Source organism: Streptomyces sp. NPDC005648, from assembly GCF_040605395.1.
Classification (GTDB): domain Bacteria; phylum Actinomycetota; class Actinomycetes; order Streptomycetales; family Streptomycetaceae; genus Streptomyces.
In genome coordinates, this window is the sequence record NZ_JBEXCS010000072.1 from 1 (window position 1) to 52,453 (window position 52,453).

47 protein-coding genes are annotated in these 52,453 nt (G+C 70.4%); 36 read left to right on the plus strand and 11 right to left on the minus strand.

Going from position 1 to position 52,453, the window contains the following annotated elements; genetic code table 11:
• Positions 1-116: 116 nt before the first annotated feature.
• The gene (locus ABZT17_RS32250; RefSeq protein WP_356354046.1) at positions 117-842 is read right to left on the minus strand and encodes a 3'-5' exonuclease; all 726 of its coding nucleotides are present in this window, start codon (positions 840-842) and stop codon (positions 117-119) included.
• Between the two features lie 169 nt (positions 843-1,011).
• Here ABZT17_RS32250 and ABZT17_RS32255 point away from each other — a divergent pair, with 169 nt between their 5' ends.
• The 3 genes from ABZT17_RS32255 to thrS all read left to right on the plus strand — a co-directional run bounded on the left by ABZT17_RS32255 (position 1,012) and on the right by thrS (position 4,917).
• Positions 1,012-1,578, plus strand: a complete 567-nt coding sequence (locus ABZT17_RS32255; RefSeq protein ID WP_356354048.1) for a DUF4365 domain-containing protein — start codon at positions 1,012-1,014, stop codon at positions 1,576-1,578.
• A complete protein-coding gene (locus ABZT17_RS32260; protein ID WP_356354050.1) occupies positions 1,575-2,810 on the plus strand; it encodes a hypothetical protein in 1,236 nt (411 codons plus the stop codon). Before ABZT17_RS32255 ends, ABZT17_RS32260 begins: the two co-directional genes overlap by 4 nt.
• Before the next feature lie 130 nt (positions 2,811-2,940).
• Positions 2,941-4,917, plus strand: coding sequence for a threonine--tRNA ligase (gene thrS, locus ABZT17_RS32265; protein ID WP_356354052.1), 1,977 nt, complete (start codon positions 2,941-2,943; stop codon positions 4,915-4,917).
• Between the two features lie 30 nt (positions 4,918-4,947).
• On the opposite strand, the gene ABZT17_RS32270 is transcribed toward thrS, so the two are convergent.
• Positions 4,948-5,604 (minus strand): potassium channel family protein, encoded by a 657-nt coding sequence (locus ABZT17_RS32270; RefSeq protein WP_356354054.1) that lies wholly within the window; start codon positions 5,602-5,604, stop codon positions 4,948-4,950.
• A gap of 67 nt (positions 5,605-5,671) precedes the next feature.
• Here ABZT17_RS32270 and ABZT17_RS32275 point away from each other — a divergent pair, with 67 nt between their 5' ends.
• On the plus strand, positions 5,672-6,232 hold the full coding sequence (locus ABZT17_RS32275) for an HIT domain-containing protein (protein ID WP_356354056.1): 561 nt from the start codon (positions 5,672-5,674) through the stop codon (positions 6,230-6,232).
• Between the two features lie 13 nt (positions 6,233-6,245).
• On the opposite strand, the gene ABZT17_RS32280 is transcribed toward ABZT17_RS32275, so the two are convergent.
• Together ABZT17_RS32280 and ABZT17_RS32285 are read right to left on the minus strand one after the other, a co-directional pair.
• Positions 6,246-7,946, minus strand: a complete 1,701-nt coding sequence (locus tag ABZT17_RS32280) for a hypothetical protein (protein ID WP_356354058.1) — start codon at positions 7,944-7,946, stop codon at positions 6,246-6,248.
• Positions 7,947-8,131: 185 nt separating this feature from the next.
• On the minus strand, positions 8,132-10,330 hold the full coding sequence (locus ABZT17_RS32285; protein ID WP_356354059.1) for an elongation factor G-like protein EF-G2: 2,199 nt from the start codon (positions 10,328-10,330) through the stop codon (positions 8,132-8,134).
• A 217-nt stretch (positions 10,331-10,547) separates the two neighbouring features.
• On the opposite strand from ABZT17_RS32285, the gene pgsA reads away from it, so the two are divergent.
• The 15 genes from pgsA to ABZT17_RS32360 all read left to right on the plus strand — a co-directional run bounded on the left by pgsA (position 10,548) and on the right by ABZT17_RS32360 (position 25,977).
• A complete protein-coding gene (gene pgsA / locus ABZT17_RS32290; protein WP_356354125.1) occupies positions 10,548-11,327 on the plus strand; it encodes a phosphatidylinositol phosphate synthase in 780 nt (259 codons plus the stop codon).
• A complete protein-coding gene (locus ABZT17_RS32295; protein WP_356354061.1) occupies positions 11,324-12,232 on the plus strand; it encodes a phosphatidylinositol mannoside acyltransferase in 909 nt (302 codons plus the stop codon). The genes pgsA and ABZT17_RS32295 overlap by 4 nt, the downstream gene beginning before the upstream one ends.
• Positions 12,229-13,398, plus strand: a complete 1,170-nt coding sequence (locus ABZT17_RS32300) for a glycosyltransferase family 4 protein (RefSeq protein WP_356354063.1) — start codon at positions 12,229-12,231, stop codon at positions 13,396-13,398. The genes ABZT17_RS32295 and ABZT17_RS32300 overlap by 4 nt, the downstream gene beginning before the upstream one ends.
• A 96-nt stretch (positions 13,399-13,494) precedes the next feature.
• On the plus strand, positions 13,495-14,037 hold the full coding sequence (locus ABZT17_RS32305; protein ID WP_356354065.1) for a hypothetical protein: 543 nt from the start codon (positions 13,495-13,497) through the stop codon (positions 14,035-14,037).
• Positions 14,038-14,153: 116 nt separating this feature from the next.
• Positions 14,154-15,065 carry a pyridoxal 5'-phosphate synthase lyase subunit PdxS gene (gene pdxS / locus ABZT17_RS32310; protein ID WP_356354067.1) on the plus strand — a complete coding sequence of 304 codons (912 nt, stop codon included), beginning with the start codon at positions 14,154-14,156 and terminating at the stop codon, positions 15,063-15,065.
• 8 nt (positions 15,066-15,073) lie between these two features.
• Positions 15,074-15,679 carry a pyridoxal 5'-phosphate synthase glutaminase subunit PdxT gene (pdxT, locus tag ABZT17_RS32315; protein WP_356354069.1) on the plus strand — a complete coding sequence of 202 codons (606 nt, stop codon included), beginning with the start codon at positions 15,074-15,076 and terminating at the stop codon, positions 15,677-15,679.
• A gap of 65 nt (positions 15,680-15,744) precedes the next feature.
• Positions 15,745-16,497 carry a YebC/PmpR family DNA-binding transcriptional regulator gene (locus ABZT17_RS32320; RefSeq protein ID WP_356354071.1) on the plus strand — a complete coding sequence of 251 codons (753 nt, stop codon included), beginning with the start codon at positions 15,745-15,747 and terminating at the stop codon, positions 16,495-16,497.
• A 156-nt stretch (positions 16,498-16,653) separates the two neighbouring features.
• Entirely contained in the window at positions 16,654-17,235 is a 582-nt protein-coding gene (gene ruvC / locus ABZT17_RS32325) for a crossover junction endodeoxyribonuclease RuvC (protein ID WP_356354072.1), read from the plus strand.
• Positions 17,232-17,837, plus strand: a complete 606-nt coding sequence (gene ruvA, locus ABZT17_RS32330; protein WP_356354074.1) for a Holliday junction branch migration protein RuvA — start codon at positions 17,232-17,234, stop codon at positions 17,835-17,837. Before ruvC ends, ruvA begins: the two co-directional genes overlap by 4 nt.
• 10 nt (positions 17,838-17,847) lie before the next feature.
• Complete coding sequence (ruvB, locus tag ABZT17_RS32335) at positions 17,848-18,924, plus strand: Holliday junction branch migration DNA helicase RuvB (protein ID WP_356354076.1); 1,077 nt, start codon at positions 17,848-17,850, stop codon at positions 18,922-18,924.
• Positions 18,925-19,098: 174 nt separating this feature from the next.
• A complete protein-coding gene (gene yajC / locus ABZT17_RS32340) occupies positions 19,099-19,602 on the plus strand; it encodes a preprotein translocase subunit YajC (RefSeq protein WP_356354078.1) in 504 nt (167 codons plus the stop codon).
• A gap of 134 nt (positions 19,603-19,736) precedes the next feature.
• Positions 19,737-21,506: a protein translocase subunit SecD gene (secD, locus tag ABZT17_RS32345; RefSeq protein ID WP_356354080.1), complete on the plus strand. Its 1,770-nt coding sequence runs from the start codon at positions 19,737-19,739 to the stop codon at positions 21,504-21,506.
• Between the two features lies 1 nt (position 21,507).
• Positions 21,508-22,626 carry a protein translocase subunit SecF gene (secF, locus tag ABZT17_RS32350; RefSeq protein ID WP_356354082.1) on the plus strand — a complete coding sequence of 373 codons (1,119 nt, stop codon included), beginning with the start codon at positions 21,508-21,510 and terminating at the stop codon, positions 22,624-22,626.
• Complete coding sequence (locus ABZT17_RS32355; RefSeq protein ID WP_356354084.1) at positions 22,623-23,162, plus strand: adenine phosphoribosyltransferase; 540 nt, start codon at positions 22,623-22,625, stop codon at positions 23,160-23,162. Before secF ends, ABZT17_RS32355 begins: the two co-directional genes overlap by 4 nt.
• Before the next feature lie 244 nt (positions 23,163-23,406).
• Positions 23,407-25,977 (plus strand): bifunctional (p)ppGpp synthetase/guanosine-3',5'-bis(diphosphate) 3'-pyrophosphohydrolase, encoded by a 2,571-nt coding sequence (locus ABZT17_RS32360; RefSeq protein WP_356354085.1) that lies wholly within the window; start codon positions 23,407-23,409, stop codon positions 25,975-25,977.
• A gap of 78 nt (positions 25,978-26,055) precedes the next feature.
• Here ABZT17_RS32360 and ABZT17_RS32365 read toward each other — a convergent pair whose 3' ends face one another.
• On the minus strand, positions 26,056-27,285 hold the full coding sequence (locus ABZT17_RS32365; protein ID WP_356354087.1) for a DUF349 domain-containing protein: 1,230 nt from the start codon (positions 27,283-27,285) through the stop codon (positions 26,056-26,058).
• Between the two features lie 157 nt (positions 27,286-27,442).
• On the minus strand, positions 27,443-28,261 hold the full coding sequence (locus ABZT17_RS32370; protein WP_356354088.1) for a peptidylprolyl isomerase: 819 nt from the start codon (positions 28,259-28,261) through the stop codon (positions 27,443-27,445).
• Between the two features lie 179 nt (positions 28,262-28,440).
• On the opposite strand from ABZT17_RS32370, the gene ABZT17_RS32375 reads away from it, so the two are divergent.
• Both ABZT17_RS32375 and hisS read left to right on the plus strand, forming a co-directional pair.
• Positions 28,441-29,151: an MBL fold metallo-hydrolase gene (locus ABZT17_RS32375; RefSeq protein ID WP_356354090.1), complete on the plus strand. Its 711-nt coding sequence runs from the start codon at positions 28,441-28,443 to the stop codon at positions 29,149-29,151.
• Positions 29,152-29,162: 11 nt separating this feature from the next.
• Complete coding sequence (hisS, locus tag ABZT17_RS32380; protein ID WP_356354092.1) at positions 29,163-30,425, plus strand: histidine--tRNA ligase; 1,263 nt, start codon at positions 29,163-29,165, stop codon at positions 30,423-30,425.
• A gap of 2 nt (positions 30,426-30,427) precedes the next feature.
• Here the strand turns inward: hisS and ABZT17_RS32385 are convergent, their stop codons facing one another.
• The 4 genes from ABZT17_RS32385 to ABZT17_RS32400 are packed head-to-tail and all read right to left on the minus strand — an operon-like array spanning position 30,428 to position 33,958.
• A complete protein-coding gene (locus tag ABZT17_RS32385; RefSeq protein WP_356354094.1) occupies positions 30,428-31,051 on the minus strand; it encodes a response regulator transcription factor in 624 nt (207 codons plus the stop codon).
• Positions 31,048-32,250 (minus strand): sensor histidine kinase, encoded by a 1,203-nt coding sequence (locus tag ABZT17_RS32390; RefSeq protein WP_356354127.1) that lies wholly within the window; start codon positions 32,248-32,250, stop codon positions 31,048-31,050. Before ABZT17_RS32390 ends, ABZT17_RS32385 begins: the two co-directional genes overlap by 4 nt.
• On the minus strand, positions 32,247-33,095 hold the full coding sequence (locus ABZT17_RS32395; RefSeq protein ID WP_356354096.1) for an ABC transporter permease: 849 nt from the start codon (positions 33,093-33,095) through the stop codon (positions 32,247-32,249). The genes ABZT17_RS32390 and ABZT17_RS32395 overlap by 4 nt, the downstream gene beginning before the upstream one ends.
• Positions 33,092-33,958, minus strand: coding sequence for an ABC transporter ATP-binding protein (locus tag ABZT17_RS32400; RefSeq protein ID WP_356354097.1), 867 nt, complete (start codon positions 33,956-33,958; stop codon positions 33,092-33,094). Before ABZT17_RS32400 ends, ABZT17_RS32395 begins: the two co-directional genes overlap by 4 nt.
• A 146-nt stretch (positions 33,959-34,104) precedes the next feature.
• Here ABZT17_RS32400 and ABZT17_RS32405 point away from each other — a divergent pair, with 146 nt between their 5' ends.
• From ABZT17_RS32405 to rpsD, 3 genes are all read left to right on the plus strand, one after another.
• A complete protein-coding gene (locus ABZT17_RS32405) occupies positions 34,105-34,761 on the plus strand; it encodes a vitamin K epoxide reductase family protein (RefSeq protein ID WP_356354098.1) in 657 nt (218 codons plus the stop codon).
• A 45-nt stretch (positions 34,762-34,806) separates the two neighbouring features.
• Positions 34,807-36,162, plus strand: coding sequence for a replication-associated recombination protein A (locus tag ABZT17_RS32410; RefSeq protein WP_356354100.1), 1,356 nt, complete (start codon positions 34,807-34,809; stop codon positions 36,160-36,162).
• 299 nt (positions 36,163-36,461) lie between these two features.
• Complete coding sequence (rpsD, locus tag ABZT17_RS32415; protein ID WP_356354102.1) at positions 36,462-37,076, plus strand: 30S ribosomal protein S4; 615 nt, start codon at positions 36,462-36,464, stop codon at positions 37,074-37,076.
• Between the two features lie 24 nt (positions 37,077-37,100).
• Here rpsD and ABZT17_RS32420 read toward each other — a convergent pair whose 3' ends face one another.
• Positions 37,101-39,254, minus strand: a complete 2,154-nt coding sequence (locus tag ABZT17_RS32420; RefSeq protein ID WP_356354104.1) for an AAA family ATPase — start codon at positions 39,252-39,254, stop codon at positions 37,101-37,103.
• 152 nt (positions 39,255-39,406) lie between these two features.
• On the opposite strand from ABZT17_RS32420, the gene ABZT17_RS32425 reads away from it, so the two are divergent.
• From ABZT17_RS32425 to nusB, 12 genes are all read left to right on the plus strand, one after another.
• Positions 39,407-39,850, plus strand: coding sequence for a DUF948 domain-containing protein (locus ABZT17_RS32425; protein WP_356354106.1), 444 nt, complete (start codon positions 39,407-39,409; stop codon positions 39,848-39,850).
• An 8-nt stretch (positions 39,851-39,858) separates the two neighbouring features.
• Entirely contained in the window at positions 39,859-40,212 is a 354-nt protein-coding gene (locus tag ABZT17_RS32430; RefSeq protein WP_356354108.1) for a hypothetical protein, read from the plus strand.
• Positions 40,212-42,884 carry an alanine--tRNA ligase gene (gene alaS / locus ABZT17_RS32435; protein WP_356354110.1) on the plus strand — a complete coding sequence of 891 codons (2,673 nt, stop codon included), beginning with the start codon at positions 40,212-40,214 and terminating at the stop codon, positions 42,882-42,884. The genes ABZT17_RS32430 and alaS overlap by 1 nt, the downstream gene beginning before the upstream one ends.
• A 35-nt stretch (positions 42,885-42,919) precedes the next feature.
• Positions 42,920-43,384, plus strand: a complete 465-nt coding sequence (gene ruvX, locus ABZT17_RS32440; protein WP_356354129.1) for a Holliday junction resolvase RuvX — start codon at positions 42,920-42,922, stop codon at positions 43,382-43,384.
• A 121-nt stretch (positions 43,385-43,505) separates the two neighbouring features.
• Positions 43,506-45,245 carry an endolytic transglycosylase MltG gene (gene mltG, locus ABZT17_RS32445; protein WP_356354112.1) on the plus strand — a complete coding sequence of 580 codons (1,740 nt, stop codon included), beginning with the start codon at positions 43,506-43,508 and terminating at the stop codon, positions 45,243-45,245.
• Positions 45,245-46,063, plus strand: coding sequence for a shikimate dehydrogenase (locus ABZT17_RS32450; RefSeq protein ID WP_356354114.1), 819 nt, complete (start codon positions 45,245-45,247; stop codon positions 46,061-46,063). The genes mltG and ABZT17_RS32450 overlap by 1 nt, the downstream gene beginning before the upstream one ends.
• Before the next feature lie 159 nt (positions 46,064-46,222).
• A complete protein-coding gene (gene aroC, locus ABZT17_RS32455) occupies positions 46,223-47,407 on the plus strand; it encodes a chorismate synthase (RefSeq protein ID WP_356354116.1) in 1,185 nt (394 codons plus the stop codon).
• A complete protein-coding gene (gene aroB / locus ABZT17_RS32460) occupies positions 47,404-49,053 on the plus strand; it encodes a 3-dehydroquinate synthase (RefSeq protein ID WP_356354118.1) in 1,650 nt (549 codons plus the stop codon). Before aroC ends, aroB begins: the two co-directional genes overlap by 4 nt.
• 165 nt (positions 49,054-49,218) lie before the next feature.
• Positions 49,219-50,067, plus strand: coding sequence for a Pro-rich N-terminal domain-containing protein (locus ABZT17_RS32465; protein WP_356354120.1), 849 nt, complete (start codon positions 49,219-49,221; stop codon positions 50,065-50,067).
• A gap of 111 nt (positions 50,068-50,178) precedes the next feature.
• On the plus strand, positions 50,179-51,267 hold the full coding sequence (locus ABZT17_RS32470; protein ID WP_356354122.1) for an aminopeptidase P family protein: 1,089 nt from the start codon (positions 50,179-50,181) through the stop codon (positions 51,265-51,267).
• A 52-nt stretch (positions 51,268-51,319) separates the two neighbouring features.
• Positions 51,320-51,886 (plus strand): elongation factor P, encoded by a 567-nt coding sequence (gene efp / locus ABZT17_RS32475; protein WP_020117452.1) that lies wholly within the window; start codon positions 51,320-51,322, stop codon positions 51,884-51,886.
• Positions 51,887-51,888: 2 nt separating this feature from the next.
• Positions 51,889-52,323, plus strand: coding sequence for a transcription antitermination factor NusB (nusB, locus tag ABZT17_RS32480; RefSeq protein WP_356354124.1), 435 nt, complete (start codon positions 51,889-51,891; stop codon positions 52,321-52,323).
• The last annotated feature ends 130 nt before the right edge of the window (positions 52,324-52,453 follow it).

A 52,453-nucleotide genomic window follows, 5' to 3' on the forward strand; every position in this document is an offset into this window, starting at 1 on the left:
CGATCTGGGAGAGCGCTTCGTTCACACCGAAGAGGTCACTGGTTCGAACCCAGTATCGCCCACCGGGAGAGCCGGTCCGCACCACGCGGACCGGCTCTTTTTTGCTCGCGCCTCCCTCATGCCGCCGCCGGCAGGTCCGGTCGCAGCGGCCAGTCCGGGTTGACGATCTCCGGCGTGCCGCTCTTGGTGAACCACGCCTGCAGACCGCGCGCCTGCGCCGCGTGCCAACTGGTCTGCAGCGCGTGCAGTTCGGCCGGGGTCAGACGCTCCAGCCGGCCGGCGAAACGGCGCCCCAGGGCCCGTACGACATCCAGCGCGGCCAGTGCGTCCGCGCCCGCGTCGTGGGCGCCCTCCAGGGTGACGCCGTAGTGCGCGCACAGGTCGGTCAGGGTGCGGCGGCCCTTGCGGTAGCGGTCCAGGTGTTTGTCCAGGACCCGGGGGTCGAGGACGCGCAGCGCCGAGCCCTCGAACCAGCGGTCCAGGGAGGAGGCGCGATGGCGGCGCAACTCCCGGTCCAGCAGCGTCAGATCGAACGGCGCGTTCATCACCACCAACGGGCGGTTCATCGTGGCCTGTTCGGCCAGCTCCTCGGCTATCTCGAACATCACCGGGGCCGGCCAGCGGCCGTTGCGCTGCAGGTGCTCGTCCGTCAGGCCGTGCACCGCCGTCGCCGCCTCAGGCACCGGCACACCCGGGTTGACCAGCCAACGGCTCATCCGGGGCCGGGTGCCCGGTGCGTCCTGGACGACGACGGCGGCCGACACGATCCGGTCGGTCTCGACGTCGACACCCGTGGTCTCCGTGTCGAAGGCGGCCAGGGGCCCCTCGTACCAGGTCGTCATGCCTACACAACTCCTCGTTCACCCACGGCAGCTGACGTCCCGTCTTCTGCCTGTTTGGTGATACCCGGGCTGTTTGCGCCGTACGCCGGAAGGACACAACAGGAGTACGGGTCTTTGCAGTTCAGCGGCCCGCAGCGGGGAAACACTTGGCTTGGAAGGCTGTTTGGTCATGGCGATAGCGCAGCCCGAGCGGGGCGGGCTGCTGCCCGAACGTACGGGCCCCCTTCGCGGCACACTCGCCACCACCGCCTGCATGGAGACACTGCAGGTGGGCTATCTGCACGCCGTCGCCGCGGCGGCCGGCTGCTCGCTGTCGCAACCGTTTCCGGACAACGGCATCGACTGGCACGTCAGTCACGGCTCGCCGGGGCACACGGTCGACGACGAGGTCACCATCAAGGTGCAGCTGAAGTGCACGTACCAGGTCGCACCGAACCCACCGGGCCGGTTCTTCTCCTTCACGCTCGACAACGACCATCTGCGCAAGCTCGCGCGCACCCCGGTCTCCGTGCACAAGATCCTGGTCGTGATGCTCGTCCCCAGATCCCAGGACGACTGGCTGCGCGCCAGCCACGACCGCCTCGACCTGCGCCACTGCTGCTACTGGGTCAACCTCGCCGGACAGCCGATCACCGGCCGGACCCGGACCACCGTGCGGATACCGACCTCACGCATCTTCGACGACCGGGCCCTCTGCGAGATCATGACGCGGGTCGGGACGGGAGGCAGACCATGACGCACCGCCCGCTGGAGGAGCCACTGCGGCCGGTGAGGCCGCACCCCGACGACATCGCGGCTGCGGCCTGGCACCGGCCCCCCGAGCCCGAGCAGGTCGACCCCGCCGTCCTCAGCGCCCTGCTGCGTCGGCACGGCTGGCAGCGCCGAGGAGGGGCGCCCGGACGCTACGGCCGCTGGACCCCGCCGGGCCCCGGCGGCGCCGGCACCAGCCTGCTGGTGCCCGAGAGCCGGGCCTTTCCCGACAGCGACGACCTGCTCGGCGAGGCGATCGTCGCGCTGACCCGCAGCGGTACGCCGTCAGCGCGCGAGGTGCTGGTCGGCCTCGCCGTGCCCAGCGACGAGATCCGCTGGTGGCGCCAGGCCCCGACCGGGCCCGGCGACTCCGCGCCCTGGACGGTCGAGGAGCAACTGCGCTCCGCCGCCCGGCAGATGCTGCTCGCCGGTGCGCTCGCCACCCGCGCGCGGGCCGGCTACTACGGCGCCCGGCACCGCCGTGCCGCCGCCGCGCTGCTGGAGAGCGTGCTCGTCGGACCCGCGGTCGGCGACGGCCGCCTCACCGCCTTCGTGCCCGTCGGCACCGCCCGCCCGCTCGCCGTCCGACTCCACCAGGCCCTGTACGCCGCCCGCGAGGCCATCGACTACCAGCGCGCCACCGGCGGCATGGACGCCTTCGACGGGGCCGTGGAGGCGGGCGTCAGCCGTGAGCTCACGGAGTCCCTGATCGCGCTCGTACGGGGTACGGAAGGCGCGCGGATCGGAGTGGAGTGGGCGCCCGCCGCCGGTGTCCCCGACGGCTGCGCGGCGGGTGTCGAACCCGTCGAGTTCTCACCGGGCGACCTGCCCGTGCTGCGCGAGGCCGGTGCCCGCTTCCTGCGCGACGAGCCGTCGGTGGCGGTGCGGATCACCGGCACGGTGGTGCGGATGCGCAGGTCGGGGCCGCGCGGCGAGGGCAGCGTACGGCTGCGGGTGATCGCCGGGGCCGAGATACCGCATGTCCGTGTCACCCTCGACGAGGAGGACTACCGGATCGCCGGGCACGCCCACCTCGTGGGACTGCCGGTGCGGCTGCACGGGCGGCTGGAGAGCCGGGGCGGCTTCCGCCGGCTCACCGGTGCGGGCGACGTCGTACCGGTGCATGTGGACGAGGCGGAGCGGGACCGGCTGATGAAGTCGCTGCACGAGCATCTCGACTTCTTCGAGGAGGCGTGCAGCGGGGACGACTGCGACTGACGCCGCGGCGTCGTGCTCGGCCGGGGACTGTCGGTAACCGTTTCGCGGTCGGTGGGTCGGGGTCGGTACGATCCCCTATTGCGCGCGCTCCTGGTATGGCGCCGCACCCACCTTCAGTCAGGAGAGACCGGTGTCAGACGTCCGTGTGATCATCCAGCGCGATTCCGAGCGGGAAGAACGCGTGGTGACGACGGGCACTACGGCCGCCGAGCTCTTCGCCGGCGAGCGCTCGATCATCGCCGCCCGGGTCGCCGGTGAGCTCAAGGACCTCGCGTACGAGCCGCGCGACGGCGAGACCGTCGAGGGCGTCGAGATCTCCTCCGAGGACGGCCTGAACATCCTGCGCCACTCCACTGCGCACGTCATGGCGCAGGCCGTGCAGGAGATCTTCCCCGAGGCCAAGCTGGGCATCGGTCCGCCGGTCAAGGACGGCTTCTACTACGACTTCGACGTCGAGAAGCCCTTCACGCCCGAGGATCTCAAGGCCATCGAGAAGAAGATGCAGGAGATCCAGAAGCGGGGGCAGAAGTTCGCCCGCCGTGTCGTCACCGACGAGGCCGCCCGCGAGGAGCTGGCGAACGAGCCGTACAAGCTCGAACTGATCGGCCTCAAGGGCTCCGCATCCTCCGACGATGGCGCGGACGTCGAGGTCGGCGCAGGCGAGCTGACGATCTACGACAACCTGGACGCCAGGACCGGCGAGCTGTGCTGGAAGGACCTCTGCCGAGGCCCCCACCTGCCCTCCACCCGCCTCATCCCGGCGTTCAAGCTGATGCGCAACGCGGCCGCCTACTGGCGCGGCAGCGAGAAGAACCCCATGCTCCAGCGCATCTACGGCACCGCCTGGCCGTCCAAGGACGAGCTGAAGGCGTACCTCGACTTCCTCGCCGAGGCCGAGAAGCGCGACCACCGCAAGCTGGGCTCCGAACTCGACCTGTTCTCCATCCCGGAGCAGATCGGCTCCGGCCTCGCCGTCTTCCACCCCAAGGGCGGCATCGTCCGCCGGGTCATGGAGGACTACTCGCGCCGCCGGCACGAGGAGGAGGGCTACGAGTTCGTCTACACCCCGCACGCGACCAAGGGGAAGCTCTTCGAGACCTCCGGGCACCTGGACTGGTACGCCGACGGCATGTACCCGCCCATGCAGCTCGACGAGGGTGTGGACTACTACCTCAAGCCCATGAACTGCCCGATGCACAACCTGATCTTCGACGCGCGCGGCCGCTCCTACCGCGAACTGCCGCTGCGCCTCTTCGAGTTCGGGACCGTGTACCGGTACGAGAAGTCGGGCGTGGTGCACGGCCTCACCCGCGCGCGGGGCTTCACGCAGGACGACGCGCACATCTACTGCACCCGTGAGCAGATGTCGGAGGAGCTCGACAAGACGCTCACCTTCGTCCTCGGCCTGCTGCGGGACTACGGTCTGACCGACTTCTACCTGGAGCTGTCCACCAAGGACCCGGAGAAGTTCGTCGGCTCGGACGAGGTCTGGGAGGAGGCGACCGAGACGCTGCGCCAGGTCGCCGAGAAGCAGGGCCTGCCCCTGGTTCCCGACCCGGGTGGCGCCGCCTTCTACGGCCCGAAGATCTCCGTGCAGACCAAGGACGCGATCGGCCGCACCTGGCAGATGTCGACGATCCAGCTCGACTTCAACCTGCCGGAGCGCTTCGACCTGGAGTACACCGGCCCGGACGGCTCCAAGCAGCGCCCGGTCATGATCCACCGCGCGCTGTTCGGCTCCATCGAGCGTTTCTTCGCCGTGCTTCTGGAGCACTACGCGGGGGCGTTCCCGGCGTGGCTGGCCCCGGTGCAGGCGGTGGGCATCCCGATCGGGGACGCGCACGTCGAGTACCTGGCGAAGTTCGCCGCCGAGGCCAAGAAGAAGGGCCTGCGGGTCGAGGTGGACTCGTCCTCCGACCGCATGCAGAAGAAGATCCGCAACGCCCAGAAGCAGAAGGTGCCCTTCATGGTCATCGCGGGCGACGAGGACATGGCGGGCGGCTCGGTGTCCTTCCGCTACCGCGACGGATCCCAGGAGAACGGCATCCCGTTCGACGAGGCCATCGCGAAGATCGCCAAGGTCGTGGCGGAGCGGACCCAGGTCTGATCCCTCACTTCGTACGGGGCCCCCGGGAGGTCAGCTTCCCGGGGGCCCCTCGTCGTCCTCGCGCGTGAAGGACTGCAGCAGCCACGAGGCGAACGTGCCGGTCACCGCGCCCAGCAGGGCCAGGCCGATGACCATCATCCCGACCGCGATGAGGCGGCCCAGCGGTGTCACCGGGGTGATGTCGCCGTAGCCGACGGTCGTCAGGGTCGCGCAGGTCCACCAGATCGCGTCCCCGAACGTCTTCATGGTCGCTCCCGGCGCCCCGCGTTCCTGCTGGTAGACGGCGAGGGCACCGGCGAAGCCGAGCAGCACCGTGGCCAGCCCGGAGTAGGCGATCACGCGCGCGTGCAGCGCGAGCCGGGGCTTGCCGTGCCGTCGCTGCACGGCCTCGTAGACCTTGACGATCCGCAGGGGCCGCAGCAGCGGCAGGATCAGCACCGCCGTGTCCAGCAGGTGCCTGCGCACGAACCTGTGCCCCTGGCCGCTCAGTTTCCACAGCACCGCGTAGTTGAAGGCGAACAGCATCCAGGAGGCCAGCAGCACGGCGAGGGCGAAGTCCTGCCAGGGATCCGTCAGGCCGGGTGCCAGGACACGGACCGCGTAGGAGGCGAGGAAGAACAGCGACGCCACCGCGAGGGGTAGCTCGGTGCGCTGCTCCCAGCGGGCACCACGAGTGTCATCGTCCACGAGCCCAGCTTGGCCCGGCGGCCTTTTCCGCGAACCCCGGCGACACGCCGCGAACGGGCGACGCCATATGCTGCACTGCATGACGAGTGAGCCGGAGCAGCAGTGGGGAGTGGGGACGCAGGACGCCTTCCAGCGCCTGTGGACGCCCCATCGGATGGCCTACATCCAGGGCGAGAACAAGCCGACCGGTCCCGGTGCCGAAGACGGCTGCCCCTTCTGCTCGATCCCGGCAAAGTCCGACGAGGACGGGCTGATCGTCCGCCGCGGCGCACAGGTCTACGCCGTCCTGAATCTCTACCCCTACAACGGCGGCCACCTCATGGTCGTGCCCTACCGCCATGTCGCCGACTACACGGACCTCACCGACGCCGAGACGGTGGAGCTGGCCGCCCTGACCAAGCAGGCCATGACGGCCCTGCGCACCGCCTCGGGCGCCCATGGCTTCAACATCGGCATGAACCAGGGCACGGTGGCCGGCGCGGGCATCGCGGCCCACCTCCACCAGCACATCGTCCCCCGCTGGGGAGGCGACACCAACTTCATGCCGGTGGTCGGCCACACCCGTGTCCTGCCGCAGCTGCTGGCGGACACGAGGAAGATGCTGGCGGAGGCGTGGCCGGCCCAGTGACGGCCACGTCCGCTCACGCGTCGTAGACGTCGTCCTTCTTGGGCATGGGGTCCTGCACGTTCCCGCTGAGGAACGTGGACCGGGTGTCGAACTTCTCGGTGTTGACGTTGTGGCCCTTCAGGAACTCGATGGTCGACTCGTGCACCACCCGCAGCACGGGAGTCGCGGTGCGCAGCACGTCGTCCGTCATGAAGCGGTGCTTCCACGGCTGGTCGGCCCAGGCGTGCCGCAGCCCGAACGGTTCGGGCAGCGCCATCGAGCCGCCGAGCCAGTTCAGCAGCGGCGGATACCAGGTCAGCGGGGCGCGGGCCGTGAGGCGGACCACCTCGTCGCTGTCGACGAGCGGGAGCTTCACCTTGCGGGTCTCCCAGAACCGGACCGGATGGGCGACCTCCCTCTCCTTGGCCGCCGGCTTGCTCGAGAACAGCCCGTTGACCGGTCCCAGGGCGTGGCCGGTGAGCTCGATGCGCAGCGTCTTGTGCAGCACCGTCACCGAGACCATCATCGTGATGACCAACTGGCCGTCCCAGAGCGTCCACTGGACGCCCAGATAGTGCCGGTCACCCGTGTCGTACTGCTTGGTGTTGCAGATCTTCCGGATCTCCTCCAGGTTGATCTGGTGCGCCGTGGTGCCGCCGGGGCGGGATATCTCCTTGGCGCCCGCACCGATGTGCGAGACGACCCAGTGCGAGACCTTCGGCTTGGGGAAGCCGCCGGTGGTCAGCGGACCCGTGTTGAGCTTGGCCAGGTTCCGCTCGATGGCGCTCACCACGTCGAAGCTCTGGAACCTGTCGATCTCCGGCTCCGGCACGATGTGCTTGGACATGGCCACCCGCAGCGGGTCGGTCTCCTCCTTCTCGGAGACGTGCGGGATCAGATCCTCGGCGAGGTACCAGTGGCCCCAGCGGGTGCCCATGCCGAGGATGCCCTTGGGGCCGGCGTAGAAGACCGAGTTGGACCGCTGCTCGTTGTTCAGCTCGCCGAAGGCCTGGCGCAGCCGGTCGGCGCGGGTGTCGCCGGGGCTGGTGGGCACCGACTGGGGGACCTGGGCGCCCACGGTGCCGCCGGACAGGAGGCTGTCCCAGCGGGCGCGCAGATCGGTGGCCGAGCGCTCGCAGATCTGTTTGGCCAGCACCCAGCCGACGACCGGGGCGACGACCGCCAGGCGCGCGTACCACGCCCAGAAACCCGTGAACGGCATCCGGATCAGGAAGAGCACGGCCAGCGCGCCCACGGCGACGAGCAGCGTGGTGGCCAGCCCGGACGCCCGCTTGTCGTCGCGCTTGGCGATGGTGGTCCGTATCTGGAAGACCAGCAGCCAGACCAGCGTCCCGGGCAGGAACAGCACACCGCACAGCAGCATCACGGCGGTGAGCTTCCGGTCGCGCTGCCGGCGCAGGTTGTTCGCGGCCATGCAGTGCTCGACGACCGTCTGCGGTTCGATGCCGAAGGACTGCACGACCGGCTTCCGGCCGACGCCCAGCATCCGGGCGACCACCGCCTGGGAGAAGGCCTCGCCGAGGTTGGGCCGGAAGATCGTGGCCCACTTGCGGGGTGGCTTGACGGTCGACTCGTGCCACTCGTTGTTCGCCTCGAGGATCTTGCCGACCTCGTCGTCCCGGTAGGCCGCCGAGGCGAGCGCGAAGGTCGCCTTCTCGACCGAGCCGGTGATCGGCACCTGTGGAGTGATGAGATCCCAGGTCGGTTCAGTCATGCCAGCCCCCGATCGCCGCCCGACGTCACTTCTGCGGCTCTTCCCGACTTCCTTGCTCCGCACACCTGTTGATCAGGTCATCGCGATGATCGTGCGACAACTTGATCAGGAGTTCAGCGTATCCCCAGGCAGTGACATTCGTCGGCGGACGGCCGAAGCCGCCCGCCGACGCGGAGGGGCACCAACTACGTGGCGGCGCGCGCCTCTTCGCGAATCCTTTCCGCGATCTGGGACGGCATCGGCTCGTGCCGCGCGTAGGAGCGGTTGAAGCGGGCGGTGCCGTGGGAGAGCGAGCGCAGATCGACGGCGTACCGCCCGATCTCGATCTCGGGCACCTCGGCCCGGATCAACGTCCGGTTCCCGCTGGTCTGTTCCGTGCCCAGCACCCGGCCCCGCCGCCCGGACAGATCGCTCATCACGGCGCCCACGTAGTCGTCGCCGACCAGTACGGACACCTCGGCCACCGGCTCCAGCAGATGGATCCTCACCTCGGCCGCGGCCTCCCGCAGCGCGAGCGCGCCCGCCGTCTGGAAGGCGGCGTCCGAGGAGTCCACCGAGTGCGCCTTGCCGTCGAGCAGGGTCACCCGGACGTCGATCAGCGGGTATCCGGCCGCGACTCCCTTGGCCGCCTGGGCCCTCACGCCCTTCTCGACCGAGGGGATGAACTGCCGCGGCACCGCGCCGCCGACCACCTTGTCCACGAACTCGATGCCCGAGCCGCCGGGCAGCGGCTCCACCTCGATCTCGCAGATCGCGAACTGCCCGTGTCCACCGGACTGCTTCACATGCCGACCGCGCCCGGCGGCCTTGCCCGCGAACGTCTCCCGCAGCGACACCTTGTGCGGTACGACGTCGACCTGGACGCCGTAGCGGCTGCGCAGCCTCTCCAGCGCCACGTCCGCGTGCGCCTCGCCCAGGCACCACAGCACGACCTGGTGGGTGTCCTGGTTCTGTTCCAGCCGCATGGTCGGGTCCTCGGCGACGAGCCGGGCGAGGCCCTGCGAGAGCTTGTCCTCGTCGGCCTTGCTGTGCGCCTCGATGGCGAGCGGCAGCAGCGGGTCGGGCATCTGCCACGGCTCCATCAGCAGCGGGTCTTCCTTGGCGGAGAGCGTGTCGCCGGTCTCCGCGCGGCCGAGCTTGGCCACGCACACCAGGTCGCCCGCGATGGCGTGCGTCACCGTGCGCTGCTGTTTGCCGAAGGGGGTGGACAGCGCGCCGACGCGTTCGTCGACGTCGTGGTCCTCGTGCCCGCGGTCGGACAGGCCGTGGCCGGAGACATGGACCGTCTCGTCGGGGCGCAGCGTGCCGGAGAAGACGCGCACCAGCGAGACCCGGCCGACGTAGGGGTCGGAGGCCGTCTTCACGACCTCGGCGACCAGCGGCCCGGCCGTGTCGCAGGGTTTGATCTCGCGCGGCTTGCCGTCGATGGTCGTGACCCCCGGGGTGGGGTGCTCGAACGGCGTCGGGAAGCCGCCGGTGACCAGCTCCAGCAGCTCGACCGTGCCGAGCCCCTGCTTCGCGCCCTCGGCCGCGGGGGCGGCGGCCAGGACGGGGTGGAAGACCCCGCGCGCCACGGCCCGCTCCAGGTCGTCGACGAGCGTCTTGAAGTCGACCTCCTCGCCGCCCAGATAGCGGTCCATGAGGGTCTCGTCCTCGCTCTCCGAGATGATCCCCTCGATCAGCCGGTTGCGGGCCTCCTCGATCTCCGGCAGCTGGTCCTCGCCGGGCTCGGTCTCCTTGCGCTCACCGGACGAGTAGTCGAACAGCTTCTGCGACAGCAGCCCGGTGAGACCCGTCACCGGCGCGTGCCCGTCCGCGCCCTGCGGGCCGTGCAGCGGCAGATAGAGCGGAAGCACGGCGTCGGGGTCGTCCCCGCCGAAGGCCTCCGCGCACGTCCGGGTCATCTCCTCGAAGTCCGACCGGGCCGCCTCCAGATGCGTGACCACGATCGCCCGGGGCATACCGACGGCGGCGCACTCCTCCCACACCATGCGTGTCGAGCCGTCCACTCCGTCCGAGGCGGAGACGACGAAAAGGGCCGCGTCCGCGGCGCGCAGACCGGCCCTCAGCTCCCCGACGAAGTCGGCGTATCCGGGGGTGTCGAGGAGGTTGACCTTGATGCCGTCCCATTCCACCGGCACCAGGGAGAGTTGTACCGAGCGCTGCTGCCGGTGCTCGATCTCGTCGTAGTCCGAGACGGTGCCGCCGTCCTCCACACGGCCCGCCCGGTTCACCGCCCCCGCTGTCAGCGCGAGAGCTTCCACCAGTGTCGTCTTGCCCGATCCGGAGTGGCCGACCAGCACCACATTCCGTACGGACGCGGGGTGGTCGGCCGCCGTAGCCCTGCCGGCGGCTCCGGGGTGTGTGTTCGCCTTGTCGCCCATGCTCCTGCCTCCCGTGCACGGTGAGGTCACTGTGGGCGCGGGCATGCCGGGCCGCGTGCGGTGGCGGCTCCGATGACGCCCGCGGTCCTTCGAGCTTTCCACTCCCGTCACGGTGCGTCCATACGAGCGACGCGATCGCGCTGTTACCCGTATGCCTTCAGGACGTGACACGGGCGTCCGGGTGCCCGACCGTCGCACACACGCGCGCGTGGCTACGATGGGCCAGCCGGTGGCCAGCAGGGGCCGTACGGCGACACCGACCCTCGGGAAGGCCATGCTGAACAAGTACGCGCGTGCATTCTTCACGCGTGTCCTCACACCGTTCGCCGCGTTTCTCATCCGGCGGGGCGTCAGCCCCGACACGGTCACGCTCCTGGGTACCGCCGGAGTGGTCGCGGGCGCGCTGGTCTTCTACCCCATGGGCGAGTTCTTCTGGGGCACGGTCGTGATCACGCTGTTCGTGTTCTCGGACCTGGTGGACGGCAACATGGCCCGCCAGCTGGGCCGCTCCAGCCGCTGGGGCGCCTTCCTGGACTCCACGCTCGACCGGGTCGCCGACGGCGCGATCTTCGGCGGCTTCGCCCTCTGGTACGCCGCCGGCGGCGACAACATCGCCCTGTGCGCGGTCTCCATCTTCTGCCTGGCCAGCGGTCAGGTGGTCTCGTACACCAAGGCCCGCGGCGAGTCGATCGGTCTGCCGGTCGCCGTCAACGGTCTCGTCGAGCGTGCCGAGCGCCTGGTGATCTCGCTGGTCGCGGCCGGTTTCGCGGGACTGCACAAGTTCGGCGTGCCCGGCATCCAGTACCTGCTGCCGGTCGCCCTGTGGATCGTCGCCGTGGGCAGCCTCGTCACGCTGATCCAGCGGGTGGTCACCGTCCGCCGGGAATCGGCCGAGGCGGAGGCCGCAGCGGCCGCCCAGGAGAGCGAGAACGCCCCCCAGGGCAGCGCCGCCCAGGGCAGCGAGAACGCCTCCCAGGGGAGTGAGGCGGCGAAGTGAGCTTCCGGGATCAGGTGACCGACGGGCTGTACGGGCTGGGCTGGAGCACGGTCAAGAAGCTCCCGGAGCCGGTCGCCGTACGCCTCGGCCGGACCATCGCCGACCTCGCCTGGAAGCGGCGCGGCAAGGGCGTGCGGCGCCTGGAGAGCAACTACGCGCGCGTGGTGCCCGACGCGGGCCCCGAGCGCCTGGCCGAGCTCTCACGCGCGGGCATGCGCTCCTACCTGCGCTACTGGATGGAGTCGTTCCGGCTTCCGGCGTGGAGCCCCGAGCGCATAAGGAAGGGCTTCGACCCCAAGGGCCTGCACCACCTGACCGACGGCATCGCCTCCGGCCGGGGTGTCATCCTCGCGCTGCCGCACATGGCCAACTGGGACCTGGCCGGCGCCTGGGTCACCACCGAGCTGGAGACGCCCTTCACGACGGTCGCCGAGCGCCTCAAGCCCGAGACCCTCTACGACCGTTTCGTCGCCTACCGCGAGGGCCTGGGCATGGAGGTGCTCCCGCACAGCGGCGGCACCGCCTTCGGCACCCTGGCGCGCAGGCTCCGAGACGGCGGCCTGGTCTGTCTGGTCGCCGAGCGGGACCTGTCCTCGTCCGGCGTCGAGGTCGGGTTCTTCGGCGAGGCCACCCGGATGCCGGCCGGACCCGCGCTCCTGGCGCAGCAGACCGGCGCCCTGCTCCTCCCGGTGACGCTCTGGTACGACGAGTCGCCCGTCATGCAGGGACGGGTCCATCCCCCGATCGAGGTACCCGAGACAGGTACCCGCGCCGAGAAGACGTCTGTCATGACACAGGCGCTGGCCGATGCCTTCGCCTCGGGGATCGCCGACCATCCGGAGGACTGGCACATGCTGCAGCGCTTGTGGCTGAAGGACCTCGACCCCGGTAAGGGGCCCTCGTGAGGATCGGCATCGTCTGCCCGTACTCCTGGGATGTCCCGGGCGGCGTCCAGTTCCACATCCGCGACCTCGCCGAGTACTTCATCGGCCTGGGCCACGAGGTCTCCGTCCTCGCCCCCGCCGACGACGACACACCCCTGCCGCCCTACGTCGTCTCGGCCGGCCGCGCGGTCCCGGTGCCGTACAACGGCTCGGTCGCCCGCCTCAACTTCGGCTTCCTGTCGGCCGCCCGGGTCCGCCGCTGGCTGCACGACGGCGCGTTCGACGTCATCCACATCCACGAGCCGACATCGCCGTCGCTGGGCCTGCTGGCCTGCTGGGCGGCACAGGGGCCCATCGTGGCGACGTTCCACACCTCCAACCCCCGCTCGCGCGCGATGATCGCCGCGTACGCGATCCTCCAGGCGGCCCTGGAGAAGATCAGCGCGCGGATCGCGGTGAGCGAGTACGCCCGCCGCACCCTGGTGGAGCATCTCGGCGGCGACGCGGTCGTCATCCCGAACGGCGTCGACGTCGGCTTCTTCGCCGAGGCCGAGCCCAGGCCGGAGTGGCAGGGCGACACGATCGGCTTCATCGGCCGCATCGACGAGCCCCGCAAGGGCCTGCCGGTGCTGATGAAGGCGCTGCCGAAGATCCTGGCCGCCCGCCCGCAGACCCGGCTGCTGGTCGCGGGGCGCGGTGACGGGGAGGAGGCGGTCGAGTCCCTGCCGGCCGGGCTCCGGTCCCGCGTCGAGTTCCTGGGCATGGTCAGCGACGCGGACAAGGCCCGTTTCCTGCGCAGCGTCGACCTGTACATCGCCCCCAACACCGGCGGCGAGAGTTTCGGCATCATCCTGGTCGAGGCCATGTCGGCGGGCGCGCCGGTCCTCGCCTCGGACCTGGACGCCTTCGCCCAGGTCCTGGACCAGGGCGCGGCCGGCGAGCTCTTCGCCAACGAGGACTCCGACGCGCTCGCCGAGGCGGCCGTTCGTCTGCTGGCCGACCCGGACCGCCGGGCCGAGCTGCGGGAGCGGGGGAGCGCCCACGTACGACGCTTCGACTGGTCCACCGTGGGCGCGGACATCCTGTCGGTGTACGAGACGGTGACGGACGGCACGACGGCGGTGGCGGCCGCGGAGGACGAGCGGGGGCCGGGGCTGCGGGCACGGTTCGGGCTCGCGCGGGACTGAGTACGGGTTCGCGCTCGCGCGGGACTGAGTACGGGTTCGGGCTCGCGCGGGACTGGGCGCGGGCGCGGCTCACGGGCCCCGGTAACCTGACCGCCCGTGACCGCAACCCTGATCTGGATCCTCGTCGCCCTCGTCGCCGTCGGCCTCTATCTGAGCTGGACCGCGGGGCGGCTGGACCGTCTGCACACCAGGATCGACGCCGCCCGCGCCGCGCTCGACGCGCAGTTGCTGCGCCGGGCCTCGGTGGCGCAGGAACTGGCCACCTCGGGTGTCCTGGACCCCGCCGCCTCGATCGTCCTGTACGAGGCCGCGCACGCCGCCCGGCAGGCCGAGGAGGAGCAGCGGGAGGTCGCCGAGAGCGAGCTCAGCCAGGCCCTGCGGGCCGTCTTCGCGGAGGCGCCCCAGGTGGAGGCGGTCCGTGAGGCCCCCGGTGGCGAGGCGGCCGCCCACGAGCTCACCGAGGCCGTACGGCGCGTCCCGATGGCCCGGCGCTTCCACAACGACGCCGTGGGCGCCGCCCGCCGTCTGCGCGAACACCGCAAGGTCCGCTGGTTCCGCCTGGCCGGTCACGCCCCCTTCCCGATGGCCTTCGAGATGGACGACGAGCCTCCGACGGCGCTGGCCGACCGGGCCGCGTAGACGGCTCCCGTCCCGAAAAGGATCCACCGGCTTCCCATTGGCCCTTGCAGTGGACTGGCCCACTCGCGTTTCCTCGGTGTCTGCAGAAACCCTCTTTCACTTCAGCGAGGTCATCCGTGTCCAGCACGCTCTCCGAAAACCAGGCCCCCGAGACCGGCACCGCCCGCGTGAAGCGCGGCATGGCCGAGCAGCTCAAGGGCGGAGTGATCATGGACGTCGTCACGCCGGAGCAGGCGAAGATCGCCGAGGACGCGGGCGCCGTCGCCGTCATGGCCCTGGAGCGGGTCCCCGCCGACATCCGCAAGGACGGCGGCGTGGCCCGCATGTCCGACCCGGACATGATCGAGGGCATCATCGAGGCCGTCTCCATCCCGGTCATGGCCAAGTCCCGCATCGGCCACTTCGTCGAGGCCCAGGTCCTGCAGTCCCTCGGCGTCGACTACATCGACGAGTCCGAGGTCCTCACCCCGGCCGACGAGGTCAACCACTCCGACAAGTGGGCCTTCACCACCCCCTTCGTCTGTGGTGCCACCAACCTGGGCGAGGCCCTGCGCCGCATCGCCGAGGGCGCCGCCATGATCCGCTCCAAGGGCGAGGCCGGCACCGGCAACGTCGTCGAGGCCGTCCGTCACCTGCGCCAGATCAAGGGCGAGATCGCCAAGCTGCGCGGCTGCGACAACAACGAGATCTACGCTGCCGCCAAGGAGCTGCGCGCCCCGTTCGAGCTGGTCAAGGAGGTCGCCGAGCTCGGCAAGCTCCCGGTGGTGCTGTTCTCGGCCGGCGGCGTGGCCACCCCCGCCGACGCCGCGCTGATGCGCCAGCTCGGCGCCGAGGGCGTCTTCGTCGGCTCCGGCATCTTCAAGTCCGGCGACCCGGCCAAGCGCGCCGCCGCCATCGTGAAGGCCACCACCTTCTACGACGACCCCAAGATCATCGCGGACGCGTCCCGCAACCTCGGCGAGGCCATGGTCGGCATCAACTGCGACACCCTCCCCGAGACCGAGCGCTACGCCAACCGCGGCTGGTAACCCACCCCATGTCCAACGAAGTCCCTGTCATAGGCGTCCTGGCCCTCCAGGGCGACGTACGGGAGCACCTCGTCGCCCTGGCCGCGGCCGACGCCGTGGCCAGGCCGGTCAGGCGCCCCGAGGAACTCGCCGAGGTCGACGGACTCGTCATCCCCGGCGGCGAGTCCACCACCATCTCCAAACTCGCCGTCCTCTTCGGCCTGATGGAGCCCCTGCGCGCGCGTGTGCGCGACGGCCTGCCCGTCTACGGCACCTGCGCGGGCCTCATCATGCTCGCCGACAAGATCCTCGACCCGCGCTCGGGCCAGGAGACCGTCGGCGGCATCGACATGATCGTGCGCCGCAACGCCTTCGGCCGGCAGAACGAGTCCTTCGAGGCCGCCCTCGACGTGAAGGGCGTTCCGGGCGATCCTGTGGAGGGCGTGTTCATCCGCGCCCCCTGGGTCGAGTCCGTCGGTGCCGAGACCGAAGTGCTCGCCGAGCACGACGGCCACATCGTCGCGGTCCGCCAGGGCAACGCGCTCGCCACGTCGTTCCACCCGGAACTGACCGGCGACCACCGCGTGCACTCCCTGTTCGTCGACATGGTGCGCGCGAACCGGACACCGGAGTAGGGGCGGAGTCCTTGTAGGATCTCTGGCGTTCGTTCATAGATGGGTTACGCGAAGGAGACAGGCAGATGTCCGGCCACTCTAAATGGGCCACGACGAAGCACAAGAAGGCCGTGATCGACGCCAAGCGCGGCAAGCTCTTCGCGAAGCTGATCAAGAACATCGAGGTCGCCGCGCGCATGGGCGGCGTCGACCTCGAAGGCAACCCGACGCTGTACGACGCCGTGCAGAAGGCCAAGAAGCAGTCGGTGCCGAACAAGAACATCGACTCCGCGATCAAGCGCGGCGGCGGTCTCGAGGCCGGTGGCGCCGACTACGAGACCATCATGTACGAGGGCTACGGCCCGAACGGCGTCGCCGTGCTCATCGAGTGCCTCACCGACAACCGCAACCGCGCCGCCTCCGACGTGCGCGTCGCCATGACCCGCAACGGCGGCAACATGGCGGACCCGGGCTCGGTGTCGTACATGTTCAGCCGCAAGGGCGTCGTGATCGTCCCCAAGGGGGAGCTGAGCGAGGACGACGTCCTCGACGCGGTCCTGGACGCGGGCGCCGAGGAGGTCAACGACCTCGGCGAGACCTTCGAGGTCATCAGCGAGGCCACCGACCTGGTCGCGGTCCGCACCGCCCTCCAGGACGCCGGGATCGACTACGACTCCGCCGACTCCAGCTTCGTGCCGTCCGTCCAGGTCGAGCTGGACGAGGAGGGCGCCAAGAAGATCTTCAAGCTGATCGACGCCCTGGAGGACAGCGACGACGTGCAGAACGTCTTCGCCAACTTCGACGTGAGCGACGAGATCATGGAGAAGGTCGACGCGTAACGCCACCGCGAGCTGAGCGGACAAAGCGGCTCAACGGGCCGACGGGACACGCCCCGTCGGCCCGTCGCCATGTCGGCCGTTGTCGGTGGCACCCGATAGCCTGCACGAACTGGGGCTGAGCCCGGTGAGGCTGGGGGAGATCGAAGGAGGGGCGCGGTGCGCGTACTCGGGGTGGACCCGGGACTGACCCGATGTGGTGTCGGCGTCGTCGAGGGCGTCGCGGGCCGGGCGCTGACGATGGTCGGCGTCGGTGTCGTCCGCACGCCCGTGGACGCCGAGTTGGGGCAGCGCCTCGTCGCGATCGAGCAGGGCATCGAAGCCTGGCTGGACGAGCACCGGCCCGAATACGTCGCCGTGGAGCGGGTGTTCAGCCAGCACAACGTACGGACCGTGATGGGCACCGCCCAGGCCAGCGCCGTCGCCATGCTCTGCGCCGCCCGCCGCGGCATCCCCGTCGCCCTGCACACCCCCAGCGAGGTCAAGGCCGCCGTCACCGGCAGCGGTCGCGCCGACAAGGCCCAGGTCGGAGCCATGGTCACCCGCCTGCTCCGGCTGGACGCGCCCCCGAAGCCCGCCGACGCCGCCGACGCCCTAGCGCTCGCCATCTGCCACATCTGGCGCGCCCCCGCGCAGAACCGACTCCAGCAGGCCGTCGCCCTGCACACAGCCACAGCCACAGCCACAGCCACAGCCCAGACCTCAGCAGGGACCACAGCACGGAAAGGCCGTACGGCATGATCGCCTTTGTGAGCGGCACGATCGCCGCCCTCGCTCCCGACGCGGCGGTGGTCGAGGTCGGCGGCGTCGGCATGGCCGTGCAGTGCACGCCGAACACGCTCTCGACCCTCCGTCTCGGCAAGCCGGCCAAGCTCGCCACCTCCCTGGTCGTCCGGGAGGACTCCCTCACCCTCTACGGCTTCGTCGACGACGACGAGCGCCAGGTGTTCGAGCTGCTCCAGACCGCGAGCGGGGTCGGCCCGCGCCTCGCCCAGGCCATGCTGGCCGTCCACACCCCCGACGCCCTGCGCCGCGCGGTCTCCACGGGGGACGAGAAGGCCCTGATCGCCGTGCCGGGCATCGGCAAGAAGGGTGCCCAGAAGCTGCTTCTGGAGCTGAGGGACCGGCTCGGCGAGCCGATCGGCGCCCCCGCGATCGGCGCCCCGGTCAGCCAGGGCTGGCGCGACCAGCTGCACGCCGCCCTGATCGGCCTCGGCTACGCCACGCGCGAGGCGGACGAGGCCGTCACCGCCGTGGCACCGCAGGCCGAGGCGGCCGGGGGAACACCTCAGGTCGGTCAGCTGCTGAAGGCCGCCCTGCAGACCCTGAACCGCGCCCGCTAGGAGAACGTCAGTGAACTGGGACGACACGACCGACGAGACCGCCCCCGCCGCGGAGCGGCTGGTGGGCTCTGTCGCCGACCGTGAGGACCAGGCCGTGGAGGCCGCCCTGCGCCCCAAGGACCTGGACGAGTTCATCGGCCAGGAGAAGGTCCGCGAACAGCTCGACCTGGTCCTGCGTGCCGCACGCGCGCGTGGCGCCACCGCCGACCATGTGCTGCTCTCCGGCGCCCCGGGCCTCGGCAAGACCACCCTCTCGATGATCATCGCCGCCGAGATGGGCGCCCCGATCCGCATCACCAGCGGCCCGGCCATCCAGCACGCCGGCGACCTGGCGGCGATCCTCTCCTCCCTCCAGGAGGGCGAGGTCCTCTTCCTCGACGAGATCCACCGCATGTCGCGGCCCGCCGAGGAGATGCTGTACATGGCGATGGAGGACTTCCGCGTCGACGTCATCGTCGGCAAGGGCCCGGGAGCCACCGCGATCCCCCTCGAACTGCCCCCGTTCACCCTGGTCGGCGCCACCACCCGCGCGGGCCTGCTGCCGCCCCCGCTGCGCGACCGCTTCGGCTTCACCGCACACATGGAGTTCTACGAGCCCGCCGAACTGGAGCGGGTCATCCACCGCTCCGCGAACCTCCTCGACGTGGAGATCGAGGCGGACGGCGCCGCCGAGATCGCCGGCCGCTCCCGCGGCACACCCCGTATCGCCAACCGTCTGCTGCGCCGGGTCCGGGACTACGCGCAGGTGAAGGCCGACGGGCTCATCACCCGCGAGATCGCGGCCGCCGCGCTGAAGGTCTACGAGGTCGACGCCCGCGGCCTCGACCGTCTCGACCGCGGAGTCCTGGAGGCTTTGCTGAAGCTTTTCGGAGGCGGTCCGGTCGGCCTGTCCACCCTCGCCGTCGCGGTGGGGGAGGAGCGCGAGACCGTCGAGGAGGTCGCCGAGCCCTTCCTCGTACGCGAGGGACTGCTCGCCCGGACCCCCCGCGGCCGGGTCGCCACGCCCGCCGCGTGGACGCATCTCGGCCTCACCCCGCCCCGCTCGGCGATTGCGGGAAACGGACAACAGGACCTGTTCGGGACGTGATGGCATCGTGACGGGGTGGTATTGGCCCGGTCAGGAACCCAGGTGCCATGCTGAGCGTTGTTCCTTGCGCGCGGACTCGCTTAGACTCCGCCGATGCCGCCTTTGTCGGCGGTATACATACCCCCATCCATCAGGCCGCTCCCCATCGCGGTCGTGCGAAGGAAACTCCGTCCCGTGAATATCACCATGCTCCTCCCGTTCATCGTGCTCATCGGGGCCATGTTCCTCATGACCCGCTCGGCCAAGCGCAAGCAGCAGCAGGCCGCGACGATGCGCAACGAGTTGCAGCCCGGCAGCGGCGTCCGCACGATCGGGGGCATGTACGCGACGGTCAAGGAGGTCAACGAGGACACCGTCCTCCTGGACGCCGGCCCGGGCGTCGAGCTCCTCTTCGCGAAGAACGCCATCGGTTCCGTGCTCAGCGACGACGAGTACAACCGCATCGTGCACGGCATCGAGCACGACCTGAAGTCCGACTCCGACGTCGTCCCGGACGACGCCTCCTCCCTCACCGAGACCGACGACTCCGCCGACGAAGCTGCCGCCGCCTCCGACGACAAGTCAGTCGACCTCGGCAAGAAGGACGCGCCCGAGGAGCCTGCCGACGAGACCGTCACCGCAGAGGCGAAGTCGGACGAGGAGCCGAAGAAGACCGACGGCGACTCCGACGCGAAGTAGTGACGTCCCGGGGCACGCGGCCGACCTCGCGTGCCCCGGGACGCGCGCATCTCGCACACGGGGATCCCGACACCATGTCATGGCCGACACCGCGCTGACCCGGCGCGGAGCGGCCCGAGAGGGAGTACGAGAAGGTGGCAGCACCTAAAAAGGGCCGGAGCGCGGGCGCCCAGAGCAAGCCAGGACGCTCGCTGGCCCTCATTCTGATCGCCATTGTGGCGCTCACCGGCGGAATGTTCGCCTCCGGGAACACCACCCCGCGCCTGGGCATCGACCTGGCCGGCGGTACGAGCATCACGCTCGAAGCGGTGAACGAGCCCGGCCAGCCCAACGCGATCAACAAGACCAACATGGATACCGCGGTCGCCATCATGAACCGCCGTGTCAATGGTCTCGGTGTCTCCGAGGCGGAGGTCCAGACCCAGGGCGACCGGAACATCATCGTCAACATCCCCAAGGGCACGAACTCCAAGGAGGCCCGGGACCAGGTCGGCACCACCGCCAAGCTGTACTTCCGGCCGGTCCTCGCGACCGAGGTCTCGGGCGCCGCCGCGACGACCAGCCCGTCGCCGAGCGCCTCCAGCAGCGCTTCGGGCAAGTCGACCGACAAGTCGACGCAGAAGGCCACCAGCACCTCGAGCCCCTCGGCGAAGCCCTCGGCCACCGCCACCTCGCAGGGCCGCGCGGTCACCGACGCCCTGAAGGCGGACTCGACGCCGAGCGCCACCGCCTCCTCCAGCGCCAAGGCGTCCGCCAGCCCCACCCCGGCCGCGAGTGACAGCGCCGCCGCCAGCGCCGCGGCGAACAAGCTCGAGGCGGAGTACACGGCCCTCGACTGCACCAAGAAGTCGGACCGCGCCACCGCCGGCAAGACCGCCAAGGCCTCCGACCCCACCGTCGCCTGCGGCAACTCCTCGGGCACGTGGCAGAAGTACGTCCTCGGCCCCGCCGCGGTCGACGGCACGGACGTGAAGCAGGCACAGGCCGTCTTCAACACCCAGACCGCCGCCGGCTGGACCGTCAACATGGAGTTCACCGGCAAGGGCACCAAGAAGTTCGCCGACATCACCGGCCAGCTCGCGCAGAAGACGCAGCCGCAGAACCAGTTCGCGATCGTCCTCGACGGCGACGTGGTCTCCGACCCGCGCGTCAGTGAGGCGCTCACCAGCGGCAGCGCGGAGATCTCCGGCAGCTTCACCCAGCAGGAGGCGCAGAGCCTCGCCAACATGCTGAAGTACGGCGCCCTGCCGCTCACCTTCAAGGAGGCGAGCGTCACCACGGTCACCGCCGCGCTCGGCGGCGAGCAGCTGCACGCCGGTCTGATCGCGGGCGCCATCGGCCTCGGACTCGTCGTGATCTACCTGCTGCTCTTCTACCGCGGCCTGTCGGTCATCGCCATTCCCTCGCTGCTGGTCTCCGGCGCCCTCACCTACGCGCTCATGTCGCTGCTCGGTGAGGCCATCGGCTTCGCGTTGAACCTGCCGGCCGTCTGCGGCGCGATCGTCGCGATCGGTATCACCGCGGACTCGTTCATCGTGTTCTTCGAGCGCATCAGGGACGAGATCCGCGAGGGCCGTACCCTGCGTCCCGCCGTCGAGCGGGCCTGGCCGCGCGCCCGGCGCACCATCCTGGTCTCCGACTTCGTGTCGTTCCTCGCCGCCGCGGTGCTGTTCATCGTCACCGTCGGCAAGGTCCAGGGCTTCGCGTTCACGCTCGGCCTGACCACCGTGCTCGACGTGGTCGTCGTCTTCCTGTTCACCAAGCCGCTGATGACGATCCTCGCGCGCCGCAAGTTCTTCGCGAACGGCCACAAGTGGTCCGGCCTGGACCCGAAGGCACTCGGAGCCAAGCCGCCGCTGCGCCGCACCCGTCGTTCCGCCCCCGTCGACCCGAAGGAGGCGTGAGATGTCGAAACTCGGCAGCCTCGGCGCCCGACTGCACCGCGGCGAGGTCGGCTACGACTTCGTCGGCAAGCGCAAGATCTGGTACGGCGTCTCGCTCCTGATCACCATCACGGCGATCCTCGGTCTGGCCGTGCGCGGCCTGAACATGGGCATCGAGTTCCAGGGCGGCGCCGTCTTCACCACGCCCAAGAACATGACCGCCTCGGTCGCCCAGGCCGAGACGTACGCGCAGGACGCCTCCGGTCACGACGCGGTCGTCCAGAAGCTCGGCGACGGCAGCCTGCGCATCCAGATCGCCGGCATCGACACCGACAAGTCCGACGCGATCAAGAGCAAGCTCGCCGACGACCTGAAGGTCAACCCGGAGAACCTCGCCGCCGACCTGGTGGGCCCCAGCTGGGGTGACCAGATCGCCAACAAGGCCTGGGAGGGCCTGGCGATCTTCATGGTCCTGGTGGTGATCTACCTGGCGATCGCCTTCGAGTGGCGCATGGCCATCGCCGCGCTCGTCGCCCTGATCCACGACATCACCATCACCACCGGTATCTACGCCCTCGTCGGCTTCGAGGTCACCCCGGGCACCGTGATCGGTCTGCTCACCATCCTCGGTTACTCGCTCTACGACACGGTCGTCGTCTTCGACAGCCTCAAGGAGCAGACGAAGGACATCACCAAGCAGACCCGCTGGACCTACAGCGACATCGCGAACCGTTCGATCAACAGCACCCTGATGCGGTCCATCAACACGACCGTGGTGGCGCTGCTGCCCGTCGCGGGCCTGCTGTTCATCGGTGGCGGCTTCCTCGGCGCCGGCATGCTCAACGACATCTCGCTGTCGCTGTTCGTCGGCCTCGCGGCCGGTGCGTACTCCTCGATCTTCATCGCCACGCCGCTCGTCGCCGACCTCAAGGAGCGCGAGCCGCAGATGCAGGCCCTGCGCAAGCGCGTCCTCGCCAAGCGGGCCCAGGCCGCCACCGAGGAGGAGCAGGCGGACGCCCGTACGGCCGACGCCGGGTACGACGACGAGCACGAGGACGCCGCTCCGGCGGTCGTCGGACCGCGCAACCAGCCCGCGTCCCGTGGCCGCGGCCGGGGCCGGCCCTCCGGGAAGCGCCGATGACCGACATCCAGGAGCTGCTGCTCAGCCGTATCCGCGATGTCGCGGACTATCCGGAGCCGGGCGTGATGTTCAAGGACATCACGCCGCTCCTGGCGGACCCCTCGGCGTTCACCGCGCTCACCGACGCGCTCGCCGAGATCGCGGCGGGCACCGGTGCCACCAAGGTCGTAGGTCTGGAGGCCCGTGGCTTCATCCTCGGCGCCCCGGTCGCCGTCCGCGCGGGCCTCGGCTTCATCCCCGTGCGCAAGGCGGGCAAGCTCCCCGGAGCGACCCTCGCCCAGGCCTACGACCTGGAGTACGGCTCGGCGGAGATCGAGGTGCACGCCGAGGACCTGTCCGCCGACGACCGCATCCTGATCGTCGACGACGTCCTCGCCACCGGCGGCACCGCCGAGGCGGCCATCCAGCTGATCCGCCGGGCGGGCGCCGAGGTGGCCGGCCTGGCGGTCCTGATGGAACTCGGCTTCCTCGCGGGCCGCTCCCGCCTGGAGCCGGCCCTCGGCGGCGCCCCCCTGGAGGCCCTGCTGGTGGTCTGACCCCACAGCGCGCCCGTGCGAGACGAGAACGGCCGCCCCGGCACCCGCCCGGGCGGCCGTTCTCCTGTCCGGGGCGGACCGGGAGCGGCCCTGCGGGGCCGACCGGAATGCCGTCGGCAGCCCCCCGTGTTACTCGGGTAGACGTCCCTCACAGTGGCCGGAAGGCGATCCCACGGCCCAGGATCGCTACCATGGGGTCTCCGGAGCCTGACCGGGGGACCCGGATCGCGCACGAGGAGTCCTCTTGCCAGACGAGGCCCAGCACCTGACCGCCGCCAAGCCCGAGTCCACCTCGGCAGCCGCGGCCAAGCCCGCGCCGAGCACGCCGCACGCGACGAACGACGGCGCCGGGCCGGTCGAGCACGCCCAGTCCGCGCCGGTCGAGAAGGCCGCCGAGCAGGCGCGCCCCAAGCCGGTCCCGCCCGAGCGCCCCGTGCCCTCTCCCACCGCCGACTCCGCTCGAGCGGGGGCGACCCCCTCGGCCACGGACCGCCCGAACACCGGCCAGCCCGCCCGCTCCGGGTCCTCCAACCGCGTCCGCGCCCGCCTCGCCCGTCTCGGCGTGCAGCGCTCCAACCCGTACAACCCGGTCCTGGAGCCGCTGCTGCGGATCGTGCGCAGCAACGACCCGAAGATCGAGACGGCCACCCTCCGCAAGATCGAGAACGCCTACCAGGTCGCCGAGCGCTGGCACCGCGGCCAGAAGCGCAAGAGCGGCGACCCGTACATCACGCACCCCCTCGCGGTGACCACGATCCTCGCCGAGCTGGGCATGGATCCGGCCACCCTGATGGCGGGCCTGCTGCACGACACCGTCGAGGACACCGAGTACGGCCTCGACCAGCTGCGCCGCGACTTCGGCGACTCGGTCGCCCTGCTCGTCGACGGCGTCACCAAGCTGGACAAGGTCAAGTTCGGCGAGGCCGCGCAGGCCGAGACCGTGCGCAAAATGGTCGTGGCCATGGCCAAGGACCCCCGCGTCCTGGTCATCAAGCTCGCCGACCGGCTGCACAACATGCGCACCATGCGCTACCTCAAGCGCGAGAAGCAGGAGAAGAAGGCGCGCGAGACCCTGGAGATCTACGCGCCGCTCGCCCACCGCCTGGGCATGAACACCATCAAGTGGGAGCTGGAGGACCTCGCCTTCGCGATCCTCTACCCCAAGATGTACGACGAGATCGTGCGGCTCGTCGCCGAGCGTGCCCCCAAGCGCGACGAGTACCTCGCCATAGTGACCGACGAGGTCCAGCAGGACCTGCGCGCGGCCCGCATCAAGGCGACCGTCACCGGCCGCCCGAAGCACTACTACAGCGTCTACCAGAAGATGATCGTCCGAGGCCGCGACTTCGCGGAGATCTACGACCTCGTCGGCATCCGCGTCCTGGTCGACACCGTCCGGGACTGCTACGCGGCCCTCGGCACCGTGCACGCGCGATGGAACCCGGTCCCCGGCCGGTTCAAGGACTACATCGCGATGCCCAAGTTCAACATGTACCAGTCGCTGCACACCACGGTCATCGGCCCCAACGGCAAGCCCGTCGAGCTGCAGATCCGCACCTTCGACATGCACCGCCGCGCCGAGTACGGCATCGCCGCGCACTGGAAGTACAAGCAGGAGGCCGTCGCCGGAGCCTCCAAGGTGCGCACCGACGTGCCCAAGGCCGGCAAGAAGGACGACCACCTCAACGACATGGCGTGGCTGCGCCAGCTGCTCGACTGGCAGAAGGAGACCGAGGACCCGGGCGAGTTCCTGGAGTCCCTGCGCTTCGACCTGTCGCGCAACGAGGTCTTCGTCTTCACCCCCAAGGGCGACGTCATAGCGCTCCCGGCGGGTGCCACCCCGGTGGACTTCGCGTACGCCGTCCACACGGAGGTCGGCCACCGCACGATAGGAGCGCGGGTCAACGGCCGCCTCGTACCGCTGGAGTCGACGCTCGACAACGGCGACCTGGTGGAGGTCTTCACGTCGAAGGCGGCCGGGGCGGGTCCCTCCCGCGACTGGCTCGGCTTCGTCAAGTCACCGCGTGCCCGCAACAAGATCCGCGCCTGGTTCTCCAAGGAGCGCCGCGACGAGGCGATCGAACAGGGCAAGGACGCCATCGTCCGGGCGATGCGCAAGCAGAACCTGCCGATCCAGCGCATCCTCACCGGCGACTCGCTGGTCACGCTCGCGCACGAGATGCGCTACCCCGACATCTCCGCGCTGTACGCGGCGATCGGCGAGGGGCATGTCTCCGCGCAGAACGTCGTGCAGAAGCTGGTCTCCGCGCTCGGCGGCGAGGAGGCGGCCACCGAGGAGATCGACGAGTCGGTCCCGCCGACCCGCAGCCGCAGTCGCAAGCGCCGCTCCAGCGCCGACCCGGGCGTCATCGTCAAGGGCGTCGAGGACGTGTGGGTGAAGCTGGCCCGCTGCTGTACGCCCGTCCCCGGCGACCCGATCATCGGCTTCGTCACCCGCGGTAGTGGCGTATCGGTTCACCGCAGCGACTGTGTGAACGTGGAGTCACTGTCCCGTGAGCCCGAGCGCATCCTCGACGTCGAGTGGGCGCCCACCCAGTCCTCGGTCTTCCTGGTCGCCATCCAGGTCGAGGCCCTGGACCGCTCCCGGCTCCTCTCGGACGTCACCCGGGTCCTGTCGGACCAGCACGTCAACATCCTCTCCGCGGCCGTCCAGACCTCCCGGGACCGGGTGGCCACCTCGCGCTTCACCTTCGAGATGGGCGACCCGAAGCACCTGGGGCACGTCCTGAAGGCCGTGAGGGGCGTCGAGGGCGTCTATGACGTCTACCGGGTGACATCGGCCCGGCGCTCGTAGAAAACGCGTAGAAACGACGAGGAGAGGGCCCCGCACGCCAGGTGCGGGGCCCTCTCCTGATGTGAGGCGTCCTGCTGCTCAGCCGCCGAACTCCTGCAGCCCCTTGAGCGCCTGGTCGAGGAGTGCCTGGCGGCCCTCCAGCTCGCGCTCGAGCTTGTCGGCCTTGGCGTTGTTGCCCTGGGCGCGGGCCTGGTCGATCTGGGACCGCAGCTTGTCCACGGCGGCCTGGAGCTGGCCGGTCAGACCCGCGGCACGCGCGCGTGCCTCCGGGTTGGTCCGGCGCCACTCCGCCTCCTCGGCCTCCTGGATGGCCCGCTCGACGGCGTGCATCCGGCCCTCGACCTTGGGGCGGGCGTCGCGCGGCACATGGCCGATGGCCTCCCAGCGCTCGTTGACCGAGCGGAAGGCGGCACGGGCGGCCCTGAGGTCCGTCACCGGGAGGATCTTCTCGGCCTCCTCGGCCAGCTCCTCCTTGAGCTTCAGGTTCTCCGACTGCTCGGCGTCCCGCTCCGCGAAGACCGAGCTGCGGGCCGCGAAGAACACGTCCTGGGCACCGCGGAAGCGGTTCCACAGGTCGTCCTCGTGCTCGCGCTGGGCGCGCCCGGCGGCCTTCCACTCCGTCATCAGGTCGCGGTAGCGGGCGGCCGTCGGACCCCAGTCCGTCGACGCGGACAGCGACTCGGCCTCGGCGACCAGCCGCTCCTTGGTCTTGCGGGCCTCCTCGCGCTGGGCGTCCAGCGAGGCGAAGTGGGCCTTGCGACGCTTGGAGAACGCGGACCGGGCGTGCGAGAAGCGGTGCCACAGCTCGTCGTCCGACTTGCGGTCCAGACGCGGCAGGCCCTTCCAGGTGTCCACCAGCGCGCGCAGCCGCTCTCCGGCCGCCCGCCACTGGTCGGACTGCGCCAGCTGCTCCGCCTCGGCGACCAGCTCCTCCTTGGCGTGCCGCGCCTCGTCGGACTGCTTGGCCCGCTGCTGCTTGCGCTCCTCACGGCGGGCGTCGACGGTCTCGACGAGCTTGTTCAGCCGCTCCTTCAGCGCCGCCAGATCGCCCACCGCGTGGTGCGCGTCGACCTGCTCGCGGATGTGGTCGATCGCGGTCTGGGCGTCCTTCGCGGACAGGTCGGTGGTCTTCACCCGCTTCTCGAGGAGGCCGATCTCCACAACCAGGCCCTCGTACTTGCGTTCGAAGTAAGCCAGCGCCTCCTCAGGGGTGCCGGCCTGCCAGGAACCGACGACCTGCTCGCCGTCGGCCGTACGCACGTACACGGTCCCCGTCTCGTCGACGCGGCCCCACGGGTCGCTGCTCACAGCGCCTCCTCCACATGATGCCTGCGAGGGGCCTCACTGCCCCCGGGCATCGTCCACAGTTTCGTCACGGCCAACATAGGCGACCGGCGGGTTGCCTGTCCGCATCCCGCGCGACCGAAATTTCGCACCTCGGGGTCCGGATGCGGTCCTGAAGCGATCAGGATTTGGTGACCGTCGCCTTGTTGATCACGACCGTGGCGTTCGGCGCTCCGTCGCCCTGGCCGGTGCTCTCGCCGGCGGCGGCGATCTTCTTCAGGACCTTCATGCCCGAAGCGGAGATCGTACCGAAGGGCGTGTAGCTCGGCGGCAGCTGACTGTCCTGGTAGACGAGGAAGAACTGGCTGCCACCGGTGTGCTTCTGGCCGGTGTTCGCCATCGCGACCGTGCCCGCCGGGTAGACGCCGCCCTTGAGGCTTTTGTCCTTCAGGTTCTCGTCCGGGATGGTGTAGCCGGGGCCGCCGCTGCCGCTGCCCGTCGGGTCGCCGCACTGCAGCACATAGATGCCGTTGGTGGTGAGCCGGTGGCACTTGGTGTGGTCGAAGTAGCCCTTCGACGCCAGGAAGTCGAACGAGTTCACGGTGTGCGGAGCCGCCGCCGTCTTCAGCGCGATGTCCATGTCACCGCACGTCGTGGCCAGCTTCATCGTGTACTTCGCCGACGTGTCGATCGTGACCGCCGGCTCCTTCTTCCAGCTGAGCTTCTTCACGGAGCCCGCGGCCGGCTTCTCGCACGGGTCCGGAGCCTTGCTCGTCGGCGTCGCGCTGGGGGTCGTCGCCGAGCTGGCGTTGGCCTTGTCGTCGTTCTTGAGGACCCCGGTCGTGTACAGAGCCACGCTGCCGATGACGACCACACCGAGCACCGACGCGATCACGGAGTTGCGCATCCTCGCCTTGCGCCGCGCGGCCGTGCGCCGCTGCTGCTGCCGCAAGAACTTCTCCCGCGCGAGCTGACGCTTCCGCTGTTCCTGGGTGACCACCGGGTTTTCTCCTCATGCGTCTCTACGTCGACTGGGACGCGTGCGTCCTGTGAGCCGACCGCCTGCGTGTGCCCCGTACCGTATATGGGTTCGCTGAGGAAACGGCAGCGCCGGTAGGCTCTGACGGCAGGGCGCGCCCACTCACAGGCGCACCCGTATCGACACAACGAAGGACGATCGTGCTCATTGCCGGGTTCCCCGCCGGGGCCTGGGGGACGAACTGTTATCTCGTCGCCCCCGCCGCCGGTGAGGAGTGCGTGATCATCGACCCGGGCCATCAGGCCACCCAGGGAGTCGAGGAAGCGCTGAAGAAGCATCGGCTCAAGCCCGTCGCCGTCGTCCTCACCCATGGCCACATCGACCATGTGGCCTCGGTCGTCCCGGTGTGCGGCGCGCACGACGTGCCCGCCTGGATCCACCCCGAGGACCGCTACATGATGGCGGACCCGGAGAAGGCGCTCGGCCGTTCCATCGGCATGCCGCTGATGGGCGAGCTGACCGTGGGGGAGCCCGACGACGTCAGGGAGCTGACCGACGGCGCGAAGCTGGCGCTGGCGGGTCTGGAGTTCTCCGTCGCGCACGCGCCGGGCCATACCAAGGGGTCGGTGACCTTCCGGATGCCCGAGAACACGGAGATCCCCTCCGTGTTCTTCTCCGGGGATCTGCTCTTCGCCGGCTCCATCGGACGCACCGACCTGCCCGGCGGTGACATGGCCGAGATGCTCGACTCGCTGGCCCGCGTGTGCCTGCCGCTCGACGACTCGACCGTGGTGCTGTCCGGCCACGGCCCCCAGACGACCATCGGCCAGGAGCGCGCCACCAACCCGTACTTGCGGCAGGTGGCCGCCGGCCCGGGAGCGGATGTCGACGCTCCCCGACGAGGAATGTGACGAGACCTTCCGTGAGCACCTTCAAGGCCCCCAAGGGCACGTACGACCTGATCCCGCCGGACAGCGCGAAGTTCCTGGCGGTCCGCGAGGCGATCGCCGCCCCGCTGCGCACCGCCGGCTACGGCTACATCGAGACCCCCGGCTTCGAGAACATCGAGCTCTTCGCGCGCGGTGTCGGTGAGTCCACCGACATCGTGACCAAGGAGATGTACGCCTTCGAGACCAAGGGCGGCGACCGGCTGGCCCTGCGCCCCGAGGGCACCGCGTCCGTGCTGCGCGCCGCGCTGGAGGCCAACCTCCACAAACTGGGCAACCTCCCCGTCAAGCTCTGGTACTCGGGCTCCTACTACCGCTACGAGCGCCCGCAGAAGGGCCGCTATCGCCACTTCTCGCAGGTCGGCGCCGAGGCGATCGGCGCGGAGGACCCGGCGCTCGACGCCGAACTGATCATTCTGGCGGACCAGGCGTACCGCTCGCTGGGGCTGAGCGACTTCCGTATCCTGCTCAACAGCCTGGGCGACAAGGAGTGCCGCCCGGTGTACCGCGCCGCGCTCCAGGACTTCCTCCGGGGTCTGGACCTCGACGAGGACACCCTCGGCCGCGCCGAGATCAACCCGCTGCGGGTCCTGGACGACAAGCGGGAGTCGGTCCAGAAGCAGCTGGGCGACGCCCCCCTGCTCCGTGACTACCTCTGCGACGCCTGCAAGGCGTACCACGAGGAGGTCCGCGAGCTGATCACCGCGGCGGGCGTCTCCTTCGAGGACGACCCCAAGCTGGTGCGCGGTCTCGACTACTACACCCGTACGACCTTCGAGTTCGTCCACGACGGTCTGGGCTCCCAGTCCGCGGTGGGCGGAGGCGGCCGCTACGACGGTCTGTCGGAGATGATCGGCGGCCCGGCCCTCCCGTCCGTCGGCTGGGCCCTCGGCGTCGACCGCACGGTTCTGGCCCTGGAGGCGGAGGGCATCGAGCTCGAACTCCCCTCCACGGCCAGCGTGTTCGCGGTGCCGCTGAGCGGGGACGCCCGCCGCCTGCTGTTCGCGAAGGTCACCGAACTGCGCAAGCTCGGCATCGCGACCGACTTCTCCTTCGGCGTGAAGGGGCTCAAGAGCGCCATGAAGAACGCGAACCGCAGCGGGGCCCGCTACACGGTCATCGCGGGCGAACGCGACCTCGCCGAGGGCGTCGTACAGCTCAAGGACATGGAGTCCGGCGAGCAGTCGGCGATCGGCGTGAACGAGATCGTGGCGGAGCTGGAGTCCAGGCTGGGTTGAGGTCAGTCCAGTAGGTCGTACCGCATGGCGCTGGTGACGGCTGCCGTGCGGTCGGCCACGCCCAACTTGGCGAAGACGCGCAGGAGATGGGTCTTCACGGTCGACTCGCCGATGAACAGCCTCCGCCCGATCTCCGCGTTGGTACAGCCCTCCGCCACCAGTCGCAGGACCGCCGTTTCCCGCTCGGAGAGCCTGGGCCGGTCCGGCTTCGTTCGGAGCTGGTCCACCAGGCGGGCCGCCACCGACGGGGCCAGGACCGTCTCGCCGCGGGCCGCCGCCCGTACCGCCTCCGCCAGTTCGGCCCGGGGCATGTCCTTGAGCAGATAGCCCGCCGCCCCAGCCTCCACGGCCCGCAGGATGTCCCGGTCCGTCTCGTACGTCGTCAGGACGATCACCCGGCACGGCAGCGCCGCCTCGGCCATCCGCACGATCGAGTCCACGCCGCCACCGCCCGGCATGCGCAGGTCCATCAGCACGATGTCGGGCCGGAGTTCGGCGGCGAGGGCCTCCGCCTGCGGACCGTTCGACGCGTCGGCGATGACGTCCAGGTCCGGTTCGGCACTGAGCATGGCCCGCAGACCCTCCCGTACGACGGGATGGTCGTCGGCCAGGACGATACGGATCACGAAGAGCTCCTCGAAGGGGACATCGGCAGGCTGACCGTCACCGTCGTGCCGTGGCCCGGCGCGCTGCGGACACGTGCCGTGCCGCCCACCTCGGTGGCACGCGCCCGCAGCCCGGCAAGACCGTAGCCTTCGCACGGGGCGCCCGGGTCGAAGCCACAGCCGTCGTCCCGTACCGACAGCGTGAGCGTGTCCTCGGCGTAGGTCAGGGCCACACCAACCGTCGCCGAACTCCCCGCGTGCTTACGGGCGTTGGCGAGCGCCTCCTGGCAGGAGCGCAGGGCCACCACCTCGGGGCCGGCGGGAAGCGGGCGGACCGGACCCCTCACGGTCAGGGTGGCCGCGTGGCGAGTGGTGAGACGGCGCAGGGCGTCGGGCAGGGTGGCTCCGTCGAGGTCGGCCGGCGTGGCACCGGCGACCAGCGCGCGGGCCTCGGCCAGGTTCTGCCGGGCCGTCTCGTCCATCAGGGCGAGGTGGCGGCGGGCTTGGGGGAGGTCGTGGTCCAGTTCCGCCTCCACCGCCTGGATCAGCATCAGCAGGCTGGTGAAGCCCTGCGCGAGCGTGTCGTGGATCTCGCGGGCCATGCGTTCGCGTTCGGTGAGGGCGCCATGGGCCGCGGACAGCCGCGAGACCTCATGGCGGCTGGCGTCCAACTCGGCGATCAGGTCGGCCCGTTCCATGCTCTGCTCGATGATCCGGATGATCCAGCCCCCGACCGCCAGCGAGAAGACCAGGGTGACCACGGAGAACAGCGCGTTGGAGAACAGGTCCGCGCCGCTCGGCCGCCACACCAGCGCCCAGCCCGCGACCGGTACCAGGTTGATCACGGTGACCGCCACCAGCGACCACCGCATGTGCAGGGTCATGAAGCACTGCGGGATGAGCGCGAACGCCATCAGCCGGGTCTCGCCCACCAGGACCGCCGACGGCAGGAACAGGGCGATCGCCCAGGCGAGATAGCGCACCGCCGGCCCCTGGTCCGGCGGGTCCGCCTGGAGCAGCGGGCGGCCCACCCCCACGTACCAGGGCACCAGCGGCACGAGCAGCGCCGCCGCGACCGCGCGGACCGGGAGCCCCGGGTGGGGCGCGGCGAGCACCAGGACGAGGGTGGCCGCCCAGGCGACCGCGAAGTACACGTCCCAGAGCCGGATCGTCCGGTCCCAGGCGTGTTCCGCGCGGGCCGCCCCGCCCGGGCCGGTCATCCGTCGCGCCGGTTCTTCCAGCGGAAGGTCAGCAGACACAGCACCAATCCTCCGACGCACCACGCCACCAGCACCAGCGCCGTCTTCCCGAACTCCCAGCTGCCCGCCTGCTCCAGCACCCGCGCCGAGTCGGGCAGGAACACACCCCGCAGCCCCTGGCACAGCCACTTCAGCGGGAACACGGCACCGATGTTCAGCATCCAGTCCGGAATGGTGTCGATGGAGATGTAGACCCCGGAGATGAACTGCAGGACCAGGAAGGGGAGTACGACCACGGAGCTGGCGCTCTTCGCCGACTTGGGGACCGAGCTGATCGCGATGCCGAGGAGCGAGCACCCGGTCAGCCCCAGCACGAAGATCCACGCGAAGTCGAACCAGCGGCCGCCGTCCGACGGCAGATCGACGCCGTAGAAAGCCGTTCCGACGAAGAGGAGGATCGCCGTCTCGACGATCCCGGTGAAGAGAACCAGCCAGATCTTGCCCAGGAAGTACGCGGCCGGTGGCATCGGTGTGCCGCGCAGCCTGCGCAGCACCTTCTCGTCGCGCTCGACGGCGATCGAGATGCCGAGCGACTGGAAGCTGGTCGACATGATGCCGGAGGCCATCATCGCGGGGACGTACAGCTGGGAGGCGGTCACGCCCGAGCCGCGGACGTCGTCGTGGAAGATCCACGCGAACAGGAACAGGAACACGACCGGGAAGGAGAAGGTGAAGACGACCTGGTCCTTCTGCCGGAAGAACTGCCTGATCTCCAGCGCGCCCCGTCGGAGGCCGAGGCCCCACGCGCCGGGAAGCCGCTCCGCGCGCGTCCCGCTTCCCGTCCGTACGGCGGTGGTGCTGGTCATCGCGCGTCCTCCTGTCCGGTCAGCCGGAGGTAGACGTCCTCCAGGGTGGGGCGGGTCACCAGCAGCCCCGGGATCTCGCCGTCGAAGCGGCGCATGAGCTCGGCGACGGTCCGGGTGGGCGTGAGGGTGCGCTCCGCGCGGGTGCCGCCGTCCGGTTCGGTCCAGGTGACGGTGGCGTGCGTGCCGTACCGCTCCCGCAGCGCGGCCGGCCGGCCCTCGGCGACGACCCGGCCCTGCGCGACGATCGCGAGCCGGTCGGCGAGCGCCTCCGCCTCCTCCAGGTAGTGCGTGGTCAGCACGATCGTCGTGCCCTCCTCGGCGAGCAGTCGGATCAGATCCCAGAACTGACGTCGGGCCGCCGGGTCGAAGCCGGTCGTCGGCTCGTCCAGGAGCAGCAGCTCGGGGCCGCCGATCACCCCCAGGGCGACATCGAGGCGGCGCCGCTGGCCGCCCGACAGCGCCTTGATCCGGCTGCCGGCCTTCGCCTCCAGACCCACCAGAGCGATGACCTCCTCGGGGTCGCGCGGCCTCGGGTAGTAGCGCGCGAAGTGCCGTACGGTCTCGCGGACCGTCAACTCGGCGGGTGCCGATTCGTCCTGCCAGACGATTCCGACCCGTGACCTCCACGCGCGCGTGCCGTGCGCCGGATCCGCGCCCAGCACCGACACCTCGCCCGCGTCCCGGGAGCGATTGCCCTGGAGGATCTCCACCGTGGTGCTCTTGCCCGCGCCATTGGGTCCGAGCAGGCCGAACACCTCACCGCGCCGGATGCCCAGATCGACGCCGTCCACCGCGGTCACGTCGCCGTACCGCTTGCGCAGCCCCCGGACGTCCACCGCGAGTTCGTTCGCGTGTGCTGTCATGCGGTCGAGCATCGTCCGGAACCGAACGCTCGGGGACGACCGGGCGTACTTCCTTATGTCCACCGAACGGTGGACAGGGTCCCGGGTGCGGCACAATGGCCCCTGCCCGAAGAAGGTCCAACTCTCAAGCAGACGGAATCGGCGTGATGAGCAAGACGACAGTCAAGGACGTCTCCACCGAGCCCGAGCCGAGCAGCGCGGCCGCCGAGACGCGCACGGTGGGCGGCAGCCGCGCCTTCGCGCTGCTGCTGATCATCACCGGCGCGGCCGGTCTGCTCGCCGCGTGGGTCATCACGATCGACAAGTTCAAGCTCCTCCAGGCGAAGGTCGACGGCACGACCTTCACCCCCGGCTGCAGCCTCAACCCGGTCGTCTCCTGCGGCAGCGTCATGGAGTCCAAGCAGGCCGCCGCCTTCGGCTTCCCCAACCCGATGCTCGGCCTGGTCTGCTACGGCATCGTCATCTGCGTCGGCATGAGCCTGCTGGCCCGTGCCCGCTTCCCGCGCTGGTACTGGCTCACCTTCAACTTCGGCACCCTGTTCGGCGTGGGCTTCTGCACCTGGCTGCAGTTCCAGTCCCTGTACCGGATCAACGCGCTGTGCCTGTGGTGCTCGCTGGCCTGGGTCGCGACGATCACCATGTTCTGGTACGTCACGTCCTTCAACATCCGCAACGACCTGCTGCCGGCCCCGCGCTGGCTGAAGGGCTTCTTCGGCGAGTTCACCTGGGTCGTGCCGGTCCTGCACATCGGCATCATCGGCATGCTGGTGCTGACCCGCTGGTGGGACTTCTGGACCAGCTGACGGCGCCGGGACACGTTGTCAGTGCGGTGATTTAGGGTTTCATTCGTGGAGCCCGACCTGTTCACCGCAGCCGCAGAAGAACGCCAGGAGAAGGATCCGGCAGGAAGCCCCCTGGCGGTCCGGATGCGCCCGCGCACCCTCGACGAGGTGGTGGGCCAGCAGCATCTGCTGAAGCCCGGCTCGCCCCTGCGCCGGCTGGTCGGCGAGGGCGCGGGCGGACCCGCCGGACCCTCCTCGGTGATCCTCTGGGGCCCGCCCGGCACCGGCAAGACCACCCTCGCCTATGTCGTCTCCAAGGCCACCGACAAGCGCTTCGTCGAACTGTCGGCGATCACCGCGGGCGTCAAGGAGGTCCGCGCGGTCATCGACGGCGCCCGCCGTGCCACCGGGGGATACGGCAAGGAGACCGTCCTCTTCCTGGACGAGATCCACCGCTTCAGCAAGGCCCAGCAGGACTCCCTGCTCCCCGCGGTCGAGAACCGCTGGGTGACCCTGATCGCGGCGACCACGGAGAATCCGTACTTCTCGGTGATCTCCCCGCTCCTGTCCCGCTCCCTGCTGCTCACCCTCGAACCCCTCACCGACGACGACGTCCGGGGGCTCCTCAGGCGCGCGCTGAGCGACGAGCGCGGCCTCAAGGACGCCGTCACCCTGCCCGAGGACACCGAGGACCACTTCCTGCGCATCGCCGGCGGCGACGCCCGCCGCGCCCTGACCGCGCTGGAAGCCGCCGCCGGAGCCGCCCTCGACAAGGGCGAGACGGAGATCTCCCTCGCCACCCTGGAGGAGGTCGTCGACCGGGCGGCGGTGAAGTACGACCGCGACGGCGACCAGCACTACGACGTCGCCAGCGCCCTGATCAAGTCCATCAGGGGCTCGGACGTCGACGCCGCCCTGCACTATCTGGCCCGCATGATCGAGGCCGGCGAGGACCCCCGCTTCATCGCCCGCCGCCTCATGATCTCCGCCAGCGAGGACATCGGCCTGGCCGACCCGAACGCGCTGCCGATCGCCGTGGCCGCCGCCCAGGCCGTCGCCATGATCGGCTTCCCCGAGGCCGCCCTCACCCTCAGCCACGCGACCATCGCCCTCGCCCTCGCCCCCAAGTCGAACGCGGCGACCATGGCGATAGGCGCCGCCAGGGAGGACGTACGCGGCGGACTGGCGGGCCCGGTTCCCCCGCATCTGCGGGACGGCCACTACAAGGGCGCCGCCAAGCTCGGGCACGCGCAGGGGTATGTGTACCCGCACGACCTGGCCGAGGGCATCGCCGAGCAGCAGTACGCGCCGGACGCCCTCAAGGACCGTGAGTACTACACCCCGACCAGACACGGCGCCGAGGCGCGTTACGCGGACGCCGTGGAGTGGACCAGGAAGCGGCTCGGTCGGAAGCGGTCCTGAGCACCCTGTAGAATCCCTCGGAGTGCCGAGTCCCGCGCAGTCAGAGCGGGACACCCGGCCGGAACCCCCAGCGGGTTCCAGGAGCGTCGCGCACCGTTCGAATGGTGTCGCGGGCAGCCCACCACCCTCCGTCGTACGACGGGACAGGTCGGTGGGCCACTCGCGTGCTGCACGTATGTGCCCAGACCAGGGGAGCGGCTGCCCACCAGGTCCCGTGGCGGACCCGGAGGGTTTCCCCGGCTGCGGATGCGACCTCCCTCAACCCTGACAAGCCGAACAGCAGAAGGAAGAAAGAGACAGTGGCGAACCAGTCCCGCCCCAAGGTCAAGAAGTCGCGTGCCCTCGGCATCGCGCTGACCCCGAAGGCCGTCAAGTACTTCGAGGCCCGCCCCTACCCGCCGGGTGAGCACGGCCGCGGCCGCAAGCAGAACTCGGACTACAAGGTCCGTCTGCTGGAGAAGCAGCGTCTGCGCGCGCAGTACGACATCTCCGAGCGCCAGCTGGTCCGCGCCTACGAGCGTGCCTCCAAGGTGCAGGGCAAGACCGGTGAGGCCCTGATCGTGGAGCTCGAGCGCCGTCTCGACGCCCTGGTCCTGCGTTCGGGCATCGCCCGCACCATCTACCAGGCCCGTCAGATGGTCGTTCACGGCCACATCGAGGTCAACGGCCAGAAGGTCGACAAGCCCTCGTTCCGCGTCCGTCCCGACGACGTCGTGATGGTCCGCGAGCGCAGCCGCGAGAAGACCCTCTTCTCGATCGCCCGCGAGGGCGGCTTCGCCCCCGACGGCGAGACCCCCCGCTACCTGCAGGTGAACCTCCGGGCCCTGGCGTTCCGCCTGGACCGCGAGCCCAACCGCAAGGAAGTTCCGGTCATCTGCGACGAGCAGCTCGTCGTCGAGTACTACGCCCGCTGATCACCCTCAGCAGGCGGTAGCACCTCAGCCCGCCGTCTCCCCGCCCTTGTGGGCGCGGGAGGCGGCGGGTTCCTGCGTCTCCATGGGCGCCGTCGCGTGCCGCACCGGCCCGCGCGGCGACGGCACACCGTCCAGCGGCCGCTCCAGCGCCCGCGACACCGCCGCCTCCCGCACCAGGCGCGCCCCTTCCGCCACGCACTGCGCGTACCGGGCGTCGCCGAGCCGTTCCCGGGCCATCGCCGCGCACAGCTCGTGCGGGCCGTTGTAATAGGCCGAACCGAACAGCGGCAGCCCCACCGACGGCCACATCCGGCCTGCCACCCCCTGCAGCACCGCCGCCTCCGCCGCATCGCCCTCCACCACCGTGACCAGGGCCAGCAGCTCGACCGCGAGCACCGAGCCGAGCAGGTCGTGGAAGGCGTGGGCGCCGCTGAGACAGTCGGTCAGCAGGGCCCGCGCCTGAGCCGGATCGCCCTCCGCCCAGGCGGCGTAGGCCAGGACATACAGCGCGTAGGAGCGGGCCCACCGCTCGCCGTGGTCCTCGCAGACCCGGCGCACGTCCTCGCACATCCGCACCGCGCCCGGCAGATCACCCTGGAAGGCGCGCGTCATCGCCAGCTCGACCTGGCCCATCAGCACATTGCTGTTGAGCTCACCGATCTCCTGGTAGCGCTCCAGCGCCGAGCACAGCAGCGTCTCCGCGCGGGCCATGTCGTCCGTCACCAGGGCCAGACAGCCGGTGCGGTGCTCCGCGTACGCCACCGCCGTGGGATCGCCGCAGCGTTCGGCCTCCTCACGGCACTCCTGGAGCGCCGCCAGCGCGGGCACCGTGTCGCCCTGGAGGATCGCCACATAGCCCAGCACCCACAGTGCCTTCAGCCGCGACCGGTCGTGCCCCGAGTCCAGCCGCACCATCTGCTCCAGCCAGTGCCGGCCCTCCGAGAGGCGCCCGCAGCCCGCCCAGCAGAACCACAGCGAGCCCGCGAGGTACTGGCCCAGATGTGCCTCCTCCGGCTCGGTCAGACAGTGTTCGAGGGCGCACCGCAGATTCGGCAGCTCCACCTCCACCCGAGCGGCCACCTCTTCCTGACGCGGCGAGAACCAGTCCAGCTCGCACCAGGTCGCAAGGCCCAGATACCAGTCCCGGTGGCGGCGCCGCAGCCGCGCCGCGTCCCCGGTCGCCTCCAGCCACTCGGCGCCGTACGCTCGCACGGTGTCGAGCATCCGGTAGCGCGCGCCCGCCGGCGTCTCCTCGCGCGCCACCACGGACTGCGCGAGCAGCTCGGTCAGCACGTCCAGGACGTCATCGGCGGGCAGCCCGTGCCCGCCGCACACATACTCGACGGCCTCCAGCTCGAACTGCCCGGCGAACACCGAGAGCCGCGACCACAGCAACCGCTCCCGCGCGGTGCACAGTTCATGGCTCCAGCCGATGGCGAGCCGCAGTGCCCGATGCCGGGGGAGCGCATCCCGCCCGCCCCCGGTCAGCAGCCGGAACCTGTCGTCCAGCCGCTTCAGCAGCTGCCCCGGCGACAGCGCCCGCAGCCGTCCCGCGGCCAGCTCGATCGCCAGCGGAATCCCGTCGAGGCGCCGGCACAGCTCCCGTGCGTCCCGGCCGTCCGTGACCGGGGTTCCGTGCAGCGCGGCCCGCTCGGCCAGCAGCCGCACCGCGTCGTCGGCATCGAGCGGCGCCAGCGGGAACACCCGCTCGCCCGCCACGTCCAGCGGCCGCCGCCCCACCGCGAGCACCCTCAGCCCGGGCACCTCGCGCAGCAACTCGCCCACCAGTTCGGCGCACGACTCCACCAGATGCTCGAACCCGTCCAGCACCAGCAGGAGTTGACGCCCGGCGAGATGCGCGAGCAGCGTCTCGCGCGGCAGCCGCGTCGTGTGGTCCGTCAGCCCCAGGGCCTCCACCACGGCGTAGTCGACGAACTCCGCGTCGCGCACCGGCGACAGCTCCACGCGCCACACGCCGTCGTACGGAGCGCGGCGCGCGGCCGCCCGGGCCGCCAGCCTGGACTTGCCGACTCCGCCCGCGCCGGTCACGGTCACCAGACGCCCGGCGTCGAGCGCCTGCGCCAGGTCGGCGAGTTCGGCGGAGCGCCCGACGAACGCGTCGAGTTCCAGGGGCAGATTGCCGCCGGCCGAGCCGTCGCCGCGCTGATGATCCCGCATGGGACACGGAGCGTACTGAAGCGTGTTCGGTCCGTACAATCGCCGGGAGCGAATCGGCGCCGGGCCGGTCTTAATCCGGTGCGGAGCCCCACCCCCGGCGCGATAGGCTCGGCTACGACTTTCTCGATGTTCAGGCATGTTCCAGGGAGCGGGTGCGCGTGGTGTCCGGTGGAGAGGTGGCCGGGATCCTGGTGGCCGTCTTCTGGGCGATCCTGGTCTCCTTCCTCGCGGTGGCCCTCGCGAGGCTGGCCCAGACGCTCAGGGCGACCACCAAGCTGGTGGCGGACGTGACCGACCAGGCCGTCCCGCTGCTGGCCGACGCCTCCGCGGCGGTGCGCTCCGCACAGACCCAGATCGACCGGGTCGACGCGATCGCGACCGACGTCCAGGAGGTCACGTCGAACGCGTCCGCCCTGTCCACCACCGTCGCCTCCACCTTCGGCGGCCCCCTGGTCAAGGTCGCGGCCTTCGGCTACGGCGTCCGCCGGGCCCTCGGCGCCCGCCGGGAGGACGTGCCCGCCAAGGAGTCCCGGCGTACCGTGATCGTGGGCCGGACGGTCCCGGCCGCGCGGCGGGGCAAGCGGAAGAAGGACTGAGACCAGCTATGTTCCGCCGTACGTTCTGGTTCGGCACCGGCGTGGCCGCCGGTGTGTGGGCCACCACCAAGGTCAACCGCAAGCTGAAGCAGCTGACCCCCGAGAACCTCGCCGCCTCCGCGGCCAACAAGGCGATCGAGGCGGGTCACCGCATCAAGGACCGCGCGGTCGGCTTCGCGCTGGACGTCCGCGACAACATGGCCCGGCGGGAGGAGGAGCTCGGGGAGGCCCTCGGCATCAACACCGCTCCCGAGCTCCCCGCGCCCCGGCGGTACGCCGCCATCGAGAACCGCAACAGCCCGAAGTACGTCGAGGGCTCGACGTACCAGACGTACTCGTACAACCGGAATGAGGACCACTGATGGAGTCGGCCGAGATTCGCCGCCGCTGGCTGAGCTTCTTCGAGGAGCGCGGGCACACCGTCGTCCCTTCGGCGTCGCTCATCGCGGACGACCCGACTCTGCTCCTGGTCCCCGCCGGCATGGTGCCCTTCAAGCCCTACTTCCTGGGTGAGGTCAAGCCGCCCTTCGACCGCGCCACCAGCGTGCAGAAGTGCGTGCGCACGCCGGACATCGAGGAGGTCGGCAAGACCACCCGGCACGGCACCTTCTTCCAGATGTGCGGCAACTTCTCCTTCGGCGACTACTTCAAGGAAGGCGCCATCAAGTACGCCTGGGAGCTGCTCACCAGCCCCCAGGACAAGGGTGGTTACGGCCTGGAGCCCGACCGTCTGTGGATCACCGTCTACAAGGACGACGACGAGGCCGAGCGCATCTGGCACGAGGTCGTCGGGGTGCCGAAGGAGCGCATCCAGCGCCTCGGCATGAAGGACAACTACTGGTCCATGGGCGTCCCCGGACCCTGCGGCCCCTGTTCCGAGATCAACTACGACCGCGGCCCCGAGTTCGGCGTCGAGGGCGGCCCCGCCGTCAACGACGAGCGGTACGTGGAGATCTGGAACCTCGTCTTCATGCAGTACGAGCGCGGCGAGGGCATCGGCAAGGACAACTTCGAGATCCTCGGCGAGCTCCCCAGCAAGAACATCGACACCGGCCTCGGTCTCGAGCGCCTGGCGATGATCCTGCAGGGCGTGCAGAACATGTACGAGATCGACACCTCGATGGCCGTCATCAAGAAGGCCACCGAGCTGACCGGCGTCCACTACGGCGAGGCCCACGCCTCGGACGTCTCGCTGCGGGTCGTCACCGACCACATGCGTACCTCGGTGATGCTCATCGGCGACGGCGTCACCCCCGGCAACGAGGGCCGCGGCTACGTCCTGCGCCGCATCATGCGCCGTGCCATCCGCAACATGCGGCTGCTCGGTGCCACCGGTCCGGTCGTCCTCGACCTGATCGACACCGTGATCGCCATGATGGGCCAGCAGTACCCGGAGCTGGTCACCGACCGCGAGCGCATCGAGAAGGTCGCCGTCGCCGAGGAGAACGCCTTCCTCAAGACGCTGAAGGCCGGCACCAACATCCTCGACACCGCCGTCACCGAGACCAAGGAGTCAGGCGGCACGGTTCTCGCCGGCGACAAGGCGTTCCTGCTCCACGACACCTGGGGCTTCCCGATCGACCTCACCCTGGAGATGGCCGCCGAACAGGGCCTCTCCGTGGACGAGGACGGCTTCCGCCGCCTGATGAAGGAGCAGCGGGAGCGCGCCAAGGCCGACGCCCAGGCCAAGAAGACCGGCCACGCCGGCGCCGGCGCCTACCGGGAGATCGCCGACAAGGTCGGGGAGACCGACTTCATCGGCTACGGCGACACCGAGGGCGAGTCCACGATCGTCGGCATCCTCGTCGACGGCACCTCCTCGCCGGCCGCCACCGAGGGCGACGAGGTCGAGATCGTCCTCGACCGCACCCCGTTCTACGCCGAGGGCGGCGGCCAGATCGGCGACACCGGCCGCATCAAGGTGGACACCGGTGCCGTCATCGAGGTCCGCGACTGCCAGAAGCCGGTCCCGGGCGTGTACGTCCACAAGGGCGTCGTCCAGGTCGGCGAGGTGACGGTCGGCGCGAAGGCCCACGCCTCCATCGACGCCCGCCGCCGCACCGCCATCGCCCGCGCCCACTCGGCCACCCACCTCACCCACCAGGCCCTGCGTGACGCGCTCGGCCCGACGGCCGCCCAGGCCGGTTCTGAGAACCAGCCCGGCCGCTTCCGCTTCGACTTCGGCTCGCCCGCTGCCGTCCCGACGGCCGTGATGACCGACGTCGAGCAGAAGATCAACGAGGTCCTCGCCCGTGACCTCGACGTCCGCGCCGACATCATGGGCATCGACGAGGCCAAGAAGCAGGGCGCCATCGCCGAGTTCGGCGAGAAGTACGGCGAGCGGGTCCGCGTGGTGACCATCGGCGACTTCTCCAAGGAGCTGTGCGGCGGCACCCACGTCCACAACACCTCCCAGCTCGGCCTGGTGAAGCTGCTCGGCGAGTCCTCGATCGGCTCGGGCGTCCGCCGCATCGAAGCCCTCGTCGGTGTCGACGCCTACAACTTCCTCGCCCGTGAGCACACGGTCGTCGCCCAGCTCCAGGAGCTGGTCAAGGGCCGTCCGGAGGAGCTCCCGGAGAAGGTCTCCGCCATGCTCGGCAAGCTGAAGGACGCCGAGAAGGAGATCGAGAAGTTCCGCGCCGAGAAGGTGCTGCAGGCCGCGGCCGGTCTCGCCGAGTCGGCGAAGGACGTACGGGGCATCGCGGTCGTCACCGGCCAGGTCCCGGACGGCACCACCCCCGACGACCTGCGCAAGCTGGTCCTCGACGTGCGCGGCCGCATCCAGGGCGGACGGGCCGCGGTCGTGGCCCTGTTCACGGTCACGGGTGGCAAGCCCCTCACGGTCATCGCCACCAACGAGCCCGCCCGTGAGCGCGGTCTCAAGGCCGGTGACCTGGTCCGCACGGCCGCCAAGACCCTCGGCGGCGGTGGTGGCGGCAAGCCGGACGTCGCCCAGGGCGGCGGCCAGAACCCGGCCGCGATCGGCGAGGCCGTGGACGCGGTCGAGCGGCTCGTGGTGGAAACGGCCAAGTGAGCACGGAGCGGGAACCGAGTGAGGGCGGCCCGGTGATGCGCCGGGGCCGCCGGCTCGCGATCGACGTCGGGGACGCCCGGATCGGGGTCGCCTCCTGCGACCCGGACGGAATCCTCGCCACCCCGGTGGAGACGGTCCCCGGCCGGGACGTCCCGGCGGCACACCGCCGGCTTCGCCGGCTGGTCGAGGAGTACGAACCGATCGAGGTGGTCGTCGGGCTTCCGCGCTCGCTCAGGGGAGGCGAGGGCCCCGCCGCGGTAAAGGTTCGCAAGTTCGCACAGGAGCTCGCGAAGGGCATCGCACCCGTCCCCGTCCGCCTCGTCGACGAGCGGATGACGACGGTGACGGCCAGTCAGGGACTGCGCGCCTCGGGGGTGAAGGCCAAGAAGGGCCGCTCGGTCATCGACCAGGCAGCCGCTGTGATCATCCTGCAGCAGGCCCTCGAATCCGAACGGGTGTCAGGTAAAGCACCCGGCGAGGGCGTCGAAGTGGTCATCTGATCGCGATACGGTAACGTTCCGCGCGATGTCGGCGTTCGAACAGGCGCCGCACAGAATGAGGCGGAACGATGACAGGCCCGAAAAGGCCGCGTGATCATCGCCTCGCGGCTCTAGGGGTTTGATGACTGAGTATGGCCGGGGCCAAGGCTCCGAACCGTGGCATCCGGAGGACCCGTACTACGGGGACGACGGATGGGGTGGACAGCAGGCCCAGGTGGGTCAGCAGTCCCCCTACGGCGGCCAGCCGCAGCATTTTCCGGAGCAGCCGCAGCAACAGCACTACAGCGGCTGGGGCGATGACGGCCAACAGGCCGGATACGGTCAGGCGCAGCAGTTCCAGCAGCAGTACCAACAGCAGCATCAGCAGTACGACCAGCAGCATCAGCAGTACGACCAGCAGTACTACGCCGGCCAGGACCAGCAGGCTTACGACCAGAACCAGCAGTCGTACGACCAGAACCAGGGCGGCTGGGGCGCGGGCGCCCATACGCATGTGCAGTACACGGATCCGCAGGACCCGTATGCCCAGCAGGCGGCCGCGGCCTCGTACGGCGGGGAGCAGTCCGACTACTACGGCACCCCCGACGCCTACCCGCCGCCGGAGCCGCCGGGCCGCCGGCAGCCGGAGGCCGAGCCCGAGCCGCCGCAGACCGACTGGGACCCCGGCCCCGACCAGGGCGAACACGCCTTCTTCGCGGACGGCGAGGACGGCGAGGAGGACCAGGACGACGACGACCCGCGCGCCGGCCGCAAGGCCCGCGGCGGCAAGAAGCCGAAGAAGAAGAGCCGCAACGGCTGCGCCTGTCTGGTCCTCGTGCTGGTCTTCGGCGGAGGCCTCGGCACGGTGGGCTATTTCGGCTGGCAGTTCTACCAAAATCGTTTCGGCCCGGCACCGGACTACGCGGGCGACGGCGACGGCACGCAGGTCACGGTCGTCATCCCCAAGGGCGCCGGCGGCTATGTGATCGGCCAGAAGCTGAAGGAGGCCGGGGTCGTCGAGAGCGTCGACGCGTTCGTCTCCGCGCAGCAGTCGAACCCCGACGGCAAGAAGATCCAGGACGGCGTCTACACCCTGCAGAAGCAGATGTCGGCGGCGAGTGCGGTCGAACTGATGCTCAGTCCCAAGAGCCGCAGCAACCTGATCATCGCCGAGGGCATGCGCAACGCGAAGATCTACGAGCTGATCGACAAGCGCCTCGGAGTCGCGGACGGCACCACGGCGAAGGTGGCGAAGCAGGACTACAAGAAGCTCGGCCTGCCCTCGTGGGCGCTGAACCACGCCAACGTCAAGGACCCGCTGGAAGGGTTCCTCTACCCGTCCAGCTACGCGGCCGCCAAGGGGCAGCAGCCCGAGGCGGTCCTCAAGGACATGGTCACCCGGGCCAGCGACAAGTACGCGGAACTCGGGCTGGAGAAGAAGGCGAAGGGCCTCGGCCTCGACGGTCCCTGGCAGCTGCTCACCGTGGCGAGCCTGGCGCAGGCCGAGGGCACCAGCCACGACGACTTCCGCAAGATGGCCGAGGTCGTCTACAACCGCCTCAAGCCCGGAAACCCGGAGACCTACGGCTCGCTCGAGTTCGACTCGACGTACAACTACATCAAGAACCAGACGAAGATCGACCTGAGCATCGCCGAGCTGCGGAAGTACAACAACCCGTACAACACGTACTACGTCAAGGGCCTGCCTCCCGGCCCCATCGACAACCCCGGTGAGCTGGCGCTCAAGGGCGCGCTCGACCCGACGCACGACGGCTGGTACTACTTCATCTCGTTGGACGGGAAGACCAGCAAGTTCACGAAGACCCTCGCCGAGCACAACAGGCTGGTCGAGGAATTCAACGCGTCGAGGAACAAGAACTGATGTCAGCACCCCGACGGGCGGCCGTACTCGGCTCGCCCATCGCCCACTCCCTGTCGCCGCGGCTGCACACCGCCGGCTACCGGGCGCTCGGCCTGGACGACTGGTCGTACGACAGGTTCGAGATCGACGAGGCCGCGCTGCCCGGGTTCTTCGAGCGGCTCGGTCCCGAGTGGGCGGGGCTGTCCCTGACCATGCCGCTGAAGCGGGCCGTGATCCCGCTGCTCGACGAGATCACCGACACGGCCGCCTCCGTCGAGGCCGTCAACACCGTGGTGTTCCGGCCCGACGGCCGCAAGGTCGGCGACAACACCGACATCCCCGGCCTGGTCGCCGCCCTGCACGAGCGGGGCGTGGAGAAGACCGAGTCGGCCGCGATCCTGGGCGCCGGCGCCACCGCCTCCTCCGCCCTGGCCGCGCTAGCCCGTGTCTGCACCGGTGAGGTCACCGTGTACGTACGCAGCGAGCGGCGCGCCGACGAGATGCGTCAGTGGGGCGAACGGCTCGGGGTCCGGGTCCGCCCGGCGGACTGGGCGGACGCGGTACGGGCCTTCGACGCGCCCCTCGTCATCTCGACGACGCCGGCCGGCGGCACCGACGAGCTCGCCGCCCGTGTCCCGGCCCAGGTCGGCACCCTCTTCGACGTCCTCTACGAACCGTGGCCCACCCCCCTCGCCGCGGCCTGGCAGGACCGGGGCGCCCCGGTGCTCGGCGGCCTCGACCTGCTGGTCCACCAGGCGGTCTTCCAGTTCCACCAGTTCACAGGCGACCCACGCTCCCCTCTCGCGGCAATGCGGGAGGCGGCGGCCGAGTGGGACTGACGCGGGGCTGTCCGTCTGCCGGACTCGGCTCGGGGTGGCCGTCCGGACGTGGGAGGATCGGGGGTGGCGGGCCAGGGCCGCGCACCTGGTGGCGCCGTCGCCGTACGCGAGGACGCGCGTACGCAGGCAGTACGAGGGCGCGAGGACTGAGGAGCACCGTTGAGCAGGTTGCGCTGGCTGACCGCGGGGGAGTCCCACGGTCCCGCACTTGTCGCGACGCTGGAGGGCCTTCCCGCCGGCGTGCCGATCACCACGGAGATGGTGGCGGACCACCTGGCCCGGCGTCGGCTCGGCTATGGGCGCGGTGCGCGCATGAAGTTCGAGCGCGACGAGGTCACCTTCCTGGGGGGCGTCCGCCATGGACTGACCCTCGGCTCCCCGGTCGCGATCATGGTGGGCAACACCGAGTGGCCCAAGTGGGAGCAGGTCATGGCGGCCGACCCGATCGACCCGGAGATCCTGGCCGGGCTGGCGCGCAACGCCCCGCTGACCCGGCCCCGACCCGGCCACGCCGACCTGGCGGGCATGCAGAAGTACGGCTTCGACGAGGCGCGGCCGATCCTGGAGCGGGCCTCCGCCCGGGAGACGGCGGCCCGTGTCGCGCTCGGTGCCGTCGCGCGGTCGTACATCAAGGAGACGGCAGGCATCGAGATCGTCAGTCATGTCGTCGAGCTGTGCTCGGTGAAGGCCCCGCAGGGCGTGTACCCGACGCCGGCCGATGTCGAGAAGCTGGACGCCGACCCGCTGCGCTGCCTGGACGCGGACGCGTCGAAGGCGATGGTGGCCGAGGTCGACCAGGCCCACAAGGACGGCGACACCCTCGGCGGTGTGGTCGAGATCCTGGCCTACGGCGTCCCGGTCGGCCTGGGCTCGCACGTGCACTGGGACCGCAAGCTGGACGCCCGCTTGGCCGGCGCGTTGATGGGCATCCAGGCGATCAAGGGCGTGGAGCTCGGCGACGGCTTCGAGCTCGCCCGGGTGCCCGGCTCCAAGGCGCACGACGAGATCGTGGGCACACCCGAGGGCATCCGCCGTGTCTCCGGCCGTGCGGGCGGCACCGAGGGCGGTCTGTCCACCGGCGAGCTGCTGCGCGTCCGTGCCGCGATGAAGCCGATCGCGACCGTCCCGCGGGCCCTGCAGACCGTCGATGTCGCCACCGGCGAGGCCACGCAGGCCCACCACCAGCGCTCGGACGTCTCGGCGGTGCCGGCGGCCGGCATCGTCGCCGAGGCGATGGTGGCACTGGTCCTGGCGGACGCGGTGGCGGAGAAGTTCGGCGGCGACAGCGTGGCCGAGACCCGGCGCAACGTGCGCTCCTACCTCGACCACCTGGCCATCCGATGAGCGCAGCGCCCGTGGTGGTGCTGGTCGGTCCGATGGGCGTGGGCAAGTCGACCGTCGGACAGCTGCTGGCCGAGCGGCTCGGGGTGGGCTACCGGGACACCGACGACGACATCGTGGCGGCCGAGGGCCGCACCATCGCCGAGATCTTCGTCGACGAGGGTGAGCCGGTCTTTCGGGCGATCGAGAAGCGGGCCGTACGGCGGGCGCTGGCCGAGCACGGGGGCGTCCTGGCCCTGGGCGGCGGCTCGATCCTCGACGCGGACACGCGCGCCCTCCTGGCCGGGCAGCGGGTCGTCTATCTCTCGATGGACGTCGAGGAGGCGGTCAAGCGCACCGGCCTCAACCAGGCGCGCCCCCTCCTCGCGGTCAACCCGCGCAAACAGTGGCGCGAGCTGATGGAGGCACGGCGCTCGCTGTACGAGGAGATCGCCACGGCCGTCGTCGCCACCGACGGCCGTACACCCGAAGAGGTCACCCAAGCCGCCCTCGACGCACTGGAATTGAAGACGGTATCTCCCGGGGGACAACCCCCGGACCCCCGGCCGGAGGACGTCATGGCTAGCCAGGTTACGAGGATCCAGGTCGGCGGGAGTGCGGGCAGCGACCCGTACGAGGTCCTCGTGGGCCGTCAACTCCTGGGTGAGCTGGGCGGGTTGATCGGCGAGAAGGCCAAGCGGGTGGCCGTGATCCACCCCGAGGCGCTCGCCGAGACGGGCGAGGCGCTCCGTGCCGACCTGGCCGAGCAGGGCTATGAGGCCGTCGCCATCCAGGTGCCGAACGCCGAGGAGGCCAAGACCGCCGAGGTCGCCGCCTACTGCTGGAAGGCGCTCGGCCAGTCCGGCTTCACCCGCACCGATGTCATCGTCGGTGTCGGCGGCGGTTCCACCACCGACCTGGCCGGCTTCGTGGCCGCGACCTGGCTGCGCGGAGTGCGCTGGATCGCGATCCCCACCACCGTCCTCGCGATGGTGGACGCGGCCGTCGGCGGCAAGACCGGCATCAACACCGCCGAGGGCAAGAACCTGGTCGGGGCCTTCTTCCCGCCGGCCGGTGTCCTCTGCGACCTGGCCGCCCTCGACTCGCTCCCCGTCAACGACTACGTCTCCGGACTGGCCGAGGTCATCAAGGCGGGCTTCATCGCGGACCCGGTGATCCTGGAGCTGATCGAGTCCGACCCCGAGGCGGCGCGCACCCCGGCCGGACCGCACACCGCGGAGCTCATCGAGCGCTCGATCCGGGTCAAGGCCGAGGTGGTCTCCTCGGACCTCAAGGAGGCCGGCCTGCGCGAGATCCTCAACTACGGCCACACGCTGGGCCACGCGATCGAGAAGAACGAGCGCTACAAGTGGCGGCACGGCGCCGCGGTCGCCGTGGGCATGCACTTCGCCGCCGAACTCGGCCGTCTCGCGGGCCGGTTGGACGACGCGACGGCAGACCGTCACCGCGCGGTCCTCGAATCCGTGGGCCTGCCGCTCCACTACCGCTACGACCAGTGGCCCAAGCTGCTGGAGACGATGAAGGTCGACAAGAAGTCCCGTGGCGACCTCCTGCGCTTCATCGTCCTCGACGGCCTGGCCAAGCCGACCGTCCTGGAGGGCCCCGACCCGGCCGTCCTGCTGGCCGCCTACGGCGAAGTGGGCGAGTAAGTACCCCGGAGCGCCGTCCGTCCCATTTGCCTTGCGGAGATGGGCACTTCGACCCGCCCCCGGCCGTTCAACAAACGGCGGCCGGGGAAGGTACCGTTCGGTAAGGAGCGGGGTCGTACCCTGCTGCCAGCGTCATTTGGCCTGTACGAGACGGAGTGGCACCGGATGCAGCACGCAGTGGGTTCTCCGCTGCCGCCCCATCAGCCGGGGCAGGGACCGGCCGTCGGCTGGTCGCCGGCCGCACACCACCCGGGTCACCCCGGACCGCACCAGGGCACGGCCCCCGTCCCGCTGCCGCCCCCCGCGCCGGGCTTCACCCCGGCGGGCCCGGTCCCACCCGCACCGCACGCCCCGCCGCCACCGGCCCCCGACACCACGGGCCACGTCCCCCTCCCACCGGGCGCCCCGGTCGCCATGCCCAGCACGGCGCCGACCACCACGGCCGCCGACCCGACCACGACGACCCTGGCCGTACTCCTCATCGGCCCGGCGGGTGCCGGCAAGACGAGCGTCGCCAAGTACTGGGCGGACCACCGCCGGGTCCCCACGGCCCACATCAGCCTCGACGACGTCCGGGAGTGGGTCCGCTCCGGCTTCGCCGACCCCCAGTCCGGCTGGAACGACCACTCCGAGGCCCAGTACCGCCTGGCTCGCCGCACCTGCGGTTTCGCCGCCCGCAACTTCCTGGCCAACGGCATCTCCTGCATCCTCGACGACGCCGTCTTCCCCGACCGTCCCGTGGTGGGCCTCGGCGGCTGGAAGCGCCATGTGGGCCCCGGCCTGCTCCCCGTCGTCCTCCTTCCGGGCCTCGAGATAGTCCTGGAGCGCAACGCGGAACGCACCGGCAACCGCCGCCTCACCGACGAGGAGGTGGCCCGCATCCACGGCCGCATGGCGGGCTGGTACGGCTCGGGCCTGCCGATCATCGACAACAGCGGCCTGGACATCCCCCAGACGGCCCGGGTCCTGGACGACGTACTGGCACGATCGATCGCGAGCCCACCGACCTGGTAGACGCCTGGGAGACGCCGGAAAGCCGCACGCCTTCCAGGGGCGCGGGCCCCCGTCCCCCGAACGGCACCCCCAGAACCGGCACAAATCACCCACCGCTCCTACGCTCGTCTCATGTCAGAGATGTACGCGATCCGCCGAACCCGGCTCAGGGAGCAGTTCAACGCCGCCGGCAACACGGCAGCGCTCGTCTCCCGCCCCGCAAACGTCAGCTACCTCGCCGGCCCCGCCCCCCACGGCTCGGTCCTACTCCTCGGCAGGACCGAAGACGTACTCGTCTGCGCGGATCCGCCCGAGGGACGCTGCGACGAAACCCTCCGGCCGCATGTACTGCCCGGCCCCGGGGACCCGGCGGTCGCCGCCGCGGACCTGGCTCAGGGACAGTACGCCGATTCCCTCGCCGTGGAGGAACACCACCTCACCGTCGCCCGGCACCGGGAGATCCGCTCCGTCGCACCGCGGCTGCGCATCGCCGACCTCGGCGGCGCCGTCGAGCAGCAGCGGATCGTCAAGGACGAGGAGGAGATCTCCTGTCTGCGCATCGGTGCCGAGATCGCCGACCAGGCCCTCGGAGAACTCCTGGAGTCGATCCTCGTGGGCCGCACCGAGAGACACCTCGCCCTCGAACTGGAACGCCGCCTGGTCGACCACGGCGCCGACGGTCCCGCCTTCGCCACCTCCGTCGCCACCGGCCCCCACGCCGGTCGCCGGGCGCACCGCCCCACCGACCGCCGTGTGGAGGAGGGCGACTTCCTCTCCGTCTGCCTCGGCGCCGCCTACCGCGGCTACCGCTGTGAGATCGGCCGTACCTTCGTCATCGGCACCTCGCCCGCGGACTGGCAGATCGAGCTCTACGACCTCGTCTTCGCCGCCCAGCGCGCCGGACGGGAGTCCCTGGCACCGGGCGCCGCCTACCGTGACGTCGACCGTGCCGCACGTCAGGTGCTGGACTCCGCGGGGTACGGCACGGGCCTGCCGCCCCTCACCGGACACGGCGTAGGGCTCGAAATCGACGAGGACCCGCAGCTGGCCCCTTCGGCCATGGGTAAACTGGACGCTTGCGTGCCGGTCACCGTCGAACCGGGGGTCCACCTCCCGGGCCGGGGCGGCGTCCGGATCGATGACACGCTCGTCGTCCGCCCCGAGGCGGACGGCGGACCCGAGCTACTCACCATCACGACCAAGGAGCTGCTCGCACTATAGGCAAGGTGCGTGCGCCGGGGTCGTCCACGTCAGTCCAGGAGATTCCGCAACCGTGGCTTCCACGAACGACCTCAAGAACGGCCTGGTGCTCAAGCTCGAAGGCGGCCAGCTCTGGTCCGTCGTCGAGTTCCAGCACGTCAAGCCCGGCAAGGGCCCCGCCTTCGTGCGCACCAAGCTCAAGAACGTGCTCTCCGGCAAGGTCGTCGACAAGACCTTCAACGCCGGCGTCAAGGTCGAGACGGCCACTGTCGACAAGCGCGACATGCAGTTCTCGTACATGGACGGCGAGTACTTCGTCTTCATGGACATGGAGACCTACGACCAGCTGATGGTCGACCGCAAGGCTGTCGGCGACGCCGCCAACTTCCTCATCGAGGGCTTCACGGCCACCGTCGCGCAGCACGAGGGCGAGGTGCTCTTCGTCGAGCTCCCGGCCGCCGTCGAACTCGTCGTCCAGGAGACCGAGCCGGGCCTGCAGGGCGACCGCTCCACCGGTGGCACCAAGCCCGCCACCCTGGAGACCGGCCACCAGATCCAGGTCCCGCTGTTCATCACGACCGGCGAGAAGATCAAGGTCGACACCCGTACGAGCGACTACCTCGGCCGGGTGAACAGCTAACCGTGGCTGCCCGCAACACGGCCCGCAAGCGCGCCTTCCAGATCCTCTTCGAGGGCGACCAGCGCGGCGCCGACGTCCTGACGGTCCTCGCGGACTGGATCCGGCTCTCCCGGGACGACACCCGGCAGCCTCCGGTGAGCGAGTACACGATGCAGCTGGTCGAGGGCTACGCCAAGCAGGCGAAGCGGATCGACGAGCTGATCGCGCAGTACTCCGTCGGCTGGACGCTCGACCGGATGCCCGTCGTCGACCGCAACATCCTGCGGCTCGGCGCCTACGAGCTGATCTGGGTCGACGAGGTCCCCGACGCCGTCGTGCTGGACGAGATGGTGCAGCTGGCGAGGGAGTTCTCCACGGACGAGTCGCCCGCGTTCGTCAACGGCCTGCTGGGCCGGCTCAAGGAGCTCAAGCCGTCGCTGCGCCGGGACGAGGCGTAGGCGGCGAGAGATACGGCACCGCCAGGGGGCCCGCAGCGAGAGCGCTGCGGGCCCCCTGGCGTTCCGGTGCCGACGCGGCTGCCGACGGCCGCAGAAAGCCGCCGGGGGGGGGGGGGGGCGGGGGGATAGT

Coding starts and splice junctions, on each gene's coding strand:
- ABZT17_RS32250 (WP_356354046.1), bottom strand. CDS start 842: ATGACGACCTGGTACGAGGGGCCCCTGGCCGCCTTCGACACGGAGACC.
- ABZT17_RS32255 (WP_356354048.1), top strand. CDS start 1,012: ATGGCGATAGCGCAGCCCGAGCGGGGCGGGCTGCTGCCCGAACGTACG.
- ABZT17_RS32260 (WP_356354050.1), top strand. CDS start 1,575: ATGACGCACCGCCCGCTGGAGGAGCCACTGCGGCCGGTGAGGCCGCAC.
- ABZT17_RS32275 (WP_356354056.1), top strand. CDS start 5,672: ATGCTGCACTGCATGACGAGTGAGCCGGAGCAGCAGTGGGGAGTGGGG.
- ABZT17_RS32280 (WP_356354058.1), bottom strand. CDS start 7,946: ATGACTGAACCGACCTGGGATCTCATCACTCCACAGGTGCCGATCACC.
- ABZT17_RS32285 (WP_356354059.1), bottom strand. CDS start 10,330: ATGGGCGACAAGGCGAACACACACCCCGGAGCCGCCGGCAGGGCTACG.
- pgsA (WP_356354125.1), top strand. CDS start 10,548: ATGGGCCAGCCGGTGGCCAGCAGGGGCCGTACGGCGACACCGACCCTC.
- pdxT (WP_356354069.1), top strand. CDS start 15,074: ATGTCCAACGAAGTCCCTGTCATAGGCGTCCTGGCCCTCCAGGGCGAC.
- ABZT17_RS32320 (WP_356354071.1), top strand. CDS start 15,745: ATGTCCGGCCACTCTAAATGGGCCACGACGAAGCACAAGAAGGCCGTG.
- ruvA (WP_356354074.1), top strand. CDS start 17,232: ATGATCGCCTTTGTGAGCGGCACGATCGCCGCCCTCGCTCCCGACGCG.
- secF (WP_356354082.1), top strand. CDS start 21,508: ATGTCGAAACTCGGCAGCCTCGGCGCCCGACTGCACCGCGGCGAGGTC.
- ABZT17_RS32355 (WP_356354084.1), top strand. CDS start 22,623: ATGACCGACATCCAGGAGCTGCTGCTCAGCCGTATCCGCGATGTCGCG.
- ABZT17_RS32390 (WP_356354127.1), bottom strand. CDS start 32,250: ATGACCGGCCCGGGCGGGGCGGCCCGCGCGGAACACGCCTGGGACCGG.
- ABZT17_RS32395 (WP_356354096.1), bottom strand. CDS start 33,095: ATGACCAGCACCACCGCCGTACGGACGGGAAGCGGGACGCGCGCGGAG.
- ABZT17_RS32400 (WP_356354097.1), bottom strand. CDS start 33,958: ATGACAGCACACGCGAACGAACTCGCGGTGGACGTCCGGGGGCTGCGC.
- ABZT17_RS32405 (WP_356354098.1), top strand. CDS start 34,105: ATGAGCAAGACGACAGTCAAGGACGTCTCCACCGAGCCCGAGCCGAGC.
- ABZT17_RS32420 (WP_356354104.1), bottom strand. CDS start 39,254: ATGCGGGATCATCAGCGCGGCGACGGCTCGGCCGGCGGCAATCTGCCC.
- ABZT17_RS32430 (WP_356354108.1), top strand. CDS start 39,859: ATGTTCCGCCGTACGTTCTGGTTCGGCACCGGCGTGGCCGCCGGTGTG.
- alaS (WP_356354110.1), top strand. CDS start 40,212: ATGGAGTCGGCCGAGATTCGCCGCCGCTGGCTGAGCTTCTTCGAGGAG.
- ruvX (WP_356354129.1), top strand. CDS start 42,920: ATGCGCCGGGGCCGCCGGCTCGCGATCGACGTCGGGGACGCCCGGATC.
- mltG (WP_356354112.1), top strand. CDS start 43,506: ATGACTGAGTATGGCCGGGGCCAAGGCTCCGAACCGTGGCATCCGGAG.
- ABZT17_RS32450 (WP_356354114.1), top strand. CDS start 45,245: ATGTCAGCACCCCGACGGGCGGCCGTACTCGGCTCGCCCATCGCCCAC.
- aroB (WP_356354118.1), top strand. CDS start 47,404: ATGAGCGCAGCGCCCGTGGTGGTGCTGGTCGGTCCGATGGGCGTGGGC.
- ABZT17_RS32465 (WP_356354120.1), top strand. CDS start 49,219: ATGCAGCACGCAGTGGGTTCTCCGCTGCCGCCCCATCAGCCGGGGCAG.
- ABZT17_RS32470 (WP_356354122.1), top strand. CDS start 50,179: ATGTCAGAGATGTACGCGATCCGCCGAACCCGGCTCAGGGAGCAGTTC.